General features: G+C 67.8%; 59 protein-coding genes (1 of these 59 only partly in view). 20 read left to right on the top strand and 39 right to left on the bottom strand.

Features of this window, described 5'->3' with window-relative positions; all coding sequences use genetic code 11:
* A protein-coding gene (lon, locus tag V6D00_07690) for an endopeptidase La (GenBank protein ID HEY9899048.1) crosses the window boundary here: on the top strand, positions 1-2,048 show its 3' portion. The gene continues 328 nt to the left of window position 1, outside the view; 2,048 of the gene's 2,376 nt are visible here — the last part of the coding sequence; the start codon falls outside the window, past its left edge; the stop codon is at positions 2,046-2,048.
* A gap of 180 nt (positions 2,049-2,228) precedes the next feature.
* On the opposite strand, the gene rnhA is transcribed toward lon, so the two are convergent.
* Positions 2,229-2,684, bottom strand: a complete 456-nt coding sequence (rnhA, locus tag V6D00_07685; protein HEY9899047.1) for a ribonuclease HI — start codon at positions 2,682-2,684, stop codon at positions 2,229-2,231.
* A 277-nt stretch (positions 2,685-2,961) separates the two neighbouring features.
* Between rnhA and V6D00_07680 the strand changes: the two genes are divergently transcribed.
* From V6D00_07680 to V6D00_07665, 4 genes are all read left to right on the top strand, one after another.
* Positions 2,962-3,696 carry an ATP-binding cassette domain-containing protein gene (locus V6D00_07680; GenBank protein HEY9899046.1) on the top strand — a complete coding sequence of 245 codons (735 nt, stop codon included), beginning with the start codon at positions 2,962-2,964 and terminating at the stop codon, positions 3,694-3,696.
* Between the two features lie 12 nt (positions 3,697-3,708).
* Complete coding sequence (locus V6D00_07675; protein HEY9899045.1) at positions 3,709-4,377, top strand: methionine ABC transporter permease; 669 nt, start codon at positions 3,709-3,711, stop codon at positions 4,375-4,377.
* A gap of 18 nt (positions 4,378-4,395) precedes the next feature.
* The gene (locus V6D00_07670) at positions 4,396-5,220 is read left to right on the top strand and encodes a MetQ/NlpA family ABC transporter substrate-binding protein (protein HEY9899044.1); all 825 of its coding nucleotides are present in this window, start codon (positions 4,396-4,398) and stop codon (positions 5,218-5,220) included.
* A 68-nt stretch (positions 5,221-5,288) separates the two neighbouring features.
* The gene (locus tag V6D00_07665) at positions 5,289-6,179 is read left to right on the top strand and encodes a YihY/virulence factor BrkB family protein (protein HEY9899043.1); all 891 of its coding nucleotides are present in this window, start codon (positions 5,289-5,291) and stop codon (positions 6,177-6,179) included.
* 31 nt (positions 6,180-6,210) lie between these two features.
* Here V6D00_07665 and hflX read toward each other — a convergent pair whose 3' ends face one another.
* Complete coding sequence (hflX, locus tag V6D00_07660) at positions 6,211-7,536, bottom strand: GTPase HflX (protein HEY9899042.1); 1,326 nt, start codon at positions 7,534-7,536, stop codon at positions 6,211-6,213.
* Between the two features lie 114 nt (positions 7,537-7,650).
* Here hflX and V6D00_07655 point away from each other — a divergent pair, with 114 nt between their 5' ends.
* Positions 7,651-7,995, top strand: a complete 345-nt coding sequence (locus V6D00_07655; GenBank protein ID HEY9899041.1) for a hypothetical protein — start codon at positions 7,651-7,653, stop codon at positions 7,993-7,995.
* A gap of 28 nt (positions 7,996-8,023) precedes the next feature.
* Here V6D00_07655 and V6D00_07650 read toward each other — a convergent pair whose 3' ends face one another.
* From V6D00_07650 to V6D00_07620, 7 genes are all read right to left on the bottom strand, one after another.
* Positions 8,024-8,890, bottom strand: a complete 867-nt coding sequence (locus V6D00_07650) for a hypothetical protein (protein ID HEY9899040.1) — start codon at positions 8,888-8,890, stop codon at positions 8,024-8,026.
* Between the two features lie 175 nt (positions 8,891-9,065).
* Positions 9,066-9,311, bottom strand: coding sequence for a hypothetical protein (locus V6D00_07645; GenBank protein HEY9899039.1), 246 nt, complete (start codon positions 9,309-9,311; stop codon positions 9,066-9,068).
* A 212-nt stretch (positions 9,312-9,523) separates the two neighbouring features.
* Positions 9,524-9,844: a hypothetical protein gene (locus V6D00_07640; protein HEY9899038.1), complete on the bottom strand. Its 321-nt coding sequence runs from the start codon at positions 9,842-9,844 to the stop codon at positions 9,524-9,526.
* Between the two features lie 143 nt (positions 9,845-9,987).
* Positions 9,988-10,173 (bottom strand): YjfB family protein, encoded by a 186-nt coding sequence (locus tag V6D00_07635; GenBank protein ID HEY9899037.1) that lies wholly within the window; start codon positions 10,171-10,173, stop codon positions 9,988-9,990.
* Positions 10,174-10,280: 107 nt separating this feature from the next.
* Positions 10,281-10,736, bottom strand: coding sequence for a cyclic nucleotide-binding domain-containing protein (locus tag V6D00_07630; GenBank protein HEY9899036.1), 456 nt, complete (start codon positions 10,734-10,736; stop codon positions 10,281-10,283).
* Positions 10,737-10,738: 2 nt separating this feature from the next.
* On the bottom strand, positions 10,739-11,290 hold the full coding sequence (locus V6D00_07625) for a hypothetical protein (GenBank protein ID HEY9899035.1): 552 nt from the start codon (positions 11,288-11,290) through the stop codon (positions 10,739-10,741).
* The gene (locus V6D00_07620) at positions 11,280-12,698 is read right to left on the bottom strand and encodes a PilN domain-containing protein (protein ID HEY9899034.1); all 1,419 of its coding nucleotides are present in this window, start codon (positions 12,696-12,698) and stop codon (positions 11,280-11,282) included. Before V6D00_07620 ends, V6D00_07625 begins: the two co-directional genes overlap by 11 nt.
* A gap of 94 nt (positions 12,699-12,792) precedes the next feature.
* On the opposite strand from V6D00_07620, the gene V6D00_07615 reads away from it, so the two are divergent.
* Together V6D00_07615 and V6D00_07610 are read left to right on the top strand one after the other, a co-directional pair.
* Positions 12,793-14,544, top strand: a complete 1,752-nt coding sequence (locus V6D00_07615; protein HEY9899033.1) for a GspE/PulE family protein — start codon at positions 12,793-12,795, stop codon at positions 14,542-14,544.
* Positions 14,511-15,746: a type II secretion system F family protein gene (locus V6D00_07610; GenBank protein ID HEY9899032.1), complete on the top strand. Its 1,236-nt coding sequence runs from the start codon at positions 14,511-14,513 to the stop codon at positions 15,744-15,746. Before V6D00_07615 ends, V6D00_07610 begins: the two co-directional genes overlap by 34 nt.
* Here V6D00_07610 and V6D00_07605 read toward each other — a convergent pair.
* Both V6D00_07605 and V6D00_07600 read right to left on the bottom strand, forming a co-directional pair.
* Positions 15,743-17,422, bottom strand: a complete 1,680-nt coding sequence (locus V6D00_07605; GenBank protein HEY9899031.1) for a secretin N-terminal domain-containing protein — start codon at positions 17,420-17,422, stop codon at positions 15,743-15,745. The two genes, V6D00_07610 and V6D00_07605, sit on opposite strands and share 4 nt — an antisense overlap.
* Positions 17,423-17,431: 9 nt before the next feature.
* The gene (locus V6D00_07600; protein HEY9899030.1) at positions 17,432-17,833 is read right to left on the bottom strand and encodes a hypothetical protein; all 402 of its coding nucleotides are present in this window, start codon (positions 17,831-17,833) and stop codon (positions 17,432-17,434) included.
* 426 nt (positions 17,834-18,259) lie between these two features.
* Here V6D00_07600 and V6D00_07595 point away from each other — a divergent pair, with 426 nt between their 5' ends.
* The 5 genes from V6D00_07595 (at position 18,260) to V6D00_07575 (ending at position 21,736) form a co-directional block, all read left to right on the top strand.
* Entirely contained in the window at positions 18,260-18,619 is a 360-nt protein-coding gene (locus V6D00_07595) for a type II secretion system protein (GenBank protein HEY9899029.1), read from the top strand.
* Between the two features lie 99 nt (positions 18,620-18,718).
* On the top strand, positions 18,719-19,069 hold the full coding sequence (locus V6D00_07590; protein HEY9899028.1) for a hypothetical protein: 351 nt from the start codon (positions 18,719-18,721) through the stop codon (positions 19,067-19,069).
* Positions 19,066-19,446 (top strand): prepilin-type N-terminal cleavage/methylation domain-containing protein, encoded by a 381-nt coding sequence (locus V6D00_07585; GenBank protein HEY9899027.1) that lies wholly within the window; start codon positions 19,066-19,068, stop codon positions 19,444-19,446. The genes V6D00_07590 and V6D00_07585 overlap by 4 nt, the downstream gene beginning before the upstream one ends.
* Positions 19,443-20,783, top strand: coding sequence for a prepilin-type N-terminal cleavage/methylation domain-containing protein (locus tag V6D00_07580; protein ID HEY9899026.1), 1,341 nt, complete (start codon positions 19,443-19,445; stop codon positions 20,781-20,783). The genes V6D00_07585 and V6D00_07580 overlap by 4 nt, the downstream gene beginning before the upstream one ends.
* A 65-nt stretch (positions 20,784-20,848) precedes the next feature.
* Positions 20,849-21,736 carry a DMT family transporter gene (locus V6D00_07575; protein HEY9899025.1) on the top strand — a complete coding sequence of 296 codons (888 nt, stop codon included), beginning with the start codon at positions 20,849-20,851 and terminating at the stop codon, positions 21,734-21,736.
* A 62-nt stretch (positions 21,737-21,798) separates the two neighbouring features.
* Here the strand turns inward: V6D00_07575 and V6D00_07570 are convergent, their stop codons facing one another.
* From V6D00_07570 to V6D00_07560, 3 genes are all read right to left on the bottom strand, one after another.
* Positions 21,799-22,563 (bottom strand): MBL fold metallo-hydrolase, encoded by a 765-nt coding sequence (locus tag V6D00_07570; protein ID HEY9899024.1) that lies wholly within the window; start codon positions 22,561-22,563, stop codon positions 21,799-21,801.
* A 30-nt stretch (positions 22,564-22,593) separates the two neighbouring features.
* On the bottom strand, positions 22,594-23,244 hold the full coding sequence (locus V6D00_07565) for a hypothetical protein (protein HEY9899023.1): 651 nt from the start codon (positions 23,242-23,244) through the stop codon (positions 22,594-22,596).
* An 87-nt stretch (positions 23,245-23,331) separates the two neighbouring features.
* Entirely contained in the window at positions 23,332-23,742 is a 411-nt protein-coding gene (locus V6D00_07560; protein ID HEY9899022.1) for a hotdog fold thioesterase, read from the bottom strand.
* 182 nt (positions 23,743-23,924) lie between these two features.
* On the opposite strand from V6D00_07560, the gene V6D00_07555 reads away from it, so the two are divergent.
* Positions 23,925-24,719 (top strand): glycosyltransferase family 2 protein, encoded by a 795-nt coding sequence (locus V6D00_07555; GenBank protein ID HEY9899021.1) that lies wholly within the window; start codon positions 23,925-23,927, stop codon positions 24,717-24,719.
* On the opposite strand, the gene V6D00_07550 is transcribed toward V6D00_07555, so the two are convergent.
* Both V6D00_07550 and V6D00_07545 read right to left on the bottom strand, forming a co-directional pair.
* Positions 24,706-25,740, bottom strand: coding sequence for a glycosyltransferase family 2 protein (locus V6D00_07550; protein HEY9899020.1), 1,035 nt, complete (start codon positions 25,738-25,740; stop codon positions 24,706-24,708). The genes V6D00_07555 and V6D00_07550 overlap by 14 nt on opposite strands.
* Complete coding sequence (locus V6D00_07545) at positions 25,737-26,837, bottom strand: glycosyltransferase (protein HEY9899019.1); 1,101 nt, start codon at positions 26,835-26,837, stop codon at positions 25,737-25,739. Before V6D00_07545 ends, V6D00_07550 begins: the two co-directional genes overlap by 4 nt.
* A gap of 85 nt (positions 26,838-26,922) precedes the next feature.
* Here V6D00_07545 and V6D00_07540 point away from each other — a divergent pair, with 85 nt between their 5' ends.
* Positions 26,923-27,675: a PD-(D/E)XK nuclease family protein gene (locus V6D00_07540; protein ID HEY9899018.1), complete on the top strand. Its 753-nt coding sequence runs from the start codon at positions 26,923-26,925 to the stop codon at positions 27,673-27,675.
* A gap of 144 nt (positions 27,676-27,819) precedes the next feature.
* Here V6D00_07540 and V6D00_07535 read toward each other — a convergent pair whose 3' ends face one another.
* Positions 27,820-29,385 carry a class I adenylate-forming enzyme family protein gene (locus tag V6D00_07535; protein ID HEY9899017.1) on the bottom strand — a complete coding sequence of 522 codons (1,566 nt, stop codon included), beginning with the start codon at positions 29,383-29,385 and terminating at the stop codon, positions 27,820-27,822.
* 234 nt (positions 29,386-29,619) lie between these two features.
* On the opposite strand from V6D00_07535, the gene V6D00_07530 reads away from it, so the two are divergent.
* Positions 29,620-30,204, top strand: a complete 585-nt coding sequence (locus V6D00_07530) for a PilZ domain-containing protein (protein ID HEY9899016.1) — start codon at positions 29,620-29,622, stop codon at positions 30,202-30,204.
* Positions 30,205-30,209: 5 nt separating this feature from the next.
* Here V6D00_07530 and V6D00_07525 read toward each other — a convergent pair whose 3' ends face one another.
* Positions 30,210-30,692, bottom strand: coding sequence for a hypothetical protein (locus tag V6D00_07525; GenBank protein HEY9899015.1), 483 nt, complete (start codon positions 30,690-30,692; stop codon positions 30,210-30,212).
* Between the two features lie 97 nt (positions 30,693-30,789).
* Between V6D00_07525 and V6D00_07520 the strand changes: the two genes are divergently transcribed.
* A complete protein-coding gene (locus tag V6D00_07520) occupies positions 30,790-31,545 on the top strand; it encodes an ABC transporter ATP-binding protein (protein HEY9899014.1) in 756 nt (251 codons plus the stop codon).
* Positions 31,542-32,345 (top strand): ABC transporter permease, encoded by an 804-nt coding sequence (locus tag V6D00_07515; protein ID HEY9899013.1) that lies wholly within the window; start codon positions 31,542-31,544, stop codon positions 32,343-32,345. The genes V6D00_07520 and V6D00_07515 overlap by 4 nt, the downstream gene beginning before the upstream one ends.
* A 45-nt stretch (positions 32,346-32,390) precedes the next feature.
* On the opposite strand, the gene V6D00_07510 is transcribed toward V6D00_07515, so the two are convergent.
* Entirely contained in the window at positions 32,391-33,557 is a 1,167-nt protein-coding gene (locus V6D00_07510) for a cystathionine gamma-synthase (GenBank protein HEY9899012.1), read from the bottom strand.
* The gene (locus V6D00_07505; GenBank protein HEY9899011.1) at positions 33,557-34,924 is read right to left on the bottom strand and encodes a cystathionine beta-synthase; all 1,368 of its coding nucleotides are present in this window, start codon (positions 34,922-34,924) and stop codon (positions 33,557-33,559) included. The genes V6D00_07510 and V6D00_07505 overlap by 1 nt, the downstream gene beginning before the upstream one ends.
* Positions 34,925-35,079: 155 nt before the next feature.
* Here V6D00_07505 and V6D00_07500 point away from each other — a divergent pair, with 155 nt between their 5' ends.
* Entirely contained in the window at positions 35,080-36,732 is a 1,653-nt protein-coding gene (locus tag V6D00_07500) for a HAMP domain-containing protein (protein HEY9899010.1), read from the top strand.
* A 22-nt stretch (positions 36,733-36,754) separates the two neighbouring features.
* On the opposite strand, the gene V6D00_07495 is transcribed toward V6D00_07500, so the two are convergent.
* The 11 genes from V6D00_07495 to V6D00_07445 all read right to left on the bottom strand — a co-directional run bounded on the left by V6D00_07495 (position 36,755) and on the right by V6D00_07445 (position 47,747).
* Positions 36,755-37,993, bottom strand: coding sequence for a PAS domain-containing sensor histidine kinase (locus tag V6D00_07495; GenBank protein ID HEY9899009.1), 1,239 nt, complete (start codon positions 37,991-37,993; stop codon positions 36,755-36,757).
* Positions 37,977-39,137, bottom strand: coding sequence for an alcohol dehydrogenase-like regulatory protein ErcA (ercA, locus tag V6D00_07490; protein HEY9899008.1), 1,161 nt, complete (start codon positions 39,135-39,137; stop codon positions 37,977-37,979). Before ercA ends, V6D00_07495 begins: the two co-directional genes overlap by 17 nt.
* A 159-nt stretch (positions 39,138-39,296) precedes the next feature.
* A complete protein-coding gene (locus V6D00_07485; GenBank protein HEY9899007.1) occupies positions 39,297-39,833 on the bottom strand; it encodes a GNAT family N-acetyltransferase in 537 nt (178 codons plus the stop codon).
* Between the two features lie 70 nt (positions 39,834-39,903).
* A complete protein-coding gene (locus V6D00_07480) occupies positions 39,904-40,629 on the bottom strand; it encodes a response regulator (GenBank protein HEY9899006.1) in 726 nt (241 codons plus the stop codon).
* A gap of 115 nt (positions 40,630-40,744) precedes the next feature.
* Positions 40,745-41,335: a hypothetical protein gene (locus tag V6D00_07475; protein HEY9899005.1), complete on the bottom strand. Its 591-nt coding sequence runs from the start codon at positions 41,333-41,335 to the stop codon at positions 40,745-40,747.
* Positions 41,319-41,852 (bottom strand): hypothetical protein, encoded by a 534-nt coding sequence (locus tag V6D00_07470; GenBank protein HEY9899004.1) that lies wholly within the window; start codon positions 41,850-41,852, stop codon positions 41,319-41,321. Before V6D00_07470 ends, V6D00_07475 begins: the two co-directional genes overlap by 17 nt.
* A 108-nt stretch (positions 41,853-41,960) precedes the next feature.
* Positions 41,961-43,124, bottom strand: a complete 1,164-nt coding sequence (locus V6D00_07465) for an ABC transporter permease (protein ID HEY9899003.1) — start codon at positions 43,122-43,124, stop codon at positions 41,961-41,963.
* Positions 43,125-43,183: 59 nt separating this feature from the next.
* The gene (gene glpX, locus V6D00_07460) at positions 43,184-44,203 is read right to left on the bottom strand and encodes a class II fructose-bisphosphatase (GenBank protein ID HEY9899002.1); all 1,020 of its coding nucleotides are present in this window, start codon (positions 44,201-44,203) and stop codon (positions 43,184-43,186) included.
* Positions 44,204-44,293: 90 nt separating this feature from the next.
* The gene (pyk, locus tag V6D00_07455; GenBank protein ID HEY9899001.1) at positions 44,294-46,045 is read right to left on the bottom strand and encodes a pyruvate kinase; all 1,752 of its coding nucleotides are present in this window, start codon (positions 46,043-46,045) and stop codon (positions 44,294-44,296) included.
* Between the two features lie 95 nt (positions 46,046-46,140).
* On the bottom strand, positions 46,141-47,433 hold the full coding sequence (gene eno, locus V6D00_07450) for a phosphopyruvate hydratase (GenBank protein ID HEY9899000.1): 1,293 nt from the start codon (positions 47,431-47,433) through the stop codon (positions 46,141-46,143).
* Between the two features lie 50 nt (positions 47,434-47,483).
* The gene (locus V6D00_07445) at positions 47,484-47,747 is read right to left on the bottom strand and encodes an RNA-binding S4 domain-containing protein (GenBank protein HEY9898999.1); all 264 of its coding nucleotides are present in this window, start codon (positions 47,745-47,747) and stop codon (positions 47,484-47,486) included.
* A 218-nt stretch (positions 47,748-47,965) separates the two neighbouring features.
* On the opposite strand from V6D00_07445, the gene V6D00_07440 reads away from it, so the two are divergent.
* Positions 47,966-48,649, top strand: coding sequence for a hypothetical protein (locus tag V6D00_07440; protein HEY9898998.1), 684 nt, complete (start codon positions 47,966-47,968; stop codon positions 48,647-48,649).
* Between the two features lie 13 nt (positions 48,650-48,662).
* On the opposite strand, the gene V6D00_07435 is transcribed toward V6D00_07440, so the two are convergent.
* From V6D00_07435 to V6D00_07400, 8 genes are all read right to left on the bottom strand, one after another.
* On the bottom strand, positions 48,663-49,955 hold the full coding sequence (locus V6D00_07435) for an NAD(P)/FAD-dependent oxidoreductase (GenBank protein HEY9898997.1): 1,293 nt from the start codon (positions 49,953-49,955) through the stop codon (positions 48,663-48,665).
* A gap of 3 nt (positions 49,956-49,958) precedes the next feature.
* Positions 49,959-50,246 carry an Asp-tRNA(Asn)/Glu-tRNA(Gln) amidotransferase subunit GatC gene (gene gatC / locus V6D00_07430; protein HEY9898996.1) on the bottom strand — a complete coding sequence of 96 codons (288 nt, stop codon included), beginning with the start codon at positions 50,244-50,246 and terminating at the stop codon, positions 49,959-49,961.
* Between the two features lie 14 nt (positions 50,247-50,260).
* On the bottom strand, positions 50,261-51,742 hold the full coding sequence (locus V6D00_07425) for a proton-conducting transporter membrane subunit (protein HEY9898995.1): 1,482 nt from the start codon (positions 51,740-51,742) through the stop codon (positions 50,261-50,263).
* A gap of 9 nt (positions 51,743-51,751) precedes the next feature.
* Positions 51,752-52,912, bottom strand: coding sequence for a proton-conducting transporter membrane subunit (locus tag V6D00_07420; protein HEY9898994.1), 1,161 nt, complete (start codon positions 52,910-52,912; stop codon positions 51,752-51,754).
* Positions 52,913-52,928: 16 nt separating this feature from the next.
* Positions 52,929-53,195 carry a hypothetical protein gene (locus V6D00_07415; GenBank protein HEY9898993.1) on the bottom strand — a complete coding sequence of 89 codons (267 nt, stop codon included), beginning with the start codon at positions 53,193-53,195 and terminating at the stop codon, positions 52,929-52,931.
* 2 nt (positions 53,196-53,197) lie between these two features.
* Positions 53,198-53,866 (bottom strand): NADH-quinone oxidoreductase subunit K, encoded by a 669-nt coding sequence (locus V6D00_07410; GenBank protein ID HEY9898992.1) that lies wholly within the window; start codon positions 53,864-53,866, stop codon positions 53,198-53,200.
* Positions 53,867-53,875: 9 nt separating this feature from the next.
* A complete protein-coding gene (gene add / locus V6D00_07405; protein HEY9898991.1) occupies positions 53,876-54,904 on the bottom strand; it encodes an adenosine deaminase in 1,029 nt (342 codons plus the stop codon).
* 163 nt (positions 54,905-55,067) lie between these two features.
* Positions 55,068-55,188, bottom strand: a 121-nt coding sequence (locus V6D00_07400; protein ID HEY9898990.1) for a hypothetical protein, incomplete at its 5' end; no start/stop codon positions are given.

Here is a 55,188-nt window from a genome sequence, read left to right as displayed (position 1 = left end):
CGCTGCGCGCCGCCTACGAGGCGCTGAGCGCCCCCGAGGAGAAGGGTGAGACCATCGACGCCTGGGAGCGCCACGTCCGCGAGCAGCTCGCCGAGATCATGCCGCTCGACAAGCGCCTGCCCCCCGAGGCCTCGCTCGCAATCGACACCATCCACGGGGCCTCGCACCTGGCGGACATGGCGGGCTCCTACCTGGTCCACGACCTTTCGTGCCGCCAGGCCATGCTCGAGACCGTGGGCGTCCAGGAGCGCCTCGAGATCCTGGCCAACCACCTCGCCACCCTCCTGGAGCAGCTGAAGCTGGACCAGGAGATCCACGAGAAGGTGAAGTCCAAGCTGGACAAGGCCCAGCGCGAGTACTTCCTGCGCGAGAAGCTCCAGCAGATCCACCGGGAGCTCGGCGAGGAGGACGAGAAGACCAAGGAGATCAGCGACTACCGCAAGGCGATCGCCAAGGCCAAGCTCCCCAAGGAGGCGCGCGAGCGGGCCGAGCGCGAGCTCGGACGGCTGCAGCGCACGGGCCCCCAGTCGGCCGAGTCGGGCGTCATCCGCTCCTACCTGGACACGCTCGCCGCCCTTCCCTGGGACAAGCGCACGAAGGACCAGCTGGACCTCGGCCACGCCCAGGACGTCCTCGACGCGGGCCACCACGGCCTCGAGAAGGTCAAGGATCGCCTCCTGGAGTTCCTCGCGGTGCGCGCGCTGCGCAAGTCGCCCCCGACCACGATTCTCTGCCTGGTGGGTCCTCCCGGGGTGGGCAAGACGTCGCTCGCCCGCGCAATCGCGGACGCCCTGGGCCGCAAGTTCGTGCGCGCGAGCCTGGGCGGGGTTCACGACGAGGCCGAGATCCGCGGCCACCGCCGCACCTACGTGGGGGCCATGCCGGGCCGCATCCTCGCCGGCCTCAAGACGGCGGGCACCAAGAACCCGGTCTTCCTGCTCGATGAGCTCGACAAGCTCGGCAGCGACTCGCGCTCCAACCCCTCGGCGGCGCTCCTGGAGGTCCTGGACCCCGAGCAGAACCGGACCTTCTCCGACCACTACGTGGAGAGCCCGTTCGACCTCTCCGAGGTGCTGTTCATCGCCACCGCCAACGGCACCGCGGGGATCCCCGCCGCGCTGCGCGATCGCCTCGAGATCATCCGGATCGGCAGCTACACCGAGCGCGAGAAGCTTTCGATCGCCGAAAAGCACCTGCTGCCGAAGACCCTCGAGACCCACGGCCTGAAGAGCGCCCAGCTCGAAGTGGATCGCGACACCCTCGAGGCGCTCGTCCGCGGCTACACCCGCGAAGCGGGTGTGCGACAGCTCTCGCGGCGCCTGGCTTCGCTCGCCCGAAAGGCGGCGCGCGCGGTGGTCGCAGGCAACGCCAGCCTCGCCGTGTCTCCCGAGGCGCTCTCGGCCCTGCTGGGCCCCGCGCCCCATCGCCACCGCGAGCCGCACCGCTCCCCCGAGGTGGGCACGGTGAACGGCCTCGCCTGGACCGAGGCGGGCGGCTCCATGCTGACCATCGAGGTGGCGAAGCTGAAGGGGAAAGGCCGCCTGAGCCTAACGGGCCACCTGGGCGACGTGATGAAGGAGTCGGCGCAGGCCGCCTTCACCTTCGTCAAGGCGAACGCCGAGGCCCTCGGGATCGCCGAGGAGGCATGGCTCCAGCACGACCTGCACCTCCACGTGCCGCAGGGGGCCATCCCCAAGGACGGCCCGAGCGCCGGGATGGCCATGGCGGTTGCGATCGCCTCGGTCCTCTCGGGGCGGCCGGTGCGCTCGGATCTGGCGATGACCGGCGAGATCAGCCTCAGGGGGCGCGTCATGGCCATCGGCGGGGTCAAGGAGAAGGTGCTCGCGGCGCACCGCGCCGAGCTCGACCTCGTGATCCTGCCCGAGGAGAACCAGGCGGACCTCGAGGACGTTCCGGCCGAGGTCCGCGAGGCCATGGCGTTCCGGTTCGTGTCGCGGGCCGAGGAGACCCTCGCGCTCGCCTTGCTGCCGACCCTCAAGGGCCGGGTCCCCCAGGCCCTGGCGTCGCTGGGCGCCGCCGACGCGTAGAAACGAAAGTGAGGTCTTTACCTTCCTGCAGGATGGAAAGACCTCGAAACTGAGAGTAGCTCCGCCATGGGCTCCGCGCAACAGGTCGAGGAGCGTTTTTAGAGCGTGTAACGAAACTGTTCCTTCAAGCCGCCTGCGGCGGCCAACGGTCGTAACATGCCTGGTTTTGTTAGATGCTCTTTACTTGCGGAAATCCTCGATCGCCTTCACCGCGAGGCGATCGCAGCGATCGTTGTAGGCGTTGCCGGAATGGCCCTTGACCCAGCGCCACTCGATCTTGTGCTGGGAGGCGAGCTCGTCGAGGCGCACCCACAGCTCCTTGTTCGCCACGGGCTGCTTCTGGGAGTTGACCCAGTTGTTCCGCTTCCAGCCCTTGACCCAGCTCGTGATCCCGTCGATGACGTACTTGGAGTCGCTGTGGATGATGAGGTCGACGCCCGGCCGGCTGAGCGACTCGAGGATCATGATGGCGCCGATGAGCTCCTGGCGCTGGTTGGTGGATTTCGGCTCGACCGGCGAGACCAGCTCCTTCTCCTTGACCAGGGTGTTGCCCTCGTAGGCGAGCAGGACGCAGGCGGCGGCGCCGGGACCGGGGTTGCCCGAGCAGGCGCCGTCACAGTAGGCTTCAAAACGCATGGATAAGGTTCCTCTAAGCAAGTACATCCCGATCATACCATGCCTCTATTGCGCACTATGAGCGCGATTGCGCAAACAGAACGGTTGACAATTCGCGCGAAGCGCGCTTCACTTGGACTCAGCTGACAACCGAATAGAACGCCGATTTGAACACAGCTTGCGGGCGTAATCTGCTAAAGCGTGGACGACCTCCCATGGTCGTGTCCGGTTTCTCATGGACGTCCACCTTCCAGGCCCGCCGCGCAAGCACGGCGGGCTTTGCAATTGGGAGGGACCCATGATTCGACTGGAAGGCATCAGCAAACGCTACGGCCACCCCGGCGGGGGCGACTTCGAGGCCCTCGCCCAGACCTCGCTCACCGTCGCGGCCGGCGAGATCTTCGGCCTCATCGGCTACTCCGGCGCGGGCAAGTCCACCCTCTTGCGCGTGATGAACCTGCTCGAGCGCCCCGACACCGGGATCGTCACCATCGACGGCGAGGATCTCACCGCGCTCTCGACGGCGGCCCTGCGCCGCTCGCAGCGGGAAATCGGGATGGTCTTCCAGCAGTTCAACCTGCTTTCGAACCGCACCGTGGCAGCCAACATCGCCTTTCCGCTCGAGATCGCCGGCTGGAAGAAGCCCGCGATCCAGGCCCGCGTCGCCGAATGCCTGGAAATCGTTCAGCTGAGCGATCGCGCCGACCACTACCCCGCCCAGCTATCGGGCGGCCAGAAGCAGCGCGTGGGCATCGCGCGCGCCCTGGCGCCGCGCCCCAAGGTCATCCTGGCCGACGAGCCCACCTCGGCCCTCGATCCCCGGACCACCCGCAGCATTCTCGATTGCCTGAAAGCGATCAACCGCGACTTCGGCGTCACCATCGTCCTGGTGACCCACGACATGCACGTGGTGCGCGCGATCTGCCACCGGGCGGCCCTGCTCGATCAGGGCCGCGTCGTGGAGGTGCTGGCGGTCCAAGACGGCGAGGCACGCCCCGCCACCGTCCTCGCCCAATCGCTCTTGGAGGTCTAGGTCGTGGAAGAAATGGCAACCCTGGAAAAACTGACCCTGCTTGCGCCCGAGATCCTGCAAGCCTCGCAAGAGACCGCCCTGATGCTCGCCATCGGCCTCCTGGCCGCCGTCCTGGTGGGCGGACCGCTCGGCGTGCTGCTCCATCTCACCCAGCCGCAGCAGCTCCTCGAGCGGCGCCTCCTGAACGCCCTGCTCGAGTGGAGCGTGAACCTGGTCCGCTCGTTCCCGTTCATCATCCTGATGGTCGCGCTGGTGCCCTTCACCCGCCTGGTGACGGGCACCAGCATCGGCCCGCTGGCCGCAGCCGTGCCGCTTTCCCTCGCGGCGATCGCCTACCTGGCCCGCCTCGTCGAGCAGAGCCTGAAGGAAGTGCCCCGCGGCGTCGTCGAAGCCGCGCGAGCGATGGGCGCGAGCCCGGTGCAGATCGTCCTCAAGGTCCTTCTGCCCGAGGCGCGCGCAGGCCTCGTCTCGGGGCTGACCATCCTGTGCGTCAGCTTCCTCTCCTACTCGGCGGTGGCCGGTGTCGTCGGTGGCGGAGGGATCGGGGACCTGGCCGTGCGCTACGGCTACTACCGCTACCAGACCGACGTCATGCTCGTCCTGGTGGCGCTGCTCGTCGTCGTGGTCCAGGTGATCCAGTGGCTCGGAAACCGGCTGTCCGCCAAGCTGGACAAGCGCTGAACACAAAGGAGAGAACACGTGAAGACCCTGCTCAAGACCCTCGTCGCTTCGAGCCTCGGATGGCTGCTGATCGCCCACGCCGCCCAGGCGGCCCCCAGCAAGAAGGAAATCGTCATCGGCACCAGCGTGGGCGACTTCGGGGACATGGCGCGCTTCTCGATCAAGCCGCAGCTCGAAAAGCGAGGCTACAAGGTGCGCGTGGTCGAGTTCACCGACTACGTCCGGCCGAACCTCGCCCTCGCCGAGGGGGCGCTGGACGTCAACGTCTTCCAGCACAAGCCCTATCTGGACGGCTTCGTTCGCGAGCGAGGCCTTTCGCTCTCGGGGGCCTTCCAGGTCCCGACCGCGCCCCTCGGGCTGTACGCGGGACGCCAGAAAGCGCTCGCTTCGGCCAAGCAAGGCACCACCGTGGCCGTGCCGAACGACCCGACCAACATGGCGCGGGCGCTGGTCCTGCTGAAGGATCTCGGCTGGCTGAAGCTGAAGCCCGGGATCGATCCCCTCCGGGCCTCCCTGCACGACATCGCCGAGAACCCGAAGCGGGTGCGGCTCGTCCAGCTCGAGGCCGCCCAGCTGCCGCGCTCGCGCGCCGACGTGGACTTTTCCGTCATCAACGGAAACTACGCGACCAGCTCCGGCATCCGCCTGACCGAGGCGCTCTACCAGGAGAAGAGCGACGCCTACGTGAACTGGGGGGCCATCCGGAGCGCCGATCGCTCCCAGCCCTGGGTCAAGGACGTGATCGCCGCCTATCGCTCGCCCGCCTTCCAGGGCTGGGCCCGGCAAAAGTTCGCAGGCTACAAGTTCCCCAGCGACTGGGATCAAAGGGCGGCTCGCAAATAAACACTGGCCGTCCCGCTCTTTTCGACGCCCTCGCGCGTCTCGCATGGTGAAAGCGAGGGAGGGCGTCGATGGCAAGCTGGCAGAAGGCCCTCGCCAAGGGGAGGGCGATCGCGACCGGGGCTGCGCTCTTTTTCCGAGAAGTCGCGATCGCAAGCGCTCGCGACCGGATCAACCTGCTGGGGGCCGCTCTGGCCTACTACGGCATCTTCTCGATCGGCCCGCTCGTCTATCTCGTCGTCAACATCGCGGGCCTCGTCTACGGGGTGGAGCTGGCCGAGCGCCAAGCTCTCGAACAGGTGAGGACCTACGCGGGCGCGCCCGCCGCCGAGACTCTGGCCTCGTTGCTCCACGCCACTCACCTCTCGGGCGGGGCCAGCGTCGCCGCCTGGGTCAGCGGGGCCTCCCTCGTGGCCGGGGCTGCGGGCATGTTCGCCCTCATCCATGACGCGCTCAACATCATCTGGGAGGTCACTCCCCTCAAGGGGGGAAGGCCCCTCGCCAGAGCAATCCGGACGCTGGAGAAGTACCTCCTGGCCGTGGTCGCGATCGTGGTGGTCGGGCTGTTGTTGCTGGCTTCGATCGTCCTCGGGACCCTCATGGAGGCGTTTCACGTCCCGCTCGACCTCGCCCTCCCGGGTGGAGTCGGGCTCTGGCTCTCCCTCAACGAGGCGCTTTCGCTCGGCATCGTCACGGTGGCCTTCGCCCTCATGTTCCGTCACGTGCCCGATACGGTCGTCAGCTGGCGCCACGCCTGGCTGGGCGCCAGCACGACCACCCTGCTCTTCGGGCTCGGCAAGTACGCCCTCAGCTTCTACCTGGCGCGCAGCAACGCGGGGGCGCTCTACGGGGCGGCGGGCTCCATCCTGGCGCTGCTGGTGTGGATCTTCTACTCCGCCGAGAGCCTCTTCGTCGGAGCCGAGTTCGCCAAGGTGATGGCAAGAAGGGAGGGCCCGCCGTGACGGGCCCTCGATAGACGGCGAGGCGCTCGGCTCAGCTCAGCGCTTCGATGAGGTGCCCGGCCTCCGCCTGGACCTGGCCCAGGTCCTTGGGCGAGATCAGGACGCGCATCAGGGTGAACCCATCGTCATCGTACCGGGTGTCCAGGACGCGGGCGCGCTGGTGAAGGAGGGCGACCGCCTTGTGCTGCATCGGCGAAAGGCGCAGGTGCAGCTCGCGCCGGTCAGCCTCGAAGCGCCGCTGCACCAGGCTCAGGAGGCCGTCGAGCCCCTCTCCGGTCTTGGCGGCGATCGCGATCGAATCGGGGTAAAGCTGCGAAAGGCGCGCGCGCAGGCCCGTGCCCTCGAGCCGATCCACCTTGTTGAAGACCATCACCATGGGCTTCTCGCCCGCGCCGAGCTCCGCGAGGACCTCGTTGGTCGCCAGGATCTGGTCCTCGAACACGCGGTGCGAGGCATCCACCACGTGGAGCAGCAGGTCCGCGTCGTTGATCTCGTCCAGGGTCGAGCGGAAGGAGGCCACCAGGTTAGGGGGCAGCTTCCGGATGAAGCCGACCGTGTCGGTCAGGAGCACCGAGTCGTCCGAAGGCAGGGTCAGGGATCGCATGGCCGCATCCAGCGTCGCGAAGAGCCGGTCCTCGGCGAGCACCCCCGCCTCGGTGAGGGCGTTCATGAGGGTGGACTTGCCCGCGTTGGTGTAGCCGACCAGAGAGACCTTGTAGGCCTCGGTGCGGCCCTTGCGGCGGTGCTCGGCCTGCTTGCCGATCTCCTCCAGGTCGCGCCGCAGCTCGGCGATGCGGGTCTTGGTCATCCGGCGGTCGAGCTCGATCTGGGACTCGCCCTCGCCCTTCATGTTGACGCCGCCGCCCCGCTGCCGGGTGAAGTGGCTCCACATGCCGGTCAGGCGCGGCAACAGGTACTGGAGGCGCGCCAGCTCGACCTGGGTCTTGGCCTCCTTGGTGCGGGCCCGCTGGGCGAAGATGTCGAGGATGATGCCCGTGCGGTCGGTCACCGGCTTCTCGATGGCGGCCTCGAGGTTGCGGCCCTGGGCCGGGGACAGCTCGTCGTCGAAGATGACGGCATCCACCTCGAGCGCGGCGACCATGGTGGCGATCTCGTCCACCTTGCCGCTGCCGATGTAGGTCGCAGGGTCGATCGCCTTGCGCTCCTGGATCACGCGCTGGACGATCCTGAAGCCCGCCGTGTCCGCCAGGAGGGCGAGCTCGTCCAGATGCTCGTCCAGCTCTTCGCGCCTGCGCGAGTCGCGCACCACGCCCACGATGATGGCCGTGCGCATCTCTTGCGGGGCGATGGCCGCGCCGCGGTTGGATTTCTTGAGGAGATAATCTGCCTGATTCAACATATGTCCTCCATCATACCAGAGGCCCGGCGCGAAAAAGACGGGAGGAAGGACGCAAGGTTATGAAATCATTAACGATATGATAGATAGAGCCTAAGACCACAGGAGCCCGTCATGTCGAACTCGATCGGATACTCGCAGTCCTCGCGCCATCGCCTGCCTCAGCCGCCCCAGCCCCGCCTGCGGCAGCCGGTCGCGATGCCCGCTGCCGACGAGGGCCTGCGCCGGATGAACGCCGACCGGATGCAGATCCGCAAGACCCGGGCGATGCCTCAGCCCCGCTGGGAGAGCATCGTTGCCGCCTTGCTGGTGGTCGCCCTCTCCATCGGGCTCGGGGTCGGAATTGGCGGCGCTCCGGTGGCCATCGGCATCGGGATCGGCTGGCTCAGCATCGCCCTGGTCGCGCTGGTGTGGAACGACCTCGGCCTCGCCTACCAGGTGTGGCAGAGCCGCCGCTGACGCGGCGGCTCTTTTTTGCAAAAGAAGCTTACTTCCCGATCCCGAGGATGTCCTTCAGGATCCCCGTCAGGGGCTTGGCCTTCGCCTTCTGGGGGTTGACCCCGGGCGGCAGCTGCGGGATCTCCACGTCCACGGGCGCGGGGAAGAGCTGCTTGAGAAGCGGGTCCGCGGCGAAGGAGGCGTGAAGGTTGCGCAGCTGGTTGATCTTGCCGGCGAGGCTCGAGACCTTCATCGAAGTCGCCGCGAACTGGAGCGCCTCCTTGCCCTTCAGGGTCTTGAAGTGGGCGAGGCTACGGTCCTCCTGCTGCATGCAGGCGAGAGCGTCCTGGTAGAAGTGAAGGGCGGCGTTCGCCTGCTGGCTCAGGGCGGCGTTGGCGTTCAGTCGCGCCTTGAGCTGGTTGACGGCGCTGGTCTGGGCCGGCGATAGCCTGGCGGGCTGCCCCAGGGCCGCCCTGAGGACGCCGATGCTCGGGGTCTGCTCCTCGAGCACGAGCTTGGCGTTGGCCACCACCAGCTCGGCCTCGGCCAGGCGCATGGTGAGCGCGGCGCTGGCGAGTGCCGCCGGGTCGGTGGCGTTGATGCTCTCCTCGAAGGTGCCCGCTGCGGCGCGCACCGTCTTGTAGAGGTTCAGCTTCGTCTCGATCGACTTGATCTCGGCCTGGGCCTGGGGGGTGTTGGCTCCCCTGAGCTGGCTCAGCTTGGCCTCGTACTCCTTGGCGAGCTTGTCCAGGTACGCCAGGGCAGAGGCGAGCTCGCGCTTCTGGGTCTCGAGGGTGTTGACGAGCGGCTTGGTGGCACGCGCCTCGCGCGCCGCGTTCTCGCTCTTCAACTGCTCGGCACGACGAACCTTCTCTTCGAGTGCGGCGCGGTTGGGGGTGCTCTGCTGGTTGCTCATGGTATGCCCTTCCGTGAACTGCCTGACGATGAACAAGCGAGTATCTTATGCCCGCATCAAGGCCCGTTGAAAAGCACCTGACGCTGAACAAAGCGCGTAACTTGTCCAAATATCAGGCCCCATTAAAAAGCACCTGCCGAAGAAATCGGCAGGTGCTCGCGTGGAACCCTGGAGCTTAGCGCTGGAAGAAGGCCTTCATCAGGTCCTTGATGGAGTTCATCACGTTGGTGATCATGCTGATTTCCATGTTCAGCTTCTGGAGGCGGGCCTGGACCGCGGCGGTGTTCGCCTTGGGGTCCTCCAGCTGCTTGATGAGGTCATCCATCTGGGTCATCTTCTTGGCGACCGCTTCGCTGGCGTTGCTGACCGCCATCGTCGCGTTGGTAGCGGCGCTATCGAACCCCTGCAGACTGCTAGCCATCTTGAATCCTCCTCTGTGCGTCGTGTGTTACCAGCGTTGGTGAGTCTAAGACGCTCTCCCGGCGGCTTCCGCCCGGTGGCTCTCACCCGGCGCCCTCAACCTGCTTCCTACACCCTTATGCCACTCGCTCGGTTCTTTCTGACGCCATTTTACAGACATTTAATACGACTTTGACGGGGGCCATACATTCCCGCCCCCCGCCCCCCCGGGCGTCACGAGGCGCCATCACCGATGTCCGCGACCTTCTGGCCCGTTCGCAGGAGGGCTTCGTAGACCCGCTTGCGGCGCAGCAGATCGGCCACCATGACGGACTCGGGCGCGCTCTCTTTCGGCGGCATGGCCCCGGCCCTCGCAGGCCCAGGCGCCTCGGTGCGGTCGAGGGCCTCGAGGGCGGCGTGCAGGCGCGCGCTGGCGCGCGACACCTCCGGAAAGGTCCTGGCGCGAACGTAGGCCCGCACCTCGTCGGCAAGGGCCTCCAGCTTCCGGATGCGCGCGTCGAAGGTCCCCCAGTCGAATTCTCGCGACGTCGTCATGGTCCACCTCGATTGCAAGCGAGGGATATCCGAGATCCTTATCGGCCCATGAAGGTCGGGGGTTGAGGGCTGCGCCGAGCCCCAGAACGGAAACGGTGACGCCGGTCTGAGACCGGCGTCACCTGCGAGCTTGCTCTCTGAAGCTAGACGTAAAGGTCGATCTGGCTTCCACCCGGCCTGGGGGCCTGGGGGATGCTCGAGAGCAACTGAGCGTTCTGCTGCTCGTTGAAGTCCATTTGCTTCTTCAGCACCGACACCCCAACATACCGCGCCGCACCGCCGGGGGTGCTCGCGGCTGCGATCGTGGAATTCGAGACGGGACTGCTCATCCAGACCTCCTTGTCCTCAAGCGGAGCGCTGCTCCACCATACCCTGCCGAGCATCCCTTTGCATCATCCGGGCGTTAACGGCAGGCGAAAGGTTCGTTGCGCGCAGATTACGACTGGCTGTTCGTGAGGCGCCGGTGAAGGGTCTTGAGGTCGGCGTCGAGGTCCGCCATGATGCGGTGCAGCCGGCCGCAGAGCAGCCGGTAGAAATCAAGCGCGAAGGCGGGGTGCGAGGCGAGGAAGTCCCGCAAGGCCGTGACCGAGATCTGGATCACCTCGACCTCCTTGAAGGCGCGGGTGGTGGCCGAGCGGTGGCTGTCCTCGAACAGGGCCCCCTCGCCGAAGACGGCTCCCGCCTCGAGGATCGCCAGGCGCAGCTCGATGCCGGGCGCCGTCTCCTTCAGGATCTCGACCAGGCCGGATCGCACCACGTAGAGGTGCCACCCCGGCTCCCGGTCGGAGAAGATGACGCTTTGAGGCGCGAAGGTACGATGCTCGCCGAGGGCCAGCATGGCGCTCCAGCCCTCGGGTTGCAGCACGGCGAGGTCTTGCAGCGATTGGGACACGGTCAATGCTCCTTTGATTGGATGTGGTACGAGAGGGTGATGTCGGCCTCGAGGCGCTCCGCCTGCGGGTCCACCGCCCGCACGACCAGCGCCTCCATGGTGACGAAATGGGCAGGGGCCGCGAGGCTCGCCACGAAGGCGTCGATCTCCTCGAAGGACCCGGCCAGCCGTACCCTGGCGCGGGTGAGGCCCGGCGCGCTCGTGGACTCGGTGGGCTGGTCCAGCGTGGTGGACAGCAGGCGAGCACCGCTTGAAGCCACCTGCACGTCGAGGGCGCGCTGGATGGCGAGGCTCGGCGACTCCGCCGGGGCGAGGCGCAAGGGAGCAGGCAAAGGCGCGGTCCCAGCCGATGCCCGCGGAAGAGAGGAGGCGATCGCGCCCTGCAGGCTCGCCTGGGCTTCGCGGGCCTTGGCCAGCTCGGGGGCGATCTTCGCCAGGCGCGACACGGCCGGATCGATGAGCAGCATGTAGATCACGACGGCCTCGACGAAGAAGCCGAACCCCATCAGCCATGCGAGATCCCGCCGGGAGAACCCAGGCTTCTTACTCGACACGGGCACCTCCTGGCGTCTGGCGGCGCATGGCGGTGATGGTGAAGCGGTAGACGCTTACCCCTTCTCGCTCTTCCTGGATGATCTCGGGGACGGTCACCGAGGTGAGGGTGTCGAGGCGCCCCAGGGCCTCGGCGAAGGCGACGGGGGAGGTGCGGGACACGGCGTAACCGACCAGGGTGAGGGGCTTTCCGGGCTCCATCCGGGTCTCGCTGAGCCACGCGTCGGCCGGAATGAGATCCCGCAGCGCGCCGAAAAGGCGCGTCGACTCGACCGACGCCTGAAAGGCGCTTGCCAGAACCGCCTCACCGCCGCTTGCCGTTGAGCGCGCGGCGATCTCCGTCTGCAGCTGCTGCGTTTGATCCTGGACCGCGCTGAGCGCGAGGCTCTGGTCGCGCATCCGGGCATCCAGGTAGATGCTGATCCCGAGGCCGATCCCGAGCAGGGCCGCCGCCACGAGGATGCCCCCCCATTGCCGGTTGTCGAAGGTGCGCCTGGTGACCACCCGCTCGGGGCCCAGGTCGAGGGCGACGGGAAAGGCGCCGGGGGCGTAGAGCGCGGCCCCGTCGAGAGCCTCGAGATAAAGGCCGGCCCCGCGCATGGGCCGCGCCACGACGTTCAGATCGCGCCGCTCGCTCAGGACCTGCGCGAGCGGCTCCGGGACGTTCACCAGCAACCAGTCGCGCGCGCCCACGTCGATCATGGTCCGCTGGAACTCCACGAGGGCATCGTCCAGCACCGCGCCCTCGCCGCGCCGCAGGGCCGCCACGTCCAGGTAGATGCTTCGCCAGTGGCTGAGGCGGCCCTCATGCCACACGGCCACGTCGAGGCCGTGCCCCATGGCGCACAGCATGGCCCGAGGGACCTCGGCCTGAGCGAGGCCCGGCGCGTCGGTGACGCCACGCATGAGCGCGAGCGCGAGCGGCTCCACGCTGGTGACCTCGATCCCGGCCTCGGCGCAGATCGCGCGGATCGCATCGACGAAATCGCGCCGCAGGGCCGCGAAGACCAGCGAAAGGTGCTCGGGCTCCTGGTTCAGGACCGCGAAGTCGAGCGAAAGCTCCGCCCCCCCGAAGACCCGGTAGCGCTCGGCCTCGCTCTGGACCGCGAGCCTCAGCGCGTCGCGCTCGGGAAGATACGGCAAGGGGAGGGACAGGACCCGCATGATGGGGCCGTCCAGCGCGACATGGGCCTGCTTGACGCCCCCGACCCGACGCACCGCCTCCTGGATGGCCTCTTGCAGCGCCCGGGGATCGCCCAGGACGAAGTGGGCGTAGGCAGAGGCCTCGGCCGGGCCCAGGGCGCCGGGAGGCAGGGGGCAATAGGCCTCGGCGCCCCCGGTCACCGCGCGCAGGGCGACCCCCTCGGGCGCGATCACCAGGACATGGCGTTTGGTTGACTTGAAGAGCATCGCAAGCGGTCTGAAAAGGGTATACTGCTGATGCAGCAAGGCGCGTAACGGTGTTATCATACACCCTTCCCCCTCACGATTGGGTAAAGATTCGATGGATGTTTCCAGGCCCCGATCCCTTCCGAGCATCGGGCGCAAGCTGGGCGAGTTGCTCGTGGAGGCCGGCCTCGTCGAGACCGGCCAGATCGACCGCGCCCTCCAGGAGAGCCGTCAGACCGGCGAGCCGCTCGGCAAGATCCTGCTCAAGCGCGCCCTTATCACCGAGGATCAGCTGGGCCACATGCTCAGCGCCCAGGCGGGCACCGACTACGTCCAGATCGGCGAGCGCGAGTTCAACCCCGACCTGCTCGATCTCTTCCCGCAGGACTTCCTCTCGCGCCACAAGGTGCTGCCCCTGCGCATCCATGACGGCAGCCTGTACGTGGCCATGGTCCACCCCAACGACGTGGACACCCTGGACGAGATCCGCTTCATCACCGGCCTGAGGCCCAAGCCGCTCGTCACGACCAGCAAGGAGTTCGACGACGCGTACCAGGCGCTGGTCCGCAGCGTGCAGGGCCAGGTGTCCGAGGCGATCGCCTCGATCCGCATGGAGCACCGCGAGGAGAGCCAGACCTCGGCCCAGCAGCGCCTGGCCGACGAGCTCGCGGTCGAGGACCAGCCCGTCGTTCGCCTGCTCAACTCCATCTTCCACGACGCGGTCGGCCGCGGCGCGAGCGACGTCCACATCGAGTCGCGCGAGAAGGTGGTGCGGGTCCGGCACCGGATCGACGGGGTCCTGGTGGACGCCACCGACATCCCCAAGGACCTCGAGGCCCTCACCATGTCGCGCCTCAAGATCATGGGCAGCATGGACATCGCCGAGAAGCGGCGCCCCCAGGACGGGCGCAGCCGCATCTCGGTAGGCGGTCGCCACTACGACATGCGCATCAACGTCATGCCCAACATCTGGGGCGAGAAGGCGGTCGTCCGGATCCTGCGGCCGGCCATGCTGGTGGGGGGCCTGGACAACCTCGGGCTCTACCCCGGCCTGCACGCCCAGCTCAAGGCCATGATCGACTCCCCCTACGGCATCGTGCTGGTCACGGGCCCCACCGGATCGGGCAAGACCACCACCCTCTACTCGGCTCTCTACGAGCTCAACTCGCCCGATCGCAACCTATTAACCGTCGAGGATCCGGTCGAGTTCCCCATGGAGGGGATCTGCCAGACCCAAGCGAACCCCAAGGCGGGTCTCTCCTTCGCCGACGCCCTGCGCGCCATGCTCCGGCAGGACCCGGACGTGATCATGGTCGGCGAGATCCGCGACCAGGAGACCCTCAACGCCTCGGTCTTCGCCGCGCTCACGGGCCACCTGGTGCTCTCGACGATCCACACCAACGACGCGGCGAGCACGCCGAGCCGCATGATGGAAATGGGCCTGCCCGCCTACCTCCTCACCTCGGCCCTGCGCGGCATCGTCGCCCAGCGCCTGGTGCGCAAGCTCTGCGCCCACTGCCGCGAGGCCTACACCCCCGAACCCGCCTCGGTCCCCGAGCCGCTGCGCCGGGGCGCCATATACCGCAGCCGCGGCTGCTCGCGCTGCCAGCACACCGGGTTCGCCGGCCGGGTCGGCATCTTCGAGATCCTGCCCATGACCCACGCGGTCCAGGAGCTCATCAACCAGGGGGCTCCGGCCTACCGCATCCAGGAGGCCGCCCGGCGCGACGGCATGGAGGGGCTCGCCGAGGACGCCCTGCGCAAGGTCTACGACGGCACCACCACCCCGACCGAGGTCGCACGCGCGCTGGGCGCGCGCTGGACGGAGACCCTATGCCAACCTTCCTCTACCGCGCCGTCGATCTAGAGTCCCAGAAGCAGGTCGAGGGCTCGATCGAGGCCCAGGACGATCGCGAGGCGCGTGGCGCCCTGCGCGCGCGCGGCATCCTGCCGCTGCACATGGACCCGGTCGAGGTCGAGACCGTCCAGGCCGCCTGGGTGACCCGTCTGGTCGAGATGGCGACCTTCCGCCCGGTCAAGGCCGGCGAGCTGTCCATCTTCATCCAGCAGCTCTCGGCGCTCCTCGACGCGGGCCTGCCCATCGTCGAGGTCATGGTGATCCTGGAGGACCAGGTCAGCAACCCCACCCTGCGCGCGGCGGTCGCGGAGATCCGCAAGGACCTGCTCGGCGGGACGATGCTCAGCGAGGCCCTTTCGCGCCATCCCCGCGTCTTCTCGCCGCTGTTCGTCAGCCTGGCCCAGGCGGGCGAGGTGAGCGGCGCCCTGGGCGTCATGCTCGAGCGGCTTGCCGAGACCACCGAGAAGAACCTCGAGATCGAGCGCAAGGTGCGCGGCGCGCTCACCTACCCGGCGATCCTCGCGGTGACCCTCACCCTGGTGGTCGGGGTCATGATGACCTTCGTGGTGCCCACCTTCGAGGGCCTGTACCAGAAGGCCCACAACAAGCTGCCCCTGCCCACGCAGATCCTGCTCGGGATCAGCCACGGCCTGCGCGACCACGGCGGCCTGATCGCCCTCTTTGTCGTTTTCCTCGGGATCGCGCTGGCCTGGTTCAGCCGGACCGAGGTCGGCGGCCTTGCGCTTGATCGGCTCTGGCTGCGCCTGCCGGTGATCGGGCGGCTCATCGTCGAGCAGAGCGCCAACACTTTTACCCGGGCCTTCGCGACCGTGTACGGGGCAGGCGTCCCCATCGTCAGCGCGCTCGAGAACTGCCGGCGCATCGTCGGGAACAGGGCCATCAACGACGTGATCGCCCAGGCCGAGGAGGGGGTCAAGGCGGGCAACAGCCTCTCGTCTGGCCTGATCGGAACGCCCTACTTCCCGCGGGTGCTGGCCCAGATGATCGCCGTGGGCGAGTCCTCCGGCCAGATCGAGGAGCTCGCGAGCAAGGGGGTCTCCTTCTCGGACAAGGAGATCGACTTCAAGATCAAGCAGCTGACCGCCATGATGGAGCCCGCCATGACGGTCGTGATGGGGCTCGTCGTGGGCTTCATCGCGCTCGCGCTCTACCTGCCCATGTTCGACATGCCGAGCCTGCTCAAGGGCTAATCGGGCAGGACCCTCGGGGTCACCACGATCATCAGCTCCGTCTGGGTCTGCTGGTTGCTCGTGCTGCTGAACAGGTGGCCCAGGAGCGGGATGTCCCCCAGGATCGGGAACTTGTTGCGGGTCGAGAGGGTGCTGGTCTGGGTCAGGCCGCCCAGCGCGAGGGTGCCCCCGGACTTGATGGTGACCTGCTGCGCGATCAGCTCGCGGCGGCTCAAGAGCGAGAGGGTGTTGTTGAAGGAGTCCTTCTGGGTCTCGCGGACCGACGAGACCGAGGGATGGAGGCGCAGGGTCACCGTGCCGTCCTCGCCCACTTTCGGAAGGATGTTGAGGGTGACCCCGGCGTTCCCGAAGATCGGCTCGGCGACGATCACGCCGGGGACCGCAGTCGTGGCGTTGTTCAAGAGGTTGGGGTTGGAGATCTTCATCCCCTTGATCACCTCGTCCACGATGTTGATCTGGCTCTCGGAGTTGTCGGTGGCGAGGATGGTCGGATGGGCGAGCAGCTTGGCCTGCTTGCTCTGCACCAGCGCGTTCAGCTTGGCGCGGAACACGCTGGTCAGGTTGAGCGAGGGGTCGTAGGTGATCGTGAGGCCGGGGTTCGCGCCGGTGGGGTCGAACGAGGCCCCGAGCGCGTTCTGCCCGCCGCTCAGGGCGGCACCCAGCTCCAGGGCCTGGCGGCTTCCGGTCTCGATCACCTCGACATCGATGGCCACCTGCTTGAGGCGACGATCGAGCTGGGGAATGACCTCGTCGGCGATCGCGAGGGTCTCGGCCGAGCCCAGGACGATGACCGAGTTGCTGCGGCTGTCAGGCACCGCCACCGAGTCCTTGGCCTCGACCTGGACGGTCTGGCTCTGGAGCTTGCGGTGGCGCACCATCGAGGCGGTATCGCTGAGCTCGGTCCCCGAGCCGGTGCTGGCTCCGCCCTGGCCCTCGGTCACGGTCTCGGCCTCGATGTTCAGGCTCTCGGTCTCGCTCGCCTTGTTGCCGTTGTTGAAGACCGTGGCGTTGAGCAGCGAGGCGACCTGCACGGCGTTGGCATGGCTCAGCTTGTAGATCCGGCGCTCGCGAGGCCTGTCGAGCGAGGCGATGGTGCGCTCGGCCAGGGCGATGTCCCCAGGCGCCCCCACCACCAGCACCGAGTTGGTGCGCGGATCGGCCTTGGCCAGCTCCATCTGCTGGCCCGCCTGATTGGTGGTGCTGGTCTGCCCCCCCACGTAGGGCCTGGTCAGGGCCGAGGAGTTGAGGAACTCGGCGATGCGCTTGGCGCTCGCGTAGCGCAGGGTGAAGACCCGCGACCCGCCCGAGAGCAGGCCCCGCTCGAAGGCCTGCTTGCGCCCGACCACGGCGAGCACGCTCCCCTGCTTGAAGGCCTGGAGCCCGCCCATGGCGAGCAGGGACTGGAGGGCGTCACCCAGCCGCACGTCCTTGAGGTCCAGGTTCACCGTCTGGGAAAGGTCGTCCTCGACCACCACGTTGAGGCGTCCCTTCTGGGCGACCAGGCGGATGGCGTCCTTGAGGGGCAGGTTCGCGATCGACACCGAGACGGTCCGCTCGAAGGCCCCCCCCTTGAGCGCCGTCGGATCCTCCATGGGCGCGGCCAGCGCGGGCGAAGCGAGAGCGACGCCGAGGGTGAAGGCGCAGGCGAGACGAGCAAGGGCCAGGTTGGTGGACATGGGGAGCTCCTAGGGGGTGGGGAGGCGTTTGGTGAGAATTCGACCGTTCTTGCGCAGGACGATCCGGTCGGAGGCGATCGAGACGAGCGTCGCGCCGGCCACGCGATCGCCCACGCGCAGGAAGCGCATCTTCCCGTCGATCCGCGTTGCCGCGAGGGCCTCGTCGTCGTCGTAGGCGACCCCCTTGAACTCCAGCTCCGCAATCTCGGGCCGGGTGCGCTGCGCGGTGCCGGGAAGGGTGACAGGAGGCGCCAGCGGGGCGAGCGGGAGCGAGGCGGCCAGCGGCTCGGCGCGACGCACCCCGATGAGCGGGCGAAACGGGTTCTTCCGGCCAAGCACGACGCTGCCCGCAGCCGGGGCCTGCCCGGGCGCAGGGGCCGCAAGCGCCGAGGCGCCCGGTGCCAGCAGCATGAGGGCGACGATCAAAGGTCTTGCTTGTTTCACGGGGCCCATGGCGGCCGTCCATCTCCGAAGCAACATCTCACCGGCCTTGAACGTGAGCACATCGTCAAGAAGGTGAAGACATCGACAAGATTCCAGGGTTCAGAAGGAATTTCATTCATTTTACCTGACAAATCTGAACAAACGCCGCAAAATGGCAACTTCTTAATACTTCCACAAGACTTTTGCCCCATGAACGAGGCCCTGCAGGCCGGCCAAGCGGTCCCTCGCTTGGTATCCTGAGACCGCCCCACCCCCGCGTAACTAATACGGAATTCTTGAAAATTAAGGCAAAGTTCAGACGGAAAGGCGTAAGATGAGATCGGGAATCGGCAAACCAGCCTGAGAACACGAAGGCACACCATCCTTCCGGGCAGCAGGAGGCCCGCACGACCTATGAAGAATTTGATGACCCGCAAGAAGGCGCAGCGCGGCTTCACCTTGATCGAGCTCGCGATCATCATCGCGGTGCTCGGCATCCTTGGTGCTGTCGGCGCGGTCAAGATCTCGTCGATGAACGAGGACGCCAAGCGAGCGGGTGCATTCAGCGCACTCGGCAATGCGCGATCGGCCCTTGCAATGGCGGTCGCCAAGAGCAACGGCCAGGACGTCACCGAGGCGATGCTGCTCGCGAACATGGACAATGCCGTTTCAAAGGCGGATGGCAAGACGATCACCTGGGACAAGTACTCGATCGAGTACGCGAAGACCGGCAACTCGATCAGTGGGATCGCCACGGCTTCCTACATCCCCTAAGCGAAGTACCCTCTGACGGCCACGGGCTTGACGACAATGGCCAAGCCGAAACGTCAATCCTCAGGCCGCGATCAGCGAGAGCAGGGGTCCATCCTCTTGATGCTCTCGCTGATCATCTTCGTATTCATGTCCGCCTCGGTCGCGCTCGCGTCGGCACAGCTCATGCACGCCAAGGCTGCCCACGCCCAGTACAACAAGTTCCTCGCCAACATGGCCGCCGAAGCCGGGGTGTACGCCGCCTTCGACGCCACCCTGAGCATCACACCCAGGGTCGCGCTGGACAGCGGCAATGGCCGACTCGTCCAGTACGAGGCACAGATTTCCGGCGCCACCCAGCCCTTCAGCATCCAAAGCACCGGCTCGGTGACGGTGGACGGCTTCACCTACCTCAGTGTCGTCACTGCCACCGTGAGCAACGGCGTCATCGCCCAGTGGAGCTATGGCCCATGAGTGAGGACAAGCAAGCAGGCTTCACCCTGATCGAGATCGTCGTCGCGATCGGCATCATCACCATCGCCCTGCTGCCGGCCATGACCATGCGTCTCAAGGCCGCGCAGGCCAACGTGGCGATCGAGGAGCGCGAGAAGTTTGCCATCCTGGTGCAGCGGCTGCTCGAGACAAAGGTACGCGGCGTTCCGTTCGATGCGCTGGCGAGCGTCAGCGGCGTCAATGATCCTGATACGAATCTGAGATACGATATCCTGTTCTCTCAGTACGCCACGCCCTCACCTTCCCTCAAGAAGGTCACGATCACGGCATACGCGCCCAGTTCGCCCGCTCCCATCGACCGACTCGTTACCCTCGTCGCGAAAGAGGCAGTCCAATGAAGTCCGCTCATCGTCCTGACCGTCATCCCCAGCGCGGCCTGACCCTGATCGAGGTCATTGTGAGCTGCCTCATCGTGGCGACCCTGGTTGGAATCGTCTCGATGGTCGGAATGAACAGCTTCACCCTCGATCGCACCCAGCGCGGCAACGACCTCAACCACTTCAACTTCAGCCGGCTCACCGAGGCGTTCTACAACGACGTCCACTCGAGCTCCGCGCTCACCAGCAAGTCGGAGAAGAGCATTCGCTTGAAGAAGGCCGACGGCTTGGGCTTCGTCACCTACCAGATCGATCCGAAAGCCGTCAAACGCGGGCAGAGCAAGGCGGATACGGATCCTCAGCAGTGGGAAGAACTGACGGACTCGGCCATGTTCGCGATCGCCTCGGGCAGCTTCGCCGCCCTCAAGGCGGACGGCACGACCCCGGCCACCCTTCAGGACGTGCGCCGCATCGACATCAAGGACCTCGTGGCCACCCTCAACAACAACCCGCAGAGCAAGCAGCTCCCCCTGTTGACGGCCTTCCTGCGCAGCGTGCCGGCCGCCAGTCCCGCCCCCGACTCGGGGGCACGCTACGCGATCCTCTCGGGCCAGAGCATCAAGTTCCATGGCAACTCCCAGGTCACCAGCAGCCCGGCAGGAAAGGGGAATGTCCACGCCAACGGCAACCTCACCCGCGACGGCTCGTCGAACATCGATGGCAAGGTGACCTACGCCGGCACGAGCACGACCGCCGGCTGGCACGTGCCGGCCTCGCCTTCCCTCGAATCGGCGGTGCGGATCCCTGCGTACACGCCCACCCAGATCCAGGCCTTGATCGATGCGGCCCAGGCCAAGGGGATGACCGACGTCGAGAAGGCCAGCAAGGACCTCAATGATAGCCCCTGGAACAACGGCAAGCGCTATGCAACCCTCAGCGGCTACTACCGAGCCACCGGGAACAAGCAGGAGCTCGCCTTCACGGGTGACTGGGTGGTCACCTTGGATGGCGTCGTCTACGTCGAAGGGGGGCTCAATATCGGCGGCTCCTTCACCCTGACGGGCAACGGGATCATCGTCTGCACCGATCGCATCGTGACGGGCGGCAACTCCAGGCTTCAAGGGACCGACTCGTCCTCCCTCGCGCTGGTCTCGCTCTCCACCGACGACAAGGCCGTGGACACCGGGGGAAGCACGCTCATCACCGGAATCCTGTTCGCCCCGAACGGGGGCATGACCCTGAACGGCAACACCACCGTGAACGGATGCCTGATCGCGGGCGGACCGATGGACCTCGCAACCCCGCTCGTCAACTTCGACACCAGGCAATCCCTCTCCATCCTTCGCGCCACCTACTAGCCCCGACGCAAAAGAATCGTTAAGCGCCATTGCCCCTGCAGGGCGATGGCGCTTAAGCTAGAGCCATGCCTGCAATCGCCATGCTCATCGCCGTCTTCGTCTGGGGCGGCTCCTTCATCGCCACCAAGCTCGCCATCGCCGAGATCCCGCCCATCGCCTTCGCCGTCCTGCGCTTCAGCGTGGCGACCACGGGCCTGCTCGTCGCCCACTGGGCGACCCGCACCCCGATCAACGTCCCGCGGGCGCTGTGGAGGCGCGTGGCGATCGCGGGCCTGCTCGGGACCACCGCGACCTACGTCCTCGAGAACATCGCGCTCAAGTACACCTCCGCCGGAAACAGCGCCATCTTCATCGCCGCGAGCCCCCTGATCACCATCGCGGGGGCGGCCATCTTCCTGCGCGAGCGCCTGACCTGGCGGACCCTCGGCGGCGCCCTGCTCGCGTTCGCCGGCCTCACGGCCCTGGTGGGCGCGAGCTTCAGGCAGACCGGGCTGGGGGACGGCCTGATGGCCCTCAACACCCTCGTCGGCGCCTGGTACGCGCTGGTCAGCAAGACCCTCGCCGATCGGGCCTCGCCGCTCGCCACCCTGACCACGACCTACGCGGTGGGGCTCGTCGGCCTGCTGCCCTTCGCCGCCGGCGAGGCCATCCTGACGCCGAGCGCATGGCACGTCTCTCCCCTCTCGCTCGGAGCGCTCGCCTTCCTGGGGCTGGGATCCTCGGGATGCGCCTACTGGCTCTGGATGTACGCCCTGGGCCGCATGTCGGCGGCGACCGCCGGGGTCTACCTGTACCTGATGCCCATCGTGACGCTGGCGCTCTCGTGGCTCCTGCTCGGAGAGGCGATGGGGCCGGCCAAGCTGGCCCAGGCCGCCGTCGTCCTGGTCGGGGTTTACCTGGCGAGCACGGCCCGGCACGCCCCGCGCGCCTCTGAAGCACCGCAGCCCTCCTGAGCCTCAGAACTGAAATCCCCCGCCGGGTTGTCCGGCGGGGGATTCTCAGTTCTGATACCGCGCTACTTGGCGGCAGCGGTCGGACAGCGGGTTGCGGCGCCGACCTCGAGGGCCTCGAACCAGTCGAGGAACTGCCCGACCTGCTCGTCCCGGAAGATGGCCCCGTGCTGGGGACAGAGCAACTTGATGTCCAGCTCGCGCACGCGGCGAACCCAGTCGTTCTTCGCCTCGTTCGAGGGCATCCAGCGCCGGTGGAAGCCCTCCATGTACTTCACGTGGGCGTCGAAGTCCTGCACGAAGAAGTCGGTGTAGTCATCGGGCAAGAGGGCCGCTCCGATGTCGCCCGAGAACATGATCTTGGCGTGCGGATCGTAGACGCTGAAGTTGCCCGACGAGTGCAAATAGTGCGCCGGCACCATCTGCAGGGTGAGGCCCCTGCCGTAGGTCAACGGACCGCCCGCATCCTCGATGGTCTTGAAGTTGTCGATGTACTCGTAGCCGAAGTGCGCCAGGAAGCCGGACCAGATCTTGGGCACGAAGACCTGGGCATTGGGGCAGATGCCGAGCCACAGAGGCAGCGACGAGAAGATGTCGGGGTCCTGGTGGCTCGCGAAGAAGGCCTTGAGCTGCTCCAGGTTGATGTGCTCCGACACGGCAGCGAGCACCGACGGGAAGATCTCGGTCCCGCCCGGATCGAGGAGCAGGGCGTCCCCGTTGCTGACGATCAGGTATTCGTTGGTGTCGATGACCGCGCCCTTCTTCTCGGGATCGCGCGCGAGCGCGATCCACTTGTGATCGCCGTCGTCGAATAGTACCTTTCCGATCAAGGTGGAGACCTCCTAAGTGTGACGCGCTTTCTAGGCGACGAAAGCGGCTTTGATGACGTTCTTCATGTCGCCGGCCACCACATCGGCCGACTCGCCCAGCTGCGCCAGCGAGTCGGCGATATTCCGGAAGTAGGCACCGTGATCCACGTCCCGGCTGGCCTCGATTCTGAAATAGGTGGTGATCCGCGAGATCTTGACGATCTGCCGGAGCACCGACTCGCGCGCCTCCTCCATGTGACTGAAGCGAGTGAAGATCGCCCCACGAAGCCCGCAGATGGTGCTGTCGAGGTCGGCAGCGACCCGATTGACCATCTCCAGGTTGTCTTCGCGACTCATGCGGTCGAGTCCTTCGGTGATGGACCTGAGGCGGCGGCTCTTGGCAACACCCGTCAGGGAGCTCTTGGTGAGCTCCTGGGCATCGTTCTGGATGTCGCCCACCAGGCTGCTCATCTGCCGCGCGATCTTGCCCGTCTCGTTGGCCAGGACCATGAAGGCCTCCTGGTTGATCTGAGACTTGGTGGCCGCGATCTCGGCGTTGACGGCGATCAGGCTCATCTCATCCGAGCGATCCAGCAGGCCGCGCGCGGCCTCGCGCACATGGATGCAGGCCTCGTAGATGGTGACCATCTCTTGCTGGTTCCGAGGCTCCAGGGCGATCGAGTGACTTGCGGGCGTGATCATTTAGGCATCTCCAGGCGCAGGGGCGGCTACCATGCTTATACCAGCGGTCCGGGGGTTCGACATCCGTAGCTTGTCCCCAATGGCGGCCTATCCCCGAGGAACGACGGCCAGGGTGCAGCGCGACACGCAGACGAGCTTGTCCGCCTCGTCCGTGATGCGAACCTCCCAGACCTGGGTGGTGCGTCCCAAGTGGATCGGCTTGGCCTCGGCGGTGACGACCCCGTCGCGCTTGGCGCGGAGGTGGTTGGCGTTGATCTCGAGGCCGACCGCCATCTGCTTGTCGGGGTCCAGGTTGGCCCAGCCGCCGATGCTCGCCACCGTCTCGGCCAGCGCGACCGACGCCCCGCCGTGAAGCAGGCCGAAGGGCTGGTGCACGGCCTTGACGACCGGCATGCTGGCCCTGACCCGCTGCGGAGTGACCTCGAGCAGGGTCATGCCCATGGTCTCGGCCAGGGTGCCCCTGGCGCTAGCGGTCATCTGCTGGAGTCGGTCGTCCAAGGCGAAGTCTTTCTGGCCGAGGGGGCCTGCCAGGCGCGCGTACCGGCGCGCATTTTTGGTGTAGAGTGGATGCGTTCCCGAAGCGAAAGGAGCTCGGCTCATCATAGCGCAAATATGCGCCATGAGCCATACGAGCCCCCCTTCACCGATTCCCTGAGCCTGGTCGTTCGAGAAGAGTTAGCATGCAAACGCCCCCCCCGCTCATCACGGTCGTCGTCGCCGTCTACAACGCTGCCGAGACGCTTCAGCGGTGCATCGACAGCTTCGAGCAGCAGACCTACCCCAACAAGGAGCTGATCGTCATCGACGGAGCCTCCTCGGACCAGAGCCCGGAGATCGTCCGCGCCAACGAAGCCAAGCTCGCCTACTGGGAGTCCGAGAGGGACCGGGGCATTTACCACGCCTGGAACAAGGCTGTCGCCCGCGCGAGGGGCGAGTGGATCGCCTTTTTGGGCGCGGATGACGTGTTTGCGGACGACCAGGCTCTTGCGAGCCTGGCCGAGGCAACCTCTGCCGGGCTGGACTTCGTCTGGGCGCGCGTGGCCGTCGTGGCGCAGGATGGGCGGGTACGCGCCCTGAGCGGCTCGCCCTGGGACTGGGAGCGAATGAAGCGCACCCAGGTGGTGGCTCACCCGGCGGGCTTGCACCGGCGAGGCCTCTTCGACGAGGTGGGGCCCTTCGACGAGCGCTACCGCATCGCCGGGGATTACGACTTCCTGCTCCGATGCGGTGCCCGTGTCCGCGCGGCCTTCGTCGATCGCGTGGTCGTTCGCTTCGCCGACGGTGGACTGAGCAGCAAGCAGCGCCGCAGGCTCCTGGCCGAAAAGCGCCTCATCCACGCGCGGCACCCCGAGATCGGCCCGCTGCGCGCCCACCTGAACCACGCGCTCACCCTGGGCATCTACGCGAAGGCGGGCATCAAGAAGGTGCTCGGCAGGGTCTGGCGCCCCCGCCACGACGGGATCAACCTCGGGTGAGGATCGTGAAGCCGCTGGCTGCGCCCTTGCGAAGCACCACGAAGTCGATGGCGCCTCTGAGGAAGCCGTAGCCGTAGCCGAAATGAAAGGCCGCGAACACCCACGGCATGAGCGGCAGGTACTTCAGGCGCCCCGGCGCGGAGCACGTCAGGGTCGAGATCGCGGCGTTGGCGAGCAGGTAGAGGCCGCCCACGGCAAGCAGCAGCCAGCGCGCCGGGGCGCTGAACGCAGAAAGCGCGGCCAGCAGCAACAGGACCAGCACGAAGCCCCCCGGCACCAGGTGGCGCAAGGAGGCGGGCAGGCGGTGCTTCTGGATCACCCGCACCTTCCAGTAGCCGTACTGGGCGTATTGCCTGAAGAGGGCCGAGAGCGATGCCCGCGGGAAATAGCGGGACTTGATGCGCGGGGACTGGTAGACCCTGCGACCGCTGCGCACCAGCCGCAGATTAAGCTCGTCGTCCTGGTTGCGAACGAGCTCGGGGTCGAAGCGGCCCACCTCCTCGAACACCGATCGGCGCCAGCAGCCGAGATAGACCGAGTCCACCTCGCCCTCGAAGTCGGGGGAATGGGAGGCGGCCCCCCCCGAGGAGAACGGGGATTGGAAGCCCAGGGCGATCGCCTCCTGGACGTAGGTCTTGCCCTCGGCATGCCAGGCCCCGCCCACGTTGTCGGCGCCGCTCTCCACCAGCACCGCGAGGCACTGCCGGACGTAATCCGGCGCGTAGACCGTGTGCACGTCCATCCTCACGACGACCTCGGCGCGAGCCGCCTCGATGGCGCGGTTCAGGGCAAGAGGGGTGGTGCGCTCGGGGTTGTCGATCAGCCGGATGAGCGGATGGCGGCGCGCATAGTCCGCGATCACCTCGCGGGTCCCGTCGTCGCTCATGCCGTCGGCGACCAGGACCTCCATCGCGATGCCTTCGAGCTCCTGGGCGAGCACCGCCTCCAGGAACGGCCCGATGTGGCGTCGCTCGTTCCGGCAGGGGACGATGACCGAGATCGAGGGCGAAGATGCGCTCAAGAAGCAGCCTCCTGGGGTGATACGGCGCGGTTCGACGGCGGCCGCGTGAGCAGCCGCCCGTACAGGTCCTCCATGGCGTCGGCGTTGCGCTGCCAGTCGAAAGAGCGCGCGACGTGGGCGCGACCCTGCTCTCCCATCCGGGAACGCAGGGCGGGATCGAGCAGCAGCCGCTCGAGGGCCTGAGCGAGCGCGTCGGGGTCGGCCGGCGGCACGAGCAGCCCCGTCTCCCGGTCCAGCACGACCTCCCCCACCCCGCCCACGCGGCTTGCGACCACGGGCAGGCCGCAGGCGGCCGCCTCGACCGCGGCGACCCCGAAGCTCTCGCTCAGCGACGGCATGGCGAAGATCGACAAGGAGGCGAGGAAAGCCGGCACCTCGGAGTGGGGCAGTCGCCCCAGCAGGTGGACGACCTCTTCCAGGCGAAGCTCCGCGATCAAGGAGACGAGGGCCGTGCGGCGCGCGCCGTCTCCCGCGAGCAAGAGGCGAAATTGAAGATCCGGGCGCCGATCCAGCACCAGGCGCACCGCCCGGATGAGATACTCTTGGCCGTAGATCGTCTCCAGGCTCTTGGCGCAGCCGATGGTGAGCATCTCGCCCGGCGCCGCCGGGCCGAACCGGTCGAGGGGCACTCCGAACGGGATGACCTGGATCGCGCGTGCCGGGACGAGCGGGGCGGTCACCTCGGCCATCGCATGGCTGCTCGAGGTCACCGCGTCCGCCTGGCGCAGGTTCCAGGAAAGCAGGGCGCGGTGCACGGGACTCTTGGCGGGAAAGGCGTAAACGTCGCTCCCCCAGACCGAGATCACGAAGGGGCGATGAGAAGCCAGGGCTCCGAGCAGGCCGTAGCTGGTGGCGTAGTGGGCGTGCAGGAGGTCCGGTCGCAGGCGCCTCACCAGCGCGCGCACCGCGCCCACGACGCTCAGGTAACCGACCTTGCCCGCCATCGAGGGCCGCAGGTGATGAACCTCGACCCCCGGGATCTCTGCGGGCAAGAGCGATAGCACATGGACGTCCCAGGCGCGCGCGGCGAACTCGCGTGCCCACTTGACGGTATGGACGTTGCTCGCGTCGGCCAGCAGGACGAGACGACGGGTCATGCGGGGGCTTCCTCTCGTGATCCTGTCCATTCTACCTCAGCCAAGAGCGTATAATCTCAGGGATCCCCTCCCTCTCGAGGCCCCCATGCGCAAACCTCAGTATTCGCCGAGCAGGCTACACGTCTACCAGACCTGTCCGCGGCAGTACCACTACCAGTACGTGCGAAAGCTGCCCCGCAGGGCATGGGCCAACCAGAGCTTCGGCACCTCCCTGCACCGCACCCTGCAGGTCCTCCACGAGCAGGGAGGCCCCGCCGCGCGCCCCCTCGAGGAGGCCCAGGCCCAGCTCGAGCGATCCTGGACCGGAGCCGGCTACGATTCGCACGAGCACGAGGTCGCGGAGCTCGCGCGCGGCAAGGACCTGCTCGCCGCCTACTACCGGACCTGGTCCGAGACCCAGAGCATCCCGCTGCTGCTCGAGAAACGCCTGTCGGCTCCATACCAGGGGATCACGCTGCTGGGGATCGTGGACCGGGTGGACCGCCGCTTCGACGGCTCGCTCGAGATCATCGACTACAAGTCGGGCCACGCCCCGGCCGAGATTCGCCCGCACACCCTCCAGCAGCTCGGTATCTACCACTACCTCATCGGCGAGAAGCTGCGCGAGACCGTCCAGCACCACACGGTCCACTACCTGGCGAGCAACGTCCGGCTCTCCCTTTCGCTCGGCGCCGCGCACATCGAGGAGATCCTCGAAGGCGTGCGCAAAACCGTCGAGCGGCTCGAGGCGGATCAGCGCTTCATCCCCCGGGTGGCCGGCCACTGCTTGCACTGCGACTACCTGCGCTACTGCGACGCGGGGCGCGACTTCGCCGCCCAAGCCGCCGAGCAACCGTAATCTCGATCGCGCGCCGCGAGGATCGCCGATCGCGGCACGGGCCTTCGCCCTGCGCTATGCTGATCCCATCGCTCGAACACCTCTCTGAGCGAAAAGAGGGCCCGCCGTTCACACACCCGGCGGGCCCTCGCTCATGGGATGGGATCAGCCCTGGCTCCATTCGTGCAAGAGCGCACGGTGCACCTTGCCGCTCGCGGTTCGCGGGAGGGTATCCAGCAGGCGAACCTCGCGGGGGCACTTGTGGTGCGCGAGGTACTGCTCGCAGTGGCGCTGGGCCGCCGCTGGGTCGATGTCGCTCGCGGCGGCGACCACCCAGGCCACGATCCGCTGGCCGTGCGCGCGATCGGTGACGCCCAGGACCGCCGCCTCCTTGATCCCCGGATGCCGCAGCAGGACCGACTCGACCTCGCGCGGGCTCACCTTCTCGCTGCCCGAGACGATGACCTCCTCGTGGCGGCCGATCAGGTGCAGCGCGCCCTCGGCGTCGAGGAAGCCCAGATCGCCGGTGGCGTGCCAGCCGGGAGCGCCCTCCCGGGCCTCGGCAGGGCCCTGCCAGTAGCCTCGCATGAGGAACGGGGACTGGACCTCCACGGTGCCGACCTCGCCCTGCTCGAGAGGGCCGTCATCGCCCACGATCCGCAGGCAGACGCCGGGGAAGGGGCGGGCGAAGCGCCCGGTGGCGAAGCCGGGCTCGCCCTGGGCGATCAAGGCGACGGGGCCGGCCTCGGTCTGGCCGTAAACGTCGAAGACCCTGGCCCCGGGGAAGACCTTGCGGATGGCCTCCTCGTCGTCGGGAGCAAGCGGTGCCCCCCCGCACAGCACGTGCTTCACCTCGCCGAGATCCAGCTCCGCCAGGTCGTCGAGCGCCGCGAGCGCGCGGAAGGTCGCAGGCACCCCGGCGAAGCTCGAAACGGCCTCGCGCTGCATCTCCTGGAGGACGGGGAAGGGAAAGGCCAGCCCCCGGAAAAGCTGCACGAAGCCCCCCACCAGCAGGGTCGAAAGGAGCTGAGCGACCAAGGGGTAGGCGTGATGGAGGGGCAGGACGATCGCGGTGCTCGGGGCCGAGGCCGGGGGCAAGGCGTCGGTGACGGCGCGGGCCCCGGCGAGCAGGGCGCGGTGCGAGAGGGCGATCCCGCGCGGCTCGCCCGTGGTGCCCGAGGAGTAAAGGATGGTCGCTATCGCATCGGGTTCGACCGCAAACGCCGCGGGGGTCGCCTCGTAGGGCAGATCGAAGTAGGGCACGAACGGATCCTCGCCGCTCGCCGCCTGCCACGAAACCTGCTGGCGGCGGGGATCCAGGCGCATGACGCGGCCGCCGAAGGCGCGAATGAAGGTCTCGCGAACCACGTCTCCCGCCGAGGCGTCGGCCAGGAGCAGACGGGCCTGGCAGTCCCTGGCATGGGCAAGGAGCTCGACCTCGTGAAGCCTTGGGCTGAGCGGAACGGGGACCGCCCCGAGGTGCAGCAGGGCGAAGTAGCCGATGACGAAGGAATCGCTCGTGGGAGCCATCAGCAGGACCCGCTCGCCGGGGGCGAGGTCGGGATGGCCGGCGAGCAGGGCGCCCGCGATGCGCCGGATCCCGCGGTCGAGAGCGCTGTACGTCCAGCGCCGCCCGTCGGCGACCAGGGCCTCCACGTGGGGCTTGAGGGTGGCCTGGACACGGATGAGGTCCGAAAGCGTCGGGATCTCCACACTGTCCTCGCGCGACATGAAACTCCTCGCTTGCCCAGCGCCCCACGGCCCCGCGACCTCGGCCTGCCCATGGTAACCGATCGGCCCGCCCCCTGCCTAGCCCCGGCCCTGCCGCCGCTGCCCCTGGAAACGCCGGATCCCGGGTGCTTGACCCGACGCCCCGAACACAGCTAAGATTCAAGCGTCGGGGCGGTTTGGCCGCCCTGGCGGCGCCCGGCCGGCGGCTGGGCCCACGCATGAGAAGAGGTCCTCTTGGCCGACGACTCGTTCTCTTTCCCCATCGACGCGACCGCCGGGCAACCGGATCCGGCCGTCGAAAGGCCCTACCGACGCACCTTCGAGCGGGTCTCGTACGGCATCCCCGTCGAGATCACCGATCGCAACGGCACCTACATGATCAAGGCCAGGATCATGGACGTCTCCCCGGTGGCGGCGCGCGTCCAGTTCCTGCGCCCCCCGCGCCTGAAGCAGGGGGACAAGGTGATCGTCACCATCTGGAAGAACGTTCGCACGGAGCTCGCCGTCTCCTCGTTCCGCCCGACGGCGACGGTGTTCGCCACGCGCGGCAAGGATGCGCTGGTCCTGATGTTCGACGACCCGCGCGCGCTGGCCCAGGAGGGCTTCGCGACGTTCATCTACGGCCCGCTGCTGCTGGCTTCGCTCAACGGGCTGGTCTCCCCCAACGATCAGGAGCACGATCGCCGCGTCGAGGCCCTGCGGACGGCCGCGCGCTGCAACGTGGACGTGAAGAAGGACGCGGGCGCCCTGCGTGCCGAGCGGGATGCCACCTGGCGCTCGCACAGCTACGTCCGACCCAGCCAGCGCCGCGAGCGCTGAGGCGCTCAGCGCAAGAGGATCGTGTCGCGCAGGTCAGCCGGGGCGTGCTGCTGCGCCTCGTAGGGGGTCATGACCCATAGCCTGATCGAGCGGGTGGCCGTGCCGTCGTCCGAAGGGCCCGCGACCGGGCGCCGCACGAAGTCGAGCAGGAGGCGGCCGGGGCGCGCCAGCGGAAAAGTCCAGATCTCGGTGGGACCGGGCTCCGCGACGAAGCGGACCTTGTAGGGCGAATCGAAGAGCCAGCGCTCGCCGCGCGCCGCCCACTCCCACGCGTAGCCCTTGCTGGCGGGCAAGGCCACATAGACGGTTCGCCCCACCACGCCACGCAGGACGCTCATCCCGGCCTCGAGCGCCGCTGGATCCGAGGAGGCCGCGGGGATCGCGCCCTCGGCCGAGGCCGAAGCGCCGCTCGCCAGAGCTCCCATCACCAGCAGGATCGCCGCCTGGGCGGCGATCGCAGGCGAGCCGCTTTGCCGGATTGCGCCCATGCCATCCTCCTTCGCCCCGCGCCGGGACGCTCGCTCACGTCCGCGGGCCGGTTGCGCTATCATGGGCAGGATAACCGATCAAGCTTCGCGAGGACAGATGCGAGACACACAAGGGATCCCGTTACTGGCCGTCCGGAACCTCACGAAACGCTTCGATGACCTGGTGGTGGTCGACGGCATCTCCTTCGACGTGGCGCGCGGGGAAATCCTGGGCCTGCTGGGGCCCAACGGGGCGGGAAAGACGACGACCATCCAGATGCTCCTGGGCCTGATCACCCCGAGCTCGGGCGACATCCGGGTCTTCGGGCTGGATCTGGCGCAGCACCGCCAGGAAATCTTGCAGCGGGTCAACTTCTCCTCGACCTACGTCTCTTTGCCCTACTCCCTGTCCGTGCGCGAGAACCTGCTGGTCTTCGGCAAGCTTTACGGGATCCCGCATCTCGCGCGCAAGGTGGACGAGACCCTCGCGCTCCTGGATCTCGAGCAGAAGGCCAATCGCCCCACCAAGGAGCTCTCGAGCGGTCAGCTGACCCGCCTGCACCTCGCCAAGGCGCTCCTGAACGATCCGGAGCTGCTCTTCCTCGACGAGCCCACCGCGAGCCTCGACCCGGACGTGGCCGACCGGATCCGGCACCTGCTCCTGCGCATCCGCGAGGAGCGCAAGCTCTCCATCCTCTTCACCACCCACAACCTTCGCGAGATGGAGATGATGGCCGATCGGGTCATCTTCCTCAACCAGGGCAAGATCCTCGCGAGCGGCTCTCCAGCCGAGATCGTCGCGCGCTTCTCGGCCGAGGACCTGGAGGCGGTGTTCCTGAAGGTGGCGCGCGGCGAAGTGGAGGGGCAAGCTTGAGCGGCAGCACGCAGCGCATCGGGGCGCTCTTCACCCGGCACGTCTACGTCATCCGGCGCAACCCCATGCGCGTCGCGGAGCTCGTCTACTGGCCCCTGCTCGACCTGCTGATCTGGGGCTTCTTGAGCATCTACCTCAGCCGCCTCGGCGGCGCGGGCGCCCTGCCCAACTTCATCGCCTTCTTCCTCGGGGCCCTGATCCTCTGGGACCTGCTCTTCCGGGCGCAACAGGGCGTCTCGATCGCCTACCTCGAGGAGGTCTGGAGCCGCAACCTCCTGAACCTCTTCGTCAGCCCGCTTTCGGTGGGGGAGTTCCTGGCCGCGACCGTCCTCATCAGCCTCGCGAAGCTCAGCCTCTCGGTGGTCATCATGTCCATCCTGGCGGGTGTCTTCTACGGCTTCAACATCCTGGTCCTGGGGTGGTCGCTGGTGCCGTTCGTCGCCTGCCTTCTGCTGATGGGCTGGGCGCTCGGGATCACGACCACGGCGCTGGTGCTGCGCTTCGGTCAGGCGGCCGAGAGTCTCGCGTGGGTGCTCGCCTTCATCTTCCAGCCCCTCTCGGCCGTCTTCTACCCGGTCTCGGTCCTGCCGCCGGTCATGCAGGCGCTCGCGAGGCTGTTGCCCAGCGCGCACGTCTTCGAGGGGATGCGCGCGGTCATCACCACGGGCCACATCCCCCTGAACCACCTGGCCTGGGCCTTCGGGCTGGACGTCCTGTACATGGCAGGGGCGATCGCCTTCTTCTACCGGACCTTCGCGGTGGTCAAGGAACGAGGCCTGCTCGCGAAGACCGGCGAGTGAAAAAGCGCCCGGCCAGTGGCCGGGCGCTTTTTTCGTGAGTCGGGGTCAGCGGGCGATCGCTGCCGTGCTCGTCGCCTTGTCGAAGGCCTGCTGCAAGTCGGCGACCAGGTCCTCGGCATCCTCGATACCCACCGAGAGGCGCAAGAGACCGTCCACGACGCCGCGGGCCTCGCGGATCTCCTTGGGGATGGCCCCGTGGGTCATGGTGGGCGGGTGGGTGAGCAGGCTCTCGACCCCGCCCAGGCTCTCGGCCAGGCTGAACAGCTTGGTGCTCTTCGCGATGACGCGGGCCACGTCCAGGCCACCCTTCACCACGAACGAGACCATGCCGCCGAAGTCGCGCATCTGGCGCTTGGCGAGCGCGTGCTGCGGGTGGGAAGCAAGGCCGGGGTAGTAGACCGCCTCGACCAAGGGGTGCTGCTCGAGCCACGCGGCCACCACCTTGGCGTTGGCGCAGTGCTGGCGCATGCGGATGGCCAGGGTCTTGACGCCGCGCAGGGTGAGGAAGGCGTCGTGGGGGCCGGGGATGGCCCCGATCGAGTTCTGGACGAACTTCACCTGCTGGTAGAGGTCCTCGCGGTTGGTCATGAAGGCGCCGCCCACCACGTCCGAGTGGCCGCCCAGGTACTTGGTCGTCGAGTGCACGACGATGTCGGCGCCCAGGGCGAGCGGGTTCTGGAGGTAGGGGCTGGCGAAGGTGTTGTCGATGGCGAGCAAAACGCCCCGCTCTTTTGCCACCAAGGAGAGGCCCTCGATGTCGATCAGGCGCAGCAACGGGTTGGTCGGCGACTCCGACCAGATCAGCTTGGTGTTCGGCTGGATCGCGGCGCGAACCTTGTCCAGGTCCTGGGCGTCCACCCAGCTGAAGCTGATGCCGTAGCGGGTGAGCACCTTCTCGAACAGGCGATAGGTCCCGCCGTACACGTCGTCCGAGACGACCACGTGGTCGCCCGCCGACAGCAGCTTCAGGGTCGCGTCGGTGGCGGCCACCCCCGAGGAGAAGGCCAGGCCGAACTGGGCCCCCTCGAGCGAGGCGAGGCAGTCCTCGAGGGCCTTGCGGGTGGGGTTCGCGGTGCGGGAGTAGTCGAAGCCCTTGTGGACCCCGGCGTCCTCCTGGGTGTAGGTCGAGGTCTGGTAGATGGGCACGATGGTCGCGCCGGTGGTGGGGTCGGCCCCCTGGCCCACGTGGATGGCCTTGGTCTCGAACTTCATTAGACGGTCACTCCCACTTGCTGCGAGCTCGCGAAGAACTCGATGAGGTCGATCTTGGTCAGGACGCCGTGAGGCCGGCCGGCCTTGGCGACCACCACCGCTCCGTCACCGCGCAAGAGCGCCTCGTAGACCTTGCTGACACTCTCCGCCTCGTCCACCACGGCGTAGGGACGCCCCATCACCTCGGCGACGGTCTTGGTGGCGCCCGCGCCCTCGACGATGGCCTTGAGCAGGGTGCTCTCCTGGACCGAGCCGACGACCTCGTCGCCGTCCATCACGGGCAGCTGGGAGATGCCGTGCTCGCGCAGCTGCTCGACGGCGTTGGCGACGGGCTCGGCGGGCTTGACGGCGATGAGACTCGAGCGCGCGCCGCGCGCGGCCAGCAAGGATCCCACCATCACGCTGTGGCGCGGGCTCTCGATGAAGCCGTGCTGCTTCATCCACTCGTCGTTGAAGATCTTGGAGACGTAGCCGCGACCCGAATCGGGCAGGAGCACGACCACCACCGCGTCCGCGGGAAGATCGCGGGCCACCCGCAGCGCCGCGACGACCGCAGCCCCCGACGAGCCGCCGGCGAGGATCCCCTCCTCGCGGGCGAGGCGGCGGGTCATGGCGAAGGCCTCGGCGTCGCCGACGCGCTCGTAGCGATCGATCAGGCGCAGGTCCACGGTGTCGGGGATGTAGTTCATGCCGATGCCCTCGATCTGGTAGGGCTTGGGGGTGTCGCCCGAGTAGATCGAGCCCTCGGGGTCCACGCCCACGACGACGACGCGGCCGTTCTGCTCCTTGATGTACTTGGCGGCTCCCGAGATGGTGCCGCCGGTGCCCATCGCCGAGACGTAGTGGGTGATGGTGCCCGCGGTCTGTTCCCACAGCTCGGGGCCGGTGGTCAGGTAGTGGGCCTCGGGGTTCTTGGCGTTGTGGAACTGGTTGGGCTGGTAGGCGTCGGGGATCTCGCGGGTCAGGCGGTTGGCGACGCTGTAGTAGGAATCCGGATGGTCGTTGGCGACCGACGTCGGGGTGATGACGACCTCGGCGCCGTAGGCGCGAAGCACGTCGCGCTTCTCCTGGCTCATCTTGTCGGGCATGGTGAACACGCAGCGGTAGCCCTTGATGGCACACGCGATCGCAAGGCCGACCCCCGTGTTGCCGCTGGTCGGCTCGACGATGGTGCCGCCGGGCTTGAGCAGGCCCTTGGCCTCGGCATCCTCGATCATGTGGATCGCCGGGCGGTCCTTGACCGAGGCGCCGGGGTTGAAGAACTCGACCTTGGCGAGCACGGTGGCCTTGATGCCCTGGGTGACGCGGTTGAGCTTGACCAGGGGCGTGTGGCCGATCGTGTCGAGCAGGTTGTTGGCGTAGTGCATCGGATCCCTTTCGAAGGTGGTTAGAGAAACGCTTTACCAGTATAGCGGAAACTCATAGCGATTAAAGTTGCTTTAAGCTTGGTCAGCTTGACCGTTCCGGCTACAATAACTAAAGCAGCGCTCGCCGCCACGGGAGGTCCGCCATGCGATCAACCATGCGTGTCAACATCGCCGTCAAGCTGGCCGGGGTCTTCACCCTGGTCTGCCTGTCGCTGCTGGTGCTCGTCGCGCTGGTCGCCTCGGTCATGACCGCCAAGGGCCTCAAGTCCGAGGCCAGCAAGCGCCTCGACAACGACGTGGCCGTCACCCTTCACACCTTCGACTACTTCGCGCAGGACGCGCTCGCCTCGGCCCAGATGGTCGCGAGCAACCCCAAGGCCCTGCGCTTCGTGACCGCCGGAGGCGGCAGCGCCAGCACGGCGATGGACGACCTGGTCGATCTCTTGCCCAAGAACCGCATCGTGCGCGTCTTCGACGCGAACGGCCGCGCCATCAAGGAGCGAGGCGTCCCCAAGGAGGTCTCGGAGCTGGTCAGCGCGGGCGTCCAGCTCGCCCTGGCCAACGAGCCGGTCAAGGGCGTCGAGCCCATGGGCGAGCAGGGCCTCGCCATCCGCGGCATCGCCCCCATGAAGGTGGGCGATCGCGTCGTCGGGGCCGTCATGGTGGGCTCCTGGCTCGATCGCGCCTTCGTCGACCAGATCCAGGGGATCACGGGCCTCGAGGTCGGCATCGCGGGGGGCAACTCCCGCATCAGCCACTGGCTCGCCCAGACCATCCGCACCGACGGCAGCGCCCGGCTGAAGGGCGAGCTGCCGCTCAAGGTCGTCCACCAGGTCCGCGAGACCGGCAAGGTCTCCAAGCAGATCGTCCGGTTCGGCAAGGACGAGTACATGGGGGCCTTCGCCCCTTTGTTCGGCGACTACGGCGAGTTCGTCGGCCTCCTCTTCATCGGGGAGCCCCAGGCCCCCATGCAGGCGGCGTCGCGTCAGACCCAGTTCTCCATCTTCTGCCTGGCGCTGGCCGGCGCCATCCTCGCGTCGCTGGTCGCCACCGGCCTCTCGCGCACCATCACCAACCCCATCCGCGAGCTGGTGGCCCAGGCCACGGCGATCTCCCACGGGGATCTCACCAAGCGCGTCGAGATCGCCACCGGCGACGAGCTGGAGCAGCTCGCCCAGGCCTTCAACAAGATGGGCGAAGCCCTGGCCGTCATGCAGCAGAACGACCAGAACGCGAACCCGCTCACCAAGCTGCCCGGCAACGTCACCATCCAGACGGAGGTCCAGCGGCGCCTCGCCTCGGGCGAGCAGCTCGCGATCCTCTACACCGACCTGGACAACTTCAAGGCCTACAACGACAAGTTCGGCTTCGAGCAAGGCGACCAGGTCATCCGGCTGTGCGCCTCGGTGCTGCAGCAGGCGGTGCAGGTGGTCGACCACCCCGGCGACTTCATCGGCCACATCGGCGGCGACGACTTCATCGTCGTCTCGCAGCCGCACGTGGCCGAGCGCCTGGCCCGCGAGATCATCCGGATCTTCGACGCCGAGATCCCTGAGCTGTACCCGATCGAGGACCGCGAGCGCGGCTTCATCCTCTCGGTGGATCGTCGAGGCCAGAAGCAGCAGTTCCCCCTCTGCTCGCTCTCCATCGCCCTGGTCACCAACGAGGCCCGCGACATCAAGGACTTCCTCGAGCTCTCGAGCCTTGCGGCCGAGGTCAAGAAGTACGCCAAGAGCATCGAGGGCTCGAACGTCGCGCGCGATCGGCGCAACGACCGCACCGCCCCGCTGGACGGCGCGACCGTCTAGCCGCAGGCGAAGTCTTCCTGGTTCAGGTCTCGACGGGAAGGGTGAACCAGAAGACGCTGCCTCGCCCGAGCTGGCTTCGTACCCCGACGGTGCCGCCGTGGGCTTCGACCAGGGCCTTGCTGATGCTGAGCCCCAGACCGGTCCCGGTCTGGCGCCTTGCCCCCGCCTCCAGCTGGGCGAAGGGCTGAAACAGCCTAGGAACATCCTCGGGGGCGATCCCGATCCCGCTGTCCTCGACCTCGCACAGGACGTGGTCACCCTGCGCGCATGCCCGCACCAGGACCGTTCCCCCGGCCGGCGTGAAGTGGATCGCGTTAATGAGAAAATTCATGAGCACCCGCTCGATACGCGCGGGATCCATGGTCAACGTCAGGGTCGCCGGCGCGTCCACCACGATGCGCAGGTCGGCCTCCTCGGCTTGAGGGGACAGGCTGACCACGATCGCGTCGATCTTGGACCGCAGGTCGGAGGGCACCGCTTGCAGGTGGAAGGTCCCCGCCTCGAGCCGCGCGAAATCGAGCAGGTCGTTGACGAGGTGCTCCAGGCGACCGGCGCTGCGCTCAATCTCCTGGACGAACTCTCGCTGCCTCGGTGCGAGGGGGCCCGCGACCTCGTCCTCCAGGAACTCGGCGAACCCCCTGATGGTCGTCAGTGGCGTCCGGAGGTCGTGGGTGATCGCGTTGACGAAGCGGGTCTTGAGCCGTTCGAACTCCTTGGCCTGCTCCAGCTCGATGGTGCGCCGGAAGAGGGCCTCCTGGGCATGCTTCAGCTCGGTGATCTCGGTGATGAAGCCCTCGCGGAAGAGGAGGGTCTGGCCGTCGCCGTAGACCCCTCGCCCCTTGTCGAGCACCCAGCGCTCCTCGCCTCGCGCATCGCGGATCCGGTAGGTGACCTCGTACGCTTGGTTGGCCTGGACTGCCTGCTCGACCTGTCCGTAGACGCCATCGCGGTCGTCGGGGTGGATGAGGCTTCCGAACGAAACCTGGGCGCTTCCCAGGAGCTGAGCGCAGGTGAAGCAGGTCAGATCGCAACAGGCGCCGTTCAAGAAGCGCATGGTCCAGTCGGGATCGTGATCGCACCGGTAGACCATCCCCGAAAGGTTTTTCATGAGGCTCGAGAGGAAGCGCTGGCTCTCGTTGAGCTCGGCGAGCCGCTGCTGGAGGAGCGGATAGTAGTTCTTCCGGGTGGAGGCCTCCCCCAGGCCCATGATCTTGTCGCGCAGAGCGCGCGGGTCCTCACCCCCGTCAGAGTAGACGCTCATAGAGTTCCTCGACCTCGGCGAAGGTGGGCCAACGGGGGTTGGTGAAGAGGCACGCATCCGCCAGCGTGAGCCTGGTCAGGCTCGGAATGTCCGCCCTCGAGACTCCCATCTCGCCGAGCGTTCGCTTCACGCCCGTGCCGATGCGCAGGGCCTCGATCACGCCGAGGATGGCCCCCAGGGCGTCCGGCACGTCGGCTTGGCCGCCCACCATGGCGCGGGCGATCTCCTTGAAGCGCCCGGGGACCGCCTCGTAGTTGAAGGCGATGCCGGCCTCGAGCAGGGTCGCATTGCAGAGGCCATGGGGGGAGTCCAGCAGGCCACCGAGGCTGTGGGCCATGGCGTGGATGATGCCGAGGCTGGCATTCGAAAAGGCCAGGCCCGCGAAGAGGCTGCCGCGCATGACCTGCAGCCTAAGCGCGAGGTCGTCCGGGTGCTCCCAGGCAGGCAGCATGTGGTGCGTGATGAGGCGGATCGCCTCGAGGGAGAGCAGATCCGTGAGCGCGGAGCTGGCATTCGAGACGTAGGCCTCGATCCCATGGGTCAGCGCATCGAAGGCCGTGGCGGCGGTCAGCTCGGGGGACATGGTCACGAGCGTCTCAGGATCGATCAAGGAGACGTCGGGCACCAGCATCTTGCTGAGGATCGCGATCTTGGTGCGCCGGCGCGTGTCCGAGATGATGGCGAACTGGGAGACATCCGCCGAGGTGCCCCCCGTGGTCGGCACGCAGATCATGGGCGGGATCGCGACCTCGACCTTGTCGACCCCTTCGTAGTCGAGGATATGGCCGCCATTGAGCGAGACGATTCCGATCCCCTTGGCGCAATCCATCGGGCTGCCGCCCCCCACCGCCAGCAGGACGTCGCACCCCTCGGTGTGGTAGACGTTTGAGCCCGCCATCACCTCATGGTCGCGGGGGTTGGGGCTAACCTCGTGATAGACGGCGTAGGCGAGGCCTTCTTTCTCCAGGCTGCGGATGACCTCACCGGCCCAGCCCGCCGCGATAACGCCAGGATCGGTCACCACGAGGACCTTGGTCGCGGCGAAGTTGCGGGCATAGCGGCCCACAAGGCTGCGCGCCCCAGGCCCAACCACGAACTCCGGGGCGACGAACTTACGGAGCTCCTGCGTGAGGGGCGCGTCCATCGGTTCACCTCGCCTCGCTGCAAAGGTCGCAGCGGTCGAATCATAGCGTACCGCAGGGGGGGACTCAAGGCTCCGCCAGGCGCTTGATGACGAAGCCCTGCCCGGATCCTGCCCCCTCGAAGCAGGATGGTTCGAGGGGGCAGGGTCCGGCTTGGCGTCTCAGCAGGGCGCCGCCCCGCGGTGCTCGGCGCGGGTCGTGCCGTAATAGCAATGGGGCAGGCCCACGCGCTCGAACTCGCCCAGGTAGCGCGCGTGAACCTTCTCGGCGACCCGGCGCGAGGCGGCGTGATCCACGACCATCATCGAGACGATCCGATCGTAGCCGGTGCGCTCGAACCCCCAGCCGAGGCAGGCCGCGGCCGCCTCCGTCGCGTAGCCGCGGCCCTGGTGCGAAGGCAGGAAGTGGTAGCCGATCTCGAGCTCCTCATGGTCCTCGATCGTCTGGATCGTCAGGCCGCAGTCGCCCACGATCGCGCGAGAATCCCGATCCAGGACCGTCCAGAGCCCGAAGCCCAGGGTCCGGTAGCGCTCCTGGTTTCGGGCGATCAGACCCTCGAGCTGCTCGAGGGTGTAGGGGGCAGGAAAATAACGCATGGCCACCGGATCCCCGAAGACCCCGAAGAGGGCCTCGGCGTCCTCGAGGGTCATCTCGCGCAGGTGGAGGCGCGGCGTCTCGATCACGGGCTTGCGCGGCATGCACCCATCCTCCAAATCGAAACGCGGCGGGTGGACGATGTCCACCCGCCGCGACAGGTTGGTTACGCGCTTAAGCGCTGGTCGTGGCCTCGACCGGCTGCGGGGTGTAGTGGGCGAACATGTAGCCCGTGCCGCGCGCCGTGAGGATGAGCTCCGGCGAGCTGGGGTCGTCCTCAAGCTTGGAGCGCAGGCGCGAGATGTGGACGTCGACCACGCGGGTGTCCGAGTACTGGCTCAGGCGGTAGCCCCAGACCTGGTGCAGGATCTCCGAGCGGGAGTAGGCGCGGCCCGGGTTGGTGGCCAAGAGCTCGAGGAGGTTGAACTCCATCTCGGTCAGCTTGACCTTCTTGCCGTCCTTGAGGACCTGGCGCTTGCCGGTATCGATCAGCAGCTTGTCCACCTTGATGGTGGCCTGCTTGGCGACGTCGGTGTGGGTGCGGCGCAGGACCGCCTTGATGCGGGCCTCCAGCTCGCGCGGGGAGAAGGGCTTGACCACGTAGTCGTCGGCGCCGAGCTCGAGGGCGGCGATGCGATCGGTGATGTCGCCCTTGGCGGTGAGCATGATGATCGGCGTCATCATGTTCTTGCGGAGCTCGCGGCAAACCTCGAAGCCGTCGATCTTGGGCATCATGATGTCCAGGACGATCAGGTCCGGGTTGTGAGCCGCCGCCTTCTCGAGGGCCTCGACCCCGTCGGCCGCGGTGATCACCTCGTAGCCGGCCAACTTGAGCCGGGTCTCCACGATCTGGCGGATGCTCGCCTCATCATCGACAACGAGAATCTTTTCCTTATCCATTTCGAATCGTCACTCCTAACGCGCTAGTCGACGGGCGTTATCACAGGATTGCAAGAAGGAAGGCGCGAGGCATCAATGAAGCGTTGCTTATCTTCATTAAGAACCAGCATAGCACCTAAATGGTGACCCGTAAACCTAGCTCCATGACGCTGATATCGGTCGTTACGGCGAGATCGCGATACCCCCGGTAGCGCACGCCGATGCTGGTCATCGGGAACAGCGAGAGGTTGGCGCCCAGCATGTAGGTCGCAAGCGCGTGCTGGTAAGCAAGCGGGAATCCGACGCCGGCGCTGCCCTCGAAGGTCAGCGGCGAGAGGATCGGCGAGAGGCCGAGATCGACGCGGGCCGCCACGCCGTGGTCGTAGGTGGGCGAGAAGAGGCTCTGGCCCTGGTAGAAGACGCCGGGCTTGAGCGAGATCATCGGAAGGAACGAGAGCTCCTTGCGAAGGCCCACCTCGCCGAACATCTCGCTGCCCCCCATGCGGGTCAGGAGGTTGCCCGCGACGTCGAAGCCGAAGGCCTCCACGTTGCCGTCCAGCTCGAAGGTGGGCCCGGAAACGGCCGAACTGCTCATGTAGCCCACGTGGCCCCCGGCCGAGGCCCCGATGCCGATGAGAGGAATGGCCTGAGCCGGCGCGCAGAGCGCGGTGGCGACGACCGCCGATGCGGCGAGGACGGCACCGAGAAGATTAGGGCGCGTAGTCATGTGCAAACTCCCTTGCTGCAGATCGGGCGGCCCGCTCGAAGGCGACCGCCGGTGGATGATGCGGATCGAGCGGCTCGGTGCTCACCAGTCGCTTGGTCCAGAGGATCTTGCCAGTGTCCGCCGCGACGACCTTGACGGTCATCGAGACCCAGACGCGCCCCTGGCTCGCCTGGACCCGATACCCGCTGATCGTCCCGGTGAGAAAGGCCGGAACACCGAGCGTCGCCCCCTGGCCCTTGAGCCAGCTGGCGGCGAGCCTCGGCCCCGGCCGAGCGATCGGCGAGGCCGCGAGCACCCCGCTGAGGCTCTGGATCGCCTCCTGGCAGAAGGTCCGGGTGAACGAACCCGCCACGTCCTGGCCGGTGAGATCGACGAACTCGACGATCGCGAGCCGGGCGACCTGCTGCCGGGCCGCATCGGCCCCGGGGGCCGGCGCGCGACCGAACAGAGAGGCGCAGCCGCTGGCGAGGATCAAGAACGCTGCGATCGCTCCGAGCGAGGCGCTCCGGCGGGACACAGGGATGCGGCGGGCGAAAAATATCAAGTTTCCTAAACCTTACCACCCAAATGATACGAAGATTTGCTCACGATGTCTAGCTTGCCCGAGAAATCCCCGGGAACGGCCTCAAGCACGCCGGATCACCTCGATCGGATCGAGCTTGATGGCGCGGCGCGCGGGCAAGAGGCACGCAAGCAGAGCCACCGCGATGGCGGCGGCGGCCGTGAGGGCGAAATCCATCGGGTCCATGCGCACGGGCAAGCGATCGATGTAGTAGACGTCCGAGGGCAGCGCCACAGGGAAGGTGCCGAGCGCAAGCGACAGGCCGACGCCCGCCAAGAGCCCGAGCCCCACGCCCAGGATCCCCACGATCCCCCCCTCGAGGACGACCATGCGGCCCATGGTGGCGCCGGGCGAGCCGATGGCCCTGAGGATCGCGATCTCGCGGCTCTGCTCGAGCACCCACATGGCCAGCGTGTTGGCGATGCCCATGGTGGCGACGATGATGATGAACATGGTGACCAGGAAGATCACCCGCTTCTCGAGGGCGAGGGCCCCCAGGAGGCTGCTGTTGTTGACCGTCCAGGACCTGACGCTGTAGGGGACCAGACGCTGAAGCTCGGAGGCCACCCCCGGGGCAGAGAAGACGTCGTCGAGGCGGATCGAGAGCCCGGTCACGCTGTCGCCCAGGCCGAAGACCCGCTGCGCGACCGCAAGATCCAGGTAGGCCACGTGGGCGTCGTACTCGTAGAGGCCCGCCTGGTAAAGCCCCGTCACGACAACCGCCTGCTTGGAGGCCAGGCCGCTGACCAGCAGCATGCGATCGCCGGGGCGTGCGCCCAGCTTCTTGGCGAGCTCGCTGCCCAGCATGATGCCGGGCAGATCCCCTCGCGGCGCCAGGTCCCCCTCGAGGACGTACTTGGTCCAGTCGGGGTTGTCCTTCTCCTGGGCGGGGTCGATGCCCCGGACCAGCACCCCCGACGAGAAGCCGGATCGGGTCAAGAGCGCCTGGCCGTTGACGAAGGGGAGGACGCTCTTGACGTGGGGCACCGGGCGGATCTTCGCCTGGAGGCGCGGGTAGTCCTTGACCATGCCCGTGAGCGCATCGGTGACCGCCACGTGGGGCGTGGTGCCGAGGATGCGATCCACCAGGTCGGCCTCGAACCCGTTGGTCAGGGACAGGGCGGTGGTGAGGATGGCGACGCCCACCGCCACGCTCAACACGAGCATGACCGTCTGGCGCCAGCGGGCCTGGAGGTGGCGGGCTGCGATGAAGAAAAGGAACCTCATGACGCCCATGATAGCACGCGAGGGGCCGTCCAATGGACGGCCCCTCGCGTCGGGTGGGGTTAGAAGCGCTCGAGGGCGACCGCGGTGTTCTTGTCGGTCTGGTGGACCGAGTCGATGAAGCGGATCGTGCCGGTCGAGGCGCCCATGACCAGCGAGTAGGTGCGGTGGCCGGCGCCGTAGTAGCGCACGCCGTGCAGGATGTCGCCCTCGGTAATGCCGGTGGCGGCGAAGATGATCTGCTTGCCGGGGGCCAGGTCGTCGGTGAAGTACACCTTGTCCAGATCGATGCCCATGGCGCGGCAGCGCTCGGCCTCCTGCTCGTTGCGGGGCTTGATCCGGGCCTGGATCTCGCCGCCCAGGCACTTCATGGCCGCCGCCGCGAGCACGCCCTCGGGCGCGCCGCCGATGCCCATGACCGCGTGGACCGCGGTGCCGCGGACCGCCGCCGAGATCGCCGCGCAGACGTCGCCGTCGCTGATCAGGCGGATGCGGGCGCCCGCGGCGCGGACCTCGTCGATCAGGCCCTGGTGGCGATCGCGCTCCAGGATGACGATGGTCAGGTCGCTGATCTCGCGCTTGAGGGCCATGGCGAGGATGGCGAGGTTGGTCTTGACCGGGGCGGTGATGTCGACCTTGCCGGCGGCGGCAGGACCCACGATCAGCTTCTCCATGTAGGTGTCGGGGGCGTAGAACAGGCCGTTCTTCTCGGAGACCGCCATGACCGCGATGGAGTTGGGGAGGCCCTTGGCGACCAGGTTGGTGCCCTCGAGCGGATCGACCGCGATGTCGATCTCGCAGGCACCTTCGCGCCAGGAGCCGACCTTCTCGCCGATGTAGAGCATGGGGGCCTCGTCGCGCTCGCCCTCGCCGATGACGATGGTGCCGCAAAGGTCCATGCGGTTGAGGGTCTCGCGCATGGCCTCGGTGGCGGCCTGATCGGCGGCGTGGTTGTCCCCCTGGCCCATCAGGCGGCCGGAGGCCAAGGCCGCGGCCTCGACGACCTGGACGATGTCGTTGGCGATGCGGGTCTCGAGGTTGTCCGCACCGAGCGCGGTGACGGGGTTAGCCGATAGCGTCATTGCAATCTCCTCTGAAAAAACAGGTCCACCGCCCCCGCATGGAGGGCGATGGGTGGCAATTCTAGTCTAACATAACGAGCATGGGGCGCCCTAGATCTTGACCTGCCCCGAGAGCACCAGGCCCCGGACCGGGTCGAGGGTGATGACCATCCCGTCGTGGATCTTGCCCAGGTCCTCGGTCCCAAGGATGACCGGCTTGCCGAGCTCCAGCGAGACGATGGCCGCATGGCTGGTCAGCCCGCCGGCGTGCACCACCGTGCCGTTAGCGCGCTCCATTGCAGGCGTCCACTCGGCGTCGGTCTGGTGGGTGACCAGGATGTCGCCGGGCTCCAGCTTGCTCATGGCCTCGCGGGGGGTGCTGGCCACCCGGGCGATGCCGCTGATCGGGCGCTGGCCGAGCCCCATGCCGCGGGTGATGATGCTGGTGATGACCTCGACCTTGATCGAGTTGGTGGTGCCGGCCTCGCCCATGGGCACGCCCGCGACCATGATCGCGAGGTCCCCCGGCGCGAGGATGGCCATCCCCTTGGCGCAGTCGACCGCCTCGGTGAAGAGCGACTCGATGTTGTCGTTCTCGGCGATGTGCATGGGCACCACGCCCCACACCAGGGCCATCTGACGGCAGACTTCCTCGTTGCAGGAGGCCGCGATGATCGGGCAGTTCGGGCGGTACTTGGAGACGTGGCGAGCGCTCGAGCCCGAGTAGGTCGCCGTGATGATGGCCGAGGCGTTGAGCTCGGGCACCATGCGGGTCGCGGCGTGCGCGATCGCATCCTGCACCGGGCGCGCGTAGTCCTCTTCCAGCTCGGGACGCTCGGTGGGGCGCACGTTGCGCTCGACCTGAAGGGCGATGCGCGCCATGGTCTCGACCGCCTCGAGGGGGTACGAGCCCGCCGCCGTCTCGTTGGAGAGCATGACCGCGTCGGTGCCGTCGAGGATCGCGTTGGCGACGTCCGAGGCCTCGGCGCGGGTGGGGCGCGGGTTGTGGATCATCGAGTCGAGCATCTGGGTGGCCGTGATGACGGGCTTGCCCTCCAGGTTGCACATCCGGATGATCTGCTTCTGGACAAGGGGCACGTCCTCGACGGGGATCTCGACGCCCAGGTCCCCGCGCGCGACCATGACCCCGTCGGCGACCGCGACGATCTCGGCGAGGGCCTGGACGGCCTCGCGGCGCTCGATCTTGGCGATGACCGGGGTCCGGACCCCGTTCTTGGCCAGGCAGTCCTTGACCTCGAGCACGTCGGAGGCCTGCTGGACGAAGGAGGCCGCGACCAGGTCAACGCCGTGCTGGGCGCCGAAGGCCAGATCCCGGCGATCCTTGTCGGTGAGCACCGAGATCTTGAGGGGGCTGCCGGGGAAGTTGACGCCCTTGCGCGGCTTGAGGGGCCCGCCCACCATCACGCGGGTGACGAGCATCTCGGGCTTGACCTCGACCACCTGCAGCTCGAGCAGGCCGTCATCCAAGAGGATGCGCTTGCCCGGCTCGATGTCCTCGGTGAGGCGCTCGTACGAGACCGAGGCCATCTGCTCGTTGCCCTCGAGCGGCTGGGTGGTCAGGATGAAGGTCTGGCCGGGGATGAGGGTCACCTGGCCGCCCTTGATCTCGCCGACGCGGATCTTGGGGCCCTGGATGTCCTGCAACAGGGCGATGTGGCGCCCCATCTCCTTGGCGATGCGGCGGACCCGCTCGATGTTCGCCAGGTGGGTCTCGTGGGTGCCGTGCGAGAAGTTGAGGCGGAACACGTCCACCCCGGCCTCGATCAGGCGGCGGACCACCTCGTCGTTGCTCGAGGCGGGGCCGAGGGTGGCGACGATCTTGGTACTCTTTCGTGCTTCCATTTGCTTCCTATCGCGAAGGTCGCGCGCGCGATGCGGCGAGCCGTTCGTGGTTTGCGCGCGCGGCACGGGGTGCCGCGCGCGGGTCTTGCGTCCGCCTAGCCCAGGTTGTAGAAGGCTTCGCGGCCGGGATAGACGGCCCCTTCACCGAGCTCTTCCTCGATGCGCAGGAGCTGGTTGTACTTGGCGATGCGGTCCGAGCGCGAGGCCGAGCCGGTCTTGATCTGGCCGGCGTTGGTCGCGACCGCGAGGTCGGCGAGGGTGGTGTCCTCGGTCTCGCCCGAGCGGTGGCTGATGACGACGCCGTAGCCGGCGCGCTTGGCCATCTCGATGGTGGTGAGGGTCTCGGTCAGGGTGCCGATCTGGTTGACCTTGACGAGGATGGCGTTGGCGATGCCCTCGGCGATGCCGCGCGCCAGGCGATCGGGGTTGGTGACGAACAGGTCGTCGCCGACCAGCTGGACGCGCTCGCCCACGCGCTCGGTGAGAAGGCGCCAGCCCTCCCAGTCGTCCTCGGCCATGCCGTCCTCGATCGAGATGATCGGGTAGCGATCGCACAGGCTCGCCAGGTAGTCGACCATCTGCTCGCGGCTGCGGTTGACGCCCTCGCCCTCGAAGCGGTAGACGCCGTCCTTGAAGAACTCGGTCGAGGCCACGTCGAGGGCCAGCAGCACGTCGCCGCCGGCCGAGTAGCCCGCCTGGCCGATGGCCTCGACGATGAGGTCGAGCGCCTCCTCGGCGGTCTTGATCGCCGGCGCGAAGCCGCCCTCGTCGCCGACTGCGGTGTTGAGGCCGCGGCGGCGCAGGACCTTCTTAAGCTGGTGGAAGATCTCGGTGCCGCAGCGCAGGGCCTCGGCGAACGAGGCGGCGCCCACCGGCATGATCATGAACTCCTGGATGTCGATGGGGTTGTCGGCGTGGGCTCCGCCGTTGAGGATGTTCATCATCGGCACGGGCAGGGTGCGCGAGCCCATCCCGCCCATGTAGCGGTAGAGGGGCATGCCGGTCGCGTTGGCGGCGGCCTTGGCGATGGCCATGCTGACGCCGAGGATGGCGTTGGCGCCGAGCTTGGCCTTGTTGCGGGTGCCGTCGAGCTGGATCATGGCCTCGTCGATCTCGATCTGGTCCATGGCGTCCATGCCGGCGAGCTCGTTGGCGATCACCTCGTTGACGTTGTCCACCGCGCGCAGCACGCCCTTGCCGTCGTAACGGGTGGGCTCGTTGTCGTCTCTGAGCTCGACGGCCTCGTGGGCGCCGGTCGAGGCGCCGGAGGGCACGGCCGCGCGGCCCGAGGCCCCACCGGTCAGCACCACGTCGACTTCGACGGTGGGGTTGCCCCGCGAATCCAGGATCTCGCGCGCGTAGATGTCTTCGATCAAGGTGCTGGTCATGGTGTGTGTCGTGTCCTCTTTCGTGCGGGTGCGGTGGCGGAAGGGGCGGATCAGTCGATCGCGGCGACGTCGCCCTCGATGCGGTAGAGGTCCGAGGCGCTCTTGGCGGCGACGGGGGTGCTCGGGACCAGGAGGATCTCGAGCTTGAGGGTCTTGCCCCCGAACTGGATCGAGAGGCGATCGCCGGGCTTCACCTCGGCCGCCGCCTTGGCTGGACGGCCGTTGATGGCCACCCGGCCCTGGTCGCAGACCTCGTTGGCCACGGTGCGCCGCTTGATGACCCGCGAGAGCTTGAGCCACTTGTCGAGCCGCATCTTAACCTCGTCTTCGCTCTGACCTATTACACCGATAAGACTCCCATTTTGCCGGGAAGGCCCCAAAGATGCAAGCAGGGCTCATGAAAGCCGGCGCGGGGATCGTCCGGCCGTTGACGCTCGGAGATGCCGCCCTTAGAGTGTTGCCACACTGAAGCAGGGCGACCCATCGGCGCCAGCGACGCCCTTGGGCCACGCGCGTGAAAGCGAGGCGGGCAATGGCGCTGAAGGCGATGCGCGAGCTTCCGGATTACGTGTTGGCCCCGGGGTCGCCGGACCTCGTGGGGTGGGCGGTCCACGACCGCGAGGATCGGCCGTGCGGCATCGTGGTGGACGTGGTGGTGGACACCGACACGAACGCGATCTGCCTGGCCGGCATCCGGCTCGGCGACGGCCGCCACGTCCTGGTCGAGGTCGCGGCGCTGGACCTGGACGAGGACCTCGGCGTCGCCAGGGTCTTCAAGCTGTCGCGCGAGGAGCTGCATGCGCGGCCCTCCTACGTGCCGCCTACGCTCGGCGCGGACGTCGAGCGCCGCTACGAGGCACTCTTCAGGCACCAGGAGCCGGTGGGGGCCTGGGAGCCCTCGCCGCTCGACGTGCCCTTCCCCGGGTTGAGCTCGCGCAGCGATCGCATGCGGCATCCCCCCTTCGGCCGCAAGGCCAGGGCGCATGCCGTGCAGGAGGTCCACCTGCCTCATGAGCGTGAGACCGTCGGCGCCGAGATGCCGATCAAGACGGGAATCTTCGCGGCCAGCATGCCCTGGGACATCGTCGACGCTGGGCACGAGACGACTCCCGAGATCCCGGGGCCCGACGCCGATAACGAGGTCCTCTGGCAGGCCGAGCAGCCGGGCCTGCCCTCGGCCATGGGTAGCCGCCGGCCGAAGCACGAGGAAGAGTAGGCGCGTGCGTGGACTAGCGGGTGACGCTGATCAGCACCCGCTCGGGGTCCTCGGGGGAAAGGACCTGCCGTGCGGCCCCGAGGCCCGCCGCCCACCCCGTGGACCAGGCGGCCTGGAGGTTGTAGCCCCCGATGTAGCCGTCAACGTCCAGGACCTCGCCGGCCCAGTACAGGCCCTTCACCAGCTTGGACTCCATGGTCTTGCCGTCGACCTGCTTGAGCTCGACCCCGCCGGCGGTGACCTCGGCCACCTCCTTGGACAGCGGGCAGATCACGGGGAAGGCCCAGCGCTGGAAGGTGTCGAGGATCCGGTTGCGCTCCTGGCGCGTCACTTCCGAGACGCGCCTGGCCGCATCCACCCCCGCCGCGGCGAGGAAGAAGGGAATGAGGCGCTCGGGCAGGCGCTCCTTCATGGCCTCGCCAACCGTCGCCCTCGGGGCCGCCTCCCAGTCGCGGCGCAGGCCCGCGTCGAGCTGCTCGCGGCTCAGCGCCGGCTTCAGGTTGAGGTGGATCTCGACCTTCTTGCCCTGCTTCTGGGCCTGCACCGCGTGGCGGCTCAGGTACAGGATGATGGGCCCGGTCAGGCCGAAGTGAGCAAAGCGCATCTCGCCCTGGCGATCGAGCGTAGGCTTGCCGTCCGCGACGACCGTCGCCTTGACGTTGCGCAGCTCGAGGTCCGCGAGCTCCTTGACGCCCGCGACCTTGAGGGGCACGAGCGCGGGGAAGGGATCGACCACCTGGTGGCCGACCGCGCGCGCCATGGCGTAGCCGTCGCCGGTCGAGCCGGTGCCCGGGAAGGACTGGCCCCCCACCGTGACGATCACAGCGCTCGCCGGGACGACCTCGCCCGATTGCAGTTCGATCCCCGTCACCCGGCCGTCCTCGACCCTGATCTCCTTGGCGGGGGCCTCGAGCCTCAGGGTGACGCCTAAGCGGACCATCTCGCGCTGGAGGGCCTCCACCACGTCGGTGGATTTGTCCGACTCGGGGAAGATGCGGCCGCCGCGATCGCGCTTGGTCTTGACCCCCAGGTCCTCGAAGAAGCGCACCGCGTCCTGGGTGTCGAAGCGCGAGAGCAGGCTCCACAGGAAGCGGCCGCCCCCCGGGTAATGCTGGACCAGCTCCTTGACGCTGGGCTCGGCGTTGGTGATGTTGCAGCGCCCCTTGCCCGAGATGACGATCTTGTAGCCGACGCGCTTGGTCTTCTCGAGCAAGGTGACCGAGGCGCCGGCGCGCGCGGCGGCGATCGCCGCCATCATGCCGGCGCCGCCGGCTCCCACCACGACGATCGGATCGGAAGTGGCCATGGCTTACTCGCTCAGGATCTTGGGGACGCGGAACATGCCTTGCTCGGCGGCTGGGGCGTTCTGGAGGACCTCGGCCTGGGTCAGGCTGGGCCTGAGGGCGTCGTCGCGGGTCACGTTGCGCAGCGCAATGGGGTGCGCCGTGGGGGCGACGCCGGTGGTGTCCAGCTCCTTGAGCTGCTCGACGTAGCCCAGGATGGCGCCCAGCTGCTCGGTCAGCGTCGCCTCCTCGGCGGGATCCAGCGCGAGGCGCGCGAGCTTGGCCACGTGATGGACGGTTTCCTGGGTGATCATGGGGACCTCCTGGGTCAAAGGCCGGCCACGGCCTTGGTGGCGAGTTGCCAGAGGGCGTCGGGCGCAACGAAGGGAAGGACGAGGGCGAGAACGGCCGCGGCCGCGACCGCGATCGCGCCGCTCGAGACCTCGAAGGGGGGCAGCGTCGGATCATAGCTCGCAAGCGAGAGGCGCGGGGCGCGCATGTAATAATACGCCGAGAGGGCCATCTGGAGGGCCGCGAAGACCACCCACCAGACCAGCCCGTAGGCCTGCGAGGCGATCGCGTAGCCGATCACGGCCTTGAAGACGAGGATCTTGCCCCAGAAGCCGGCGAAGGGCGGCAGGCCCGAGAGACCCAGCAGCGAGGCGGCGAGCGCCCCCACGAGCCAGGGGTGGCGGCGCGCCAGGCCCCGATAGGCACCGAGTTCGGTCTGGCCCGTTCCCTCGGCGATCGAGGCGATCGCAGCGCAGGCCCCCAGGGTCGAGGCGACGTAGGCGCCGAGCGCGACGAGCAGGGCCGCCCTGGCCTCCACTGCGGCGTCGGGGTGGGCGCAGGCGACCAGCGCCAGGGCGAGGAAACCCGCCTGGGCGATCGCGGCCGCGGCCACCATGCGCGTCAGGCGGGACTGCGCGATCGCAAGCAGGCTCCCCAGCACCATGGAGGCCACGCCCATCAGCAGCAGGGCAGGCGCCCACAAGTCGCGCGCCATCATCAGGGCGCCGGGCAGCAGGCGAGCCAGGAAGGCGAAGGCCGCGACCACCGGAGCCGTGAGGACGAAGGCCAGGGCCACCGGGGCGCCCCCCTCGGCCACGTCCATCGCCCAGGCCTGGAAGGGCACGAGCAGGGCCTTGCAGCTCGCGCCGCCGAGCACCAGGACCACCGCGAGCAGCATCGGGGCATGGGTCGTGGTTCCGAGATCGAACAGCTTGCTCCCCGTCTCGGCCAGGGCGGTGGTCCCGGTCAAGCCGAAGAGCCACGAGGCGCCGAACAGCAGCAGGATCGTCGCCACCGCGCTCGGCAGGTAGGACTTGAAGGCGGCCTCGGCGCGCAGCCGGCTTTGGGGGGCGCCCTCGGCAGCGCGATCCCAGCCGATCAGCAGCGAGGCGCCGATGGCCATGGCCTCCAGGGCGAGGGCGACCACGGCCCAGTCCGCCGCCGCCGGCAGGAGCATGGCCCCCGAAGTGGCGAGCAGCAGCCAGGTGTAGAAGCGAGCGCGCGCGGGGTGGGCCCGGAGGTGATCCCCCGCGAGGGCCGAGACCGCGGCACCCGAGACCAGGATCAGCAGCCGCGAGAAACCCGCGAAGGCATCCAGCGAAACCATGGTGCCGAGGCTGCTCGCCCCGCCCGGCTCGACGAGCAGGGTCCCGAGCTGGACGCCCGCGGCGGCGACCAGGCCATAGCTCACGACCAGGCCCACCCGGGTCCTGGCAGCAGGCAAGCGCCAGGCGACAAGGGCGCCCAGCAGCAGGACCAGCACCAGGGCATCGGGCAACAGCAAGCGAAGATCGATCACTTTCACCCCCTACAGACCGACGAGCGGCGCGAAGCCCGCAGCGAAGCCCGCCAGGATCCCCGCGGTCGCAAGCGGCCAGAGGATCACCACCAGGACGGCTCCTGCGACGAGCCACTTCCTTCGATCCGAAGCGAGCCGAGGCCAGGCGTCGGCCGCGAGGATCCAGGCGGGAAGGCCGATGCCGGTGATGGCGAGCAGCAAGAGCGCCGCGTGGATGGTGACGACCTGGAACGCGCCCAGAGCAGACACCGTCGCGCCGGCGCTCGCCACCGCGACGCAGGCGACTCTTCGGCGATACGACGGGGCCAGCGCCCCCCAGAGGCCGTAGACCACCGAAACCAGCCCCAGGAACACGAGCGCCGGCGCGAGGTCCTGGGCGGGTCCCGGCATGACGGCCAGGCCGTAGCGGATCAGGCCGAAGACGCCGAGCGGAGCGACGGCGCCCGCGAGCAAAGCGGCCACCGGCGCGGGCAGCTCCTCGAGCGCGTCGAGCAGCCAGGGATGCCAGGGCGCGAGGGGCATCTGCACCGCGAACCCGGCGGCCAGCACTCCGAAGATGAGGCGTTGCATCTCCAGTGGCGCCACCGCCGCAGGGTGGTTCTGATGCAGCAGCACCACGTCGGCGTTCGTCCCGTTCAGCAAGTACAGCACGAGCAGCGAAGCGAGAACCAGGGCGGACGAGACCCCCGTGAACAGGCGAAACTTGCTCGCGGTCCCGCCCGCCACATGACGCGCCAGGATCATCGTCACGGCGCCGAGGGCCACCTGCCAGCCGGCGAGAAACAAGAAGAGATCCCGCGAGGCGAAGGCCAGGCCGGCCCCGGCCTGGACCAGCAGAAGCGCGACGAGCGTCAGCCGGTCGTTCACCTTGGCGCGCCAGGCCGCAACCGAGGCGGCGAAGCCAAGGAGGAAGGTCAGCACCACGAAGTGAAGTCCGAGGCCATCGAGGCCGAGGCGATAGGCGATCCCGATCGAGGGAAACCAATCGAGCAGAACATGGGACTGCCAGCCCCCGCGCGGATCGAACGGCAGGGCCACGGCGAGCGCGAGCAGCAGGGCGAGGGCCGTCACCCCCACGGCGAGCCAATCGCGGCGCACGGAGGAAAGCATGGCGATCGCCCCGGCCCCGATGAGGGGCAACAGCAGCACGACGGGCAACAGTGAAGGCATGAGTCGGAACCGCTTTCTAGCCCCGGTGGCCCAGCAAGGCCCCCAGGGACCGGAAGAGAGCCACGATCGAGTCGGGGACCCGCAGGATGTACCAGATCCCGAAGCCCACGACGCAGGCAAGCGAGAGCAGCAGGCCGGTCTGAACCTTGCCGCGATCGCAAAGCCTGATCGCCTCTGCGAGGCCGACGATCGCCAGGGCGAGGGCCGCGTAGGCGCCGCCGAGCCAGTCGCGATCGACCCGCTCGAAGGCCAAGGTAAACTTTTGATTCAAGGGCTGGGCCATGGCTACCCCCTCACCTCATCGAACGCCTCGAGGTCCATGGTGTCGCACCGGACGAAGAGCCTGCGCAAGAGCCCCATGCCGACCAGGGCCTGTGCCGCGCCGACGGCCATGGCCGCGATGGTGAAGCCGACGCCCCCCGTGGCATGGGGATGAAGGTAGTGGCCAAAGGCCGCCAGATTTAGCAAGACGGCGTTCAGCGCCACCTGCAGCGACAGCCCGATACGGATCCCGTCGCGCTGCGTCATCGCCCCGAAGAGACCGAGCGCGAGCAGGGCCGCCGCCGAAGCCAGGGCGTGCGCCAGGGAGAAGGAGACGGGCATGGCGAAGAGCGCGCTTCCCCACGCCGAGGCCCCCAGCACGCGCAGGATCAAGATGAAGCAGAGGACCATGACCAGCGCGGCCCAGTAGCGCCGCCGGTCATGAGCCTTCTCGCTCGCACGGGCCTGACTTCGCCAGTAGGCCACGTGGAAGACGAGCGCAACCGAGGAGCCGTAAGCCAAGAGCTGTGCGGCCGCGAGGCCCGGGGCCTGGAACGACCAGAACAGCGCGGCGTTCGCCGCCACCATTCCCATGAGCGCAGCGGCGGCGATGACCGTGCCCGGCGCGAAGGTGACGCCGAGCGCCCCGGTGACGGACGCCAGGGCGAACAGGAACATGGCGGCGCTCGGCAAGGGGCGCTCTTAGACGCTCAGCGGCTCGGCCCGCAGCGTGGCCAGCTCCGCCTCGAAGCTCGCCAGGTAGACCTTCTTCTCAGCGTCGCTCAGGAACGAGGCGCGGATGCCGTTGAGGACGATCTGCTCGATCTGGTCGCGCGACAGGCCGAACTCGGTGATGGCCACGTCGTACTCGCGGACCAGGTCGGTCTCGAACATGGGAGGATCGTCCGAGTTGAGGGTCACCATGCAGCCCGCCTCGACCAGCTTGCGCAGGGGATGCGCCGCGTAGTCGGGGTAGATACCGATGCAGGTGTTGCTCGTGGGGCAGACCTCGAGGGGGATCTGGTGGTCGCGCAGGTGGGCGATGAGGGCGGGATCCTCGATGGAGCGCACGCCGTGACCGATGCGCTGGGCCTTGAGGACGTTGAGGGCGCTCCAGACGCTCTTGGGGCCATCGGCCTCGCCGGCGTGGGCCACCACGGGCATCCCCGCCTCGCGACCGAGGCGGAAGGCCTCCTCGAACCACTCGGCCGGGAACTCGGCCTCGGCCCCGCCGATCCCGATCCCCAGGACGCCGCGATCCTTGATGCGGACCATCTCCTTGGCGATCCGCACGCCGAACTCGGCCCCCATCTCGCGCGAGATGTCGGCGATGAGCTCCATGCGCACGCCCAGATCGCGAGCGGCCTCCTTGCGTGCCTGGGTGATGGCGTCCACAATCGCCCCGAGGTCCGCATCCTGCTTGATGAAGTGGCCGGGCGCGAAGAAGGTCTCGCAGTACTTGACGTTCAGGCTCGCCTGATAGGCGAGGAACTCCTTGGTGACCAGGTAGAAGTCTTCGGGCGTCCGGAGGCACCTGCAGATGGTGGTGTAGACGTCGATGAAGTGGAGGAAGTCGCGGAAGCGGTAGAAGTCCCGGACCCCTTCGAGGTCGTGAGCGGGCAGGGCGATCCGGTGGCGCTCGGCGAGCGTGAGGAGGGTCTCGGGGCGGATGGCGCCCTCGAGGTGGACGTGAAGTTCGGCCTTGGGGAGGCGCCGGGCGTAGTCGGACATGGGTTCTTCCTTTCCTTCACCGAGCCTCGCCTGTGTGGAGCCCGGTTAACAGACGATAATAGCGTGATTGGTCGTCAAAAGGAAGTCGCCGCCCCAAAAACGCGCAAAGCGAGAGGGGAGCCTTGCGGCTCCCCTCTGCGGCTGGATTTCGAGAATCCGGCGTCTAGGCCATGATGCTGGCGACGACGCCAGCGCCGACGGTGCGGCCGCCCTCGCGGATCGCGAAGCGCATGCCTTCCTCGATCGCGATGGGGGTGATCAGCTCGATCTCCATCTGGATGTTG

The sequence above is a fragment of the Pantanalinema sp. genome (genome assembly GCA_036704125.1).
Taxonomy (GTDB): Bacteria; Cyanobacteriota; Sericytochromatia; order S15B-MN24; family UBA4093; genus JAGIBK01.
Note: the sequence above shows the minus strand (reverse complement) of the source record. Positions and strands in the feature narration are given on the sequence as shown.

Coding starts and splice junctions, on each gene's coding strand:
- V6D00_07525 (HEY9899015.1), bottom strand. CDS start 30,692: ATGGGCGCAATCCGGCAAAGCGGCTCGCCTGCGATCGCCGCCCAGGCG.
- V6D00_07445 (HEY9898999.1), bottom strand. CDS start 47,747: ATGCGGCTCGACAAGTGGCTCAAGCTCTCGCGGGTCATCAAGCGGCGC.
- pyk (HEY9899001.1), bottom strand. CDS start 46,045: ATGGAAGCACGAAAGAGTACCAAGATCGTCGCCACCCTCGGCCCCGCC.
- eno (HEY9899000.1), bottom strand. CDS start 47,433: ATGACCAGCACCTTGATCGAAGACATCTACGCGCGCGAGATCCTGGAT.
- V6D00_07590 (HEY9899028.1), top strand. CDS start 18,719: ATGCTCTCGCTGATCATCTTCGTATTCATGTCCGCCTCGGTCGCGCTC.
- V6D00_07680 (HEY9899046.1), top strand. CDS start 2,962: ATGATTCGACTGGAAGGCATCAGCAAACGCTACGGCCACCCCGGCGGG.
- V6D00_07440 (HEY9898998.1), top strand. CDS start 47,966: ATGGCGCTGAAGGCGATGCGCGAGCTTCCGGATTACGTGTTGGCCCCG.
- add (HEY9898991.1), bottom strand. CDS start 54,904: ATGTCCGACTACGCCCGGCGCCTCCCCAAGGCCGAACTTCACGTCCAC.
- V6D00_07650 (HEY9899040.1), bottom strand. CDS start 8,890: ATGAGCAACCAGCAGAGCACCCCCAACCGCGCCGCACTCGAAGAGAAG.
- V6D00_07555 (HEY9899021.1), top strand. CDS start 23,925: ATGCAAACGCCCCCCCCGCTCATCACGGTCGTCGTCGCCGTCTACAAC.
- V6D00_07510 (HEY9899012.1), bottom strand. CDS start 33,557: ATGAAGTTCGAGACCAAGGCCATCCACGTGGGCCAGGGGGCCGACCCC.
- rnhA (HEY9899047.1), bottom strand. CDS start 2,684: ATGCGTTTTGAAGCCTACTGTGACGGCGCCTGCTCGGGCAACCCCGGT.
- V6D00_07485 (HEY9899007.1), bottom strand. CDS start 39,833: ATGCCGCGCAAGCCCGTGATCGAGACGCCGCGCCTCCACCTGCGCGAG.
- V6D00_07500 (HEY9899010.1), top strand. CDS start 35,080: ATGCGTGTCAACATCGCCGTCAAGCTGGCCGGGGTCTTCACCCTGGTC.
- V6D00_07475 (HEY9899005.1), bottom strand. CDS start 41,335: ATGACTACGCGCCCTAATCTTCTCGGTGCCGTCCTCGCCGCATCGGCG.
- V6D00_07565 (HEY9899023.1), bottom strand. CDS start 23,244: ATGATCACGCCCGCAAGTCACTCGATCGCCCTGGAGCCTCGGAACCAG.
- V6D00_07620 (HEY9899034.1), bottom strand. CDS start 12,698: ATGCTCTTCAAGTCAACCAAACGCCATGTCCTGGTGATCGCGCCCGAG.
- V6D00_07585 (HEY9899027.1), top strand. CDS start 19,066: ATGAGTGAGGACAAGCAAGCAGGCTTCACCCTGATCGAGATCGTCGTC.
- V6D00_07640 (HEY9899038.1), bottom strand. CDS start 9,844: ATGACGACGTCGCGAGAATTCGACTGGGGGACCTTCGACGCGCGCATC.
- V6D00_07435 (HEY9898997.1), bottom strand. CDS start 49,955: ATGGCCACTTCCGATCCGATCGTCGTGGTGGGAGCCGGCGGCGCCGGC.
- V6D00_07505 (HEY9899011.1), bottom strand. CDS start 34,924: ATGCACTACGCCAACAACCTGCTCGACACGATCGGCCACACGCCCCTG.
- V6D00_07545 (HEY9899019.1), bottom strand. CDS start 26,837: ATGACCCGTCGTCTCGTCCTGCTGGCCGACGCGAGCAACGTCCATACC.
- V6D00_07420 (HEY9898994.1), bottom strand. CDS start 52,912: ATGCCTTCACTGTTGCCCGTCGTGCTGCTGTTGCCCCTCATCGGGGCC.
- V6D00_07465 (HEY9899003.1), bottom strand. CDS start 43,124: ATGAGGTTCCTTTTCTTCATCGCAGCCCGCCACCTCCAGGCCCGCTGG.
- V6D00_07540 (HEY9899018.1), top strand. CDS start 26,923: ATGCGCAAACCTCAGTATTCGCCGAGCAGGCTACACGTCTACCAGACC.
- ercA (HEY9899008.1), bottom strand. CDS start 39,137: ATGGACGCGCCCCTCACGCAGGAGCTCCGTAAGTTCGTCGCCCCGGAG.
- V6D00_07580 (HEY9899026.1), top strand. CDS start 19,443: ATGAAGTCCGCTCATCGTCCTGACCGTCATCCCCAGCGCGGCCTGACC.
- V6D00_07665 (HEY9899043.1), top strand. CDS start 5,289: ATGGCAAGCTGGCAGAAGGCCCTCGCCAAGGGGAGGGCGATCGCGACC.
- V6D00_07655 (HEY9899041.1), top strand. CDS start 7,651: ATGTCGAACTCGATCGGATACTCGCAGTCCTCGCGCCATCGCCTGCCT.
- V6D00_07675 (HEY9899045.1), top strand. CDS start 3,709: ATGGCAACCCTGGAAAAACTGACCCTGCTTGCGCCCGAGATCCTGCAA.
- V6D00_07520 (HEY9899014.1), top strand. CDS start 30,790: ATGCGAGACACACAAGGGATCCCGTTACTGGCCGTCCGGAACCTCACG.
- V6D00_07480 (HEY9899006.1), bottom strand. CDS start 40,629: ATGGATAAGGAAAAGATTCTCGTTGTCGATGATGAGGCGAGCATCCGC.
- glpX (HEY9899002.1), bottom strand. CDS start 44,203: ATGACGCTATCGGCTAACCCCGTCACCGCGCTCGGTGCGGACAACCTC.
- V6D00_07600 (HEY9899030.1), bottom strand. CDS start 17,833: ATGCTGCTGGCACCGGGCGCCTCGGCGCTTGCGGCCCCTGCGCCCGGG.
- V6D00_07645 (HEY9899039.1), bottom strand. CDS start 9,311: ATGGCTAGCAGTCTGCAGGGGTTCGATAGCGCCGCTACCAACGCGACG.
- V6D00_07605 (HEY9899031.1), bottom strand. CDS start 17,422: ATGTCCACCAACCTGGCCCTTGCTCGTCTCGCCTGCGCCTTCACCCTC.
- V6D00_07615 (HEY9899033.1), top strand. CDS start 12,793: ATGGATGTTTCCAGGCCCCGATCCCTTCCGAGCATCGGGCGCAAGCTG.
- V6D00_07635 (HEY9899037.1), bottom strand. CDS start 10,173: ATGAGCAGTCCCGTCTCGAATTCCACGATCGCAGCCGCGAGCACCCCC.
- V6D00_07495 (HEY9899009.1), bottom strand. CDS start 37,993: ATGAGCGTCTACTCTGACGGGGGTGAGGACCCGCGCGCTCTGCGCGAC.
- V6D00_07535 (HEY9899017.1), bottom strand. CDS start 29,385: ATGTCGCGCGAGGACAGTGTGGAGATCCCGACGCTTTCGGACCTCATC.
- V6D00_07415 (HEY9898993.1), bottom strand. CDS start 53,195: ATGGCCCAGCCCTTGAATCAAAAGTTTACCTTGGCCTTCGAGCGGGTC.
- V6D00_07595 (HEY9899029.1), top strand. CDS start 18,260: ATGAAGAATTTGATGACCCGCAAGAAGGCGCAGCGCGGCTTCACCTTG.
- gatC (HEY9898996.1), bottom strand. CDS start 50,246: ATGATCACCCAGGAAACCGTCCATCACGTGGCCAAGCTCGCGCGCCTC.
- V6D00_07610 (HEY9899032.1), top strand. CDS start 14,511: ATGCCAACCTTCCTCTACCGCGCCGTCGATCTAGAGTCCCAGAAGCAG.
- V6D00_07575 (HEY9899025.1), top strand. CDS start 20,849: ATGCCTGCAATCGCCATGCTCATCGCCGTCTTCGTCTGGGGCGGCTCC.